Genomic DNA, 54,418 nt, shown 5'->3' with positions numbered 1-54,418 from the left:
GCCTGATGAGTACCTCGCCGGGGCAGGATATCGTCGGCATCCAGCTGACCCAGGACGCGATGGTCGATCACCTCGGCAGCTTCGGCGAGATTTTCATTGCCATCGCCATCTTGCTGTTCGCATTCACGTCGATCATTGCCAACTTCTCCTACTCCCAGATCAATATCGAGTACCTGTGCAAGCGCCACGCGAAAAGCGCGGTATCGGTGCTGCGGGTCGCCGTGCTGGCGATGGTGATGATCGGTTCGGTGGCGCAGCTGCAGTTCGTATGGGACTTCGCCGATCTGGCGATGGGGTTGATGGCGACCACCAACCTGATCGCGATCCTGATCCTGTGCCCGATCGCGCTGCGCACGCTGCGGGACTACGAGCGCCAGCGCCGCGACGGCGTGCGCGAACCGACCTTCGACCCCAAGGGCGTGCTCAAGCGCCCCGAACAGGTCGATGCCGACGTCTGGCCACGGCGGGAGAGCGCCGAGTAGCATCCGCGCTATTTCGACTGGCCAGGGCCTGTCGATACGCTCCACGATGAATAGTGTCGACAGGCCCCAGGCGCTACAATGCGGCTCCGCGACTAGTGACCTTCGGGAGGCCGCCATGCAGATCCAGCTCAACGGTGAACCACGCCAGTGCGACGACGGCCAGACGCTCAGCCAACTGGTCGAGGCGCTGGGGCTGACGGGGCGTCGCATCGCCATCGAGGTCAATGAAGAGATCGTGCCACGCAGCCTGCATGCGCAGATGCGCCTGGCGGACGGTGACCGCGTGGAAATCGTGCATGCTATCGGCGGCGGTTGATCGTTATCCGTTCAGAATCCGTTTACGATCTCACGCGCCGCCATTGAAACCACGCTCCAGGAGTGACGCATGTCTCAACTCATCCAGGATACCCCGCTGACCGTCGCCGGACGTCGCTTCGCGTCCCGTCTGCTGGTCGGCACCGGCAAGTATCGCGATTTCGACGAGACCGCCGCCGCCATCGAGGCCAGCGGGGCCGATGTCGTCACCTTCGCGGTACGCCGCACCAATCTCGGCCAGAACCCGGACGAGGCCAACCTGCTCGATGCCATACCGCCGTCGCGCTATACGCTGCTACCCAATACCGCCGGTTGCTACACGGCCAAGGATGCGGTGCGTACCTGTCGCCTGGCGCGCGAACTGCTCGACGGCCACAACCTGGTCAAGCTCGAGGTATTGGGCGACGACAAGACGCTCTATCCCAACGTGGTGGAAACGCTGGCGGCGGCCGAAACCCTGGTCAACGACGGCTTCGATGTCATGGTCTATACCAGCGACGACCCGATCGTCGCCAAGGAGCTGGAGAAACGCGGCTGTTGCGCGGTAATGCCGCTGGGCTCGCTGATCGGCTCCGGCAATGGCCTGCTCAATCCGGCGACGCTGACGATCATTCTCGAGAATGCCGAGGTGCCGGTGCTGGTGGATGCCGGTATCGGCACGGCATCGGATGCGGCGCTGGCGATGGAGATGGGCTGCGACGGCGTGCTGATGAACTCCGCCATCGCCCACGCCAGGCATCCGGTGATGATGGCGAATGCCATGCGCAAGGCGATCGAAGCCGGGCGCGAAGCCTTTCTCGCCGAGCGCATGCCGCGCCGCCAGAGCGCCAGCCCGTCGTCGCCCTTTGCCGGGCGTATCAACGCTTGATCCACCCGTCACCGCTGCGGTGGTGACGGATTCTCCCTGTTCCCCTCTCGACACGACGACCGCATGACCGACCATCTCAAGCCCGACAACGCGATCCCCGAACCCAACGACCGTCAGCACCGCGGCATCAAGAGCTACGTGCTCCGGGCGGGACGCATGACCGCCGCCCAGGAGCGCGGCCTGAAAGAGATCTGGCCGAAGTGGGGGCTCACTCGCGAAGCGGGTCGCCAGAATCTCACTCGGCTCTTTGGCCGTGACGCACCGCGCGTGGTCGAGATCGGCTTCGGCATGGGGCAGTCGCTGGTCGAGCAGGCCGAGCGTCACCCCGAGACCGATTTCATCGGTATCGAGGTCCACGCGCCGGGCGTGGGCAAGTTGCTCGACGAAGCGGACAAGCGTGGGCTGACCAACCTGCGCGTCTACCGCGAGGATGCGCTCGCCGTGCTGGCCGAGTGTCTGCCGGAGGCCAGCATCGACACCGTGCAACTGTTCTTTCCCGATCCCTGGCCGAAGAAGAAGCACCACAAGCGGCGAATCGTGCAGTTGCCGTTCATCGAGCTGGTGCGCTCGCGACTCAAGCCGGGCGGCATCTTCCATATGGCCACCGACTGGCAGGCCTATGCCGAACATATGGCCGAGGCGATGGCCGAAGCTCCCGGCTTTGCCAACACGGCCCCCGCCGAGACAGCGCCCTACGTCGACCGCCCCGAGTTCCGTCCGTTGACCAAGTTCGAGAGCCGTGGCGAGCGGCTTGGCCATGGCGTCTGGGATCTGATCTACCAACGCGCGGAATGATGCGGGCTGCGGACGAAAAAAAGCCGCCCTGGGCAGGGCGGCACTAAGGACCGTGACTAGCTTGATGAGGAGATAACCATGGCAGGAACCTGACATTCGCTGCTGTGGTCAGTGGCGTTTGGCGACGCCACGAGTAGAAAGGTAATCATTCTCATTTGTGATTGCAAGCGTAACGAGAATATTTTTTATTTGCGGCCGTCAACCGACGTTGACCAGCTGTAGCAGCAGCGGCAACGTCAGCATCGCGAGCAGCGTCTGGCCGGTAATGATCGCCGCCATCAACTCGGCGTCGCCACCCAGTTGCCGTGCCAGGATATAGGCCGAGGTGGCGGTCGGCAGCGCCGCGAACAGCAGCACCACGTCGCGGTCGACGCCTTCGAGCCCGCAGATCCAGGCCAGGCCGCCGACCACCAGCGGCGTGACGATCAGCTTGAGCATGCTGGAGACCCAGAACGCCTTGCCGCCGTGCCACAGCGCCTGCGGACGCAGGGCGACGCCTACCGCCACCAGGCCGAGCGGCAGTGCGGCGTCGCCGAGCAGGCCGATCGCCTCGCCGCTCCAGCCCGGCAGGCCGATTCCGCTCAGATTGAGCGCGATGCCGATCACGCAGGCGAGAATCAGCGGATTGCGCGCCAGTGCCATGGCGCTGGCGCCGAGGCTGGCGCTGCCCAGGGTGCCGGAGGCGATGAAGGCGAGCACGCAGAGAATGTTGGCGGTCGGCACCATCAATGCCACCGCCACGGCGGCGACGGTCGTGCCGCTGACGCCATGCAGCGCCGCGGCACCGGCCACGCCGACATAGGTATTGAAGCGCACCACGCCCTGGAACGCGGAAGTGAAGACGGGAGCACTCAGTTGCAGGTGGCGGCGGGCGAGCCATAGCCCCAGCGCCAGCAGGCCCATCCCGCCCAGCAGGCAGATCGCCAGACGCAGGACCGGCACCTGGCTGACATCGGCGGTGGCCAGCGTCGCCACCAGCATGGCGGGAAACAGCAGGTAATAGATGAAGCGTTCGAGAAGCGGCCAGAAATCGCCGCCGGGAAAACGTGCCCAACCGAGTGCCGCACCGAGTAGAATCAGTGCGAAGAGAGGGCCCAGCGCACTTGCGATGTCGCTCATGTCTTGTCCTTGATTCGGGCGTCTACACGACGCCAGGCGCCGCTCATGATATCGGCTACCCCCCACTGGTTGGAGTCTCCGAAGGTCCATGGCTGTTTACGAAGAGGATACCCCCAGGCCACGCATGCTCAATCTGTTGATTGGCGTCACGCTGGCGACGATCGTCGTCGCGCTCTGGTATCTGCTCGACTATTACCTGCGCGAGTCGACGCACGACGTGACCTGGTATCCGCCGCAGCAGGGTTGCGTGCTGCTCGAGGGCGGTTGTCGTGCGGGTCTGGGGCTGAGTTCCGCGCTCGCCTTCTCGCTTCAGGAGGCGGCCGGCAGATCGGGGCTGACCTTCGAGGCACGGGTGTCCGGTCTCGAGGCGGAGAGGGTCTATGTCGAGTTCGTCGGCCGCGACATGAATGTGCACTCGCGGCGTTTCGTTCTCCAACCCGTCGAGAACGGTCTGTTCGTGGGGCACGGTGATCTGGGATTCTGCAGCGCCCACGTACACGCCTGGCGAGCGCAGGTGACCGTGGTCAGCAACCATGGCCTCAAGGGCAGTTGGTTCGACTTCGACAGCGCACGCCTCACCGATGCCGTGACACGGCGCGACGCCCGGCGTGAAGCGATGAGCGGTTGCCTATGGACGGAAACGACGGAAACGAAAACGCCGACCTGAGGGGTCGGCGTCCCGGTGTGCGGCAGAAGAGGATCAGCCGTTGCTGTCGTCGGTGTTGCCATCGTCGCTGTCGTCGGGATTGATGCCCAGGAGTTCGACCTTGAACTGCAGCGCCTGGTTGGGGCCGATCGGACCACCGGTGCCGGCGGGGCCGTAGGCGAGATCGGAGGGTACGTAGATCATCCAGGTGTCGCCGACATGCATCATCTTGAGCGCTTCCTGCCAACCCGGGATGACCTGGTCGACCTTGAACGAGATCGGTTCGCCGCGCTGGTAGGAGCTGTCGAACACGGTGCCGTCGGGCAGCGTGCCCTCGTAGTTGACGCGGACGGTGTCGTCGCCAGAGGGAGACTCGCCATCACCGGATTTGAGCACCTTGTATTGCAGGCCCGATTCGGTGGTCTTCACGCCGTCCTTCTTGGCGTTATCGGCGAGAAAGGCCTCGCTCTTCTTGCGATTGTCCTCGGCCAGCTTCTGACGCTCGGCCTTCTGTTCGGCCATCTTCTGCTGCTGATACTGCGTCAGGGTGCTGCTGATCTCATCCTGGCTCATCTGCAGATCGTCATCGCCGTAAACGTCGCGAATCGCGGCGGAAAAAGCGTCGACGTCGAGATCTTTGATGTCCTGTGACAGCCCTTGACCAAGGGTGGCGCCGATGCTGTAACTGAGCTTGGCCTGGTCACTGTCGAGGTCGACCTTGTCCTGGGCGACGGCCGTCAGCGGCAGGGTCATGACGCTGCCGAGAGCGACGGCGGTTACCAAACGTTTCATGCAAACTCCTTGAGTCACGGATGAAACCGATGTTGGCTGGATTGTGAAAAAGCCTCAGACATCGGTGTGGTGGTCATGCTGGGACTCTAACAGGTGGGAGTTGGTTCCGCATCCGCACAAGGCATCAACCAGTGGGTGAACAATGGGTGTAACAGCCGGTAAGCCTCGGGCTCGATCGGGTTGAGCGAGCGGCAACCGTTCAAGGCGATCTCGCGCGCGCTGCGCTCGTCCTTGGGTGCCGGGTGCGCAGGCAGGCGTTCGAGCCGCCTCAGGGTTTCGCGCTCGGCCAACAGTTCCGCCTGCTTGAGCGCTTGACGCAAGGACTCCAGATGCGGGGATTCGTGGGCATCGCGCTTGAGCTCGCGCCGTCGCTGACGCAGCGGCAGGGTCATCTCGCGCTGCCAGCGCCTCACCGCCGCGAGTGCCTCGGCGTCGCTCAGGTCGGGTTGCGACCCGCGCCCGGCGAGCCAGGCGACCCACAACAGTTCGCAGACGTCCCAGCCGTGATCGTCCTGCAAGCGCAGACAGAGCGCCTCGGCACCCGGCCGGGCGTAACGTTCGAGGGCGTAGGACCAGAGTGAATCGGTCGCGGTGGCGGACATGGCATTCCATACCGGTGGTGGATGGCTGGTAGAATGAGCGCCCATTCGACGCACCTGGAGTCCGGCATGATCGCATTCCGCCAACTCGTCCTGCAACGTGGCACCCGCCGGCTGATCGAGGACGCCGATCTGGTGCTGCACGAAGGTCAGAAGGTCGGCATCGTCGGCGCCAACGGTGCCGGCAAGTCGAGCCTGTTCGCCTTGATTCGCGGGGAGTTCGGCGCCGATGCCGGCAGCGTCGAGATCGCCGGCGGCAAGCGTATCGCTCACATGGCCCAGGAAGTTTCGGCGATCGAGCGGCCGCTGGTGGAGTTCGTGCTCGACGGCGACACCGCGCTGCGCGAGGCGGAGGCGGCGCTGGCCGAGGCCCAGGCCAGCGGTGATGTCGAGCGCGAGGCCGGGCTGCATGGCCAGATCGAAGCGCTGGATGGCTACACCGCCCGGTCCCGGGCCGAGCAGTTGCTCGCCGGGCTGGGTTTCGCCCAGGCGGATCTCTATCGCCCGCTGGCGGACTTCTCGGGCGGCTGGCGGATGCGCGTCGGGCTGGCGCGGACGCTGTTCACGCCCTCGGAAATCCTGCTGCTCGACGAACCGACCAACCACCTCGATCTCGACGCGCTGTTGTGGCTGGAACAGTGGCTGACGCGCTATCCCGGCACCTTGATGCTGATCTCCCACGACCGCGATTTCCTCGACGCGGTCTGCGATCACATTCTGCATATCGACCAGGGCCGCCTGGTGCTCTACCGCGGTCACTACAGTGCCTTCGAGCGCGCCCGTGCCGAGCGTCAGGCGCAGCAGCAGGCGGCGTTCGAAAAACAGCAGGCACGCCGCGTCGAGATCACCCGTTTCGTCGAGCGCTTCCGCGCCAAGGCGACCAAGGCGCGCCAGGCCCAAAGCCGATTGAAGATGCTCGAGCGCATGGAGAGCATCGCCGCCGCCCGGGCCGATTCGCCGTTCCGCTTCCAACTGCCGTGCGCCGACAAGACCTCGACGCCGCTGCTGACACTGGACCGGGCTGCGCTCGGTTATCCCCAACGCACCGTTCTCGAGGATGTAAAGGTATCGATCCTGCCCGGCGCGCGCATCGGGCTGCTCGGCCCCAACGGCGCCGGCAAGTCGACCCTGATCAAGACGCTGATCGGCGAGTTGCCGCCGCTGTCGGGCACGCGGGTCGCCGGCGACAATCTGGCGATCGGCTATTTCGCCCAGCATCAGCTCGAGTGTCTCGATGTCGGCGCCACGCCGTTCACCCACGTGCAGCGGCTCTCTCCGACGGCCAGCGATCAGTCGATCCGCGACTTCCTCGGCGGCTTCGGCTTTCGCGGTGACGACGTGTTCGGCGATGTCTCGCGCTTCTCCGGTGGCGAGAAAGCACGCCTGGCGCTGGCCCTGGTGGCGTGGGAGAAACCCAACCTGCTGCTGCTCGACGAGCCGACCAACCACCTCGATCTCGACATGCGCGAGGCACTGGCGGAAGCGCTGGCCGGTTACGAGGGCGCGGTGATCATCGTCTCCCACGACCGCCACCTGCTGCGTGCCAGCGTGGATGACTTCTGGCGTGTCGCCGAAGGCCGCGTGGTGCCCTTCGACGGCGATCTCGATGACTATCATCAGTGGCTCAAGTCGCGTGAAACCGACCTCAAGCGCGAGGCGCGCCAGGAGAAACGTCCGCTGGACGGCGGCGACCGCAAGGCCGCCCGGCGTGCCGCCGCCGAACGGCGCGAGCAGATGAAGCCGCTGCGCAAGCGGCGCGACGCCGCCGAGCAGGCGCTCGAAAAGGCTCAGGCAGCGCTGGCGGCACTCGAAACCCGCTTGGCCGATCCGGGCGTTTACGATGCCGAGCGCAAGAATGAATTGACACGGCTGGTGCGCGAACAAGGCGCACTGCAGGCCGAGGTCGAAAGGCTGGAAGGCGAGTGGCTGGCGGCGGAAGAAGCACTGGAAGCGCTCGAAGCCGAACTGGCCGAATCCTGATGCTGGGTGTCTACACTGAAGGCTGAACTCACGCGTAGAGGAGAGAGTGCATGCCTTACGACTCCCGCGACGACATCCCCGACAACGCGCGCAAGGTGCTGCCGCCGCATGCGCGTTCCATCTACAAGGAAGCGTTCAACAGCGCCTGGGACGAATACCAGGATGCCAAGGATCGACGCGGCGACAGCTCCCGCGAGGAGACCGCGCACGCCGTGGCCTGGAAGGCCGTCGAAGCGAAGTACAAGAAAGGCGACGACGGCAACTGGCATCCGAAATCATAAGCTACGGGCTACGGGCTACGGGCTACGGGAAAGAGATTGCGAACTTTCAGCGTAGCCGAATACTGATTTTCGCGGCTCGCGGCTCGCGGCTCGCGGCTCGCGGCTCGCGGCTCGCGGCTCGCGGCTCGCGGCTCGCGGCTCACTCGGCGTAGATCATCCGCCTGGTCATTCCCCCGTCGACGCTGATGTGCTGGCCGGTGATGAAGCCGGCTTTGTCGCTGGCCAGGAACGCCACCGTCGCGGCGACATCCGCCGGCTCGCCGACGCGTCCCACCGGATGCTGGCTGCGGTCGATGTCGCGATGGCGGGGCGATTGGCGGTTGGCGCTCTTCTGCCAGGGGCCGGTCTCGATCCAGCCGGGACAGATCGCATTGACGCGAATCTCCGGGCCGAGGCTCACCGCCAGGGCATGGGTCATTGACAACAATCCGCCCTTGGCGGCGGCATAGGATTCGCAGTGCGGTTCCGACTGCAGGGCGCGAGTGGAGGCGATATTGACGATGGCGCCGTGGCGCTCACGCAGGCCGGGTACGGCGGCGCGGGTGCAGAGAAAGGCGGCGGTCAGATGACTTTCCTGCCAAAGGCGCCAATCCTCGAGCGACAACCGCTCGATCGGGCCACACTCGGGCTCCGCCAGGCCGGCGTTGTTGACCAGCAGGTCGAAGCCGGTGGCCCGTCCGTTTTCCGCCTGCCAGTGGTTGATATGCTGGAAGGCTTCCTCGACCTGAAGTTCGTCGCTGACATCGACGGCCATGGCCAGTAGCGGCGCGTCGGGATGGGCGGCATCGAGCTCGGCGACCGCTTCCGGATCGCGGTCCATGGCGGCGACACGCCACCCCTCTTTGAGCAGCAGTTCGACCGTGGCCAGCCCGATGCCCTGGGCACCGCCGGTAATGATAGCGAGTGGCGTCATCATGCGTTTTCGTTCCTTCCTTTGATCCTAGGGGCTGTTGCCGTTTCGGCGCGGCCGTGCATGAAACGACAACAGCCCCTTGGCCAATTTCCTGTCGTTGGCATGCGCTGAAGCCAACCAGCCTCCAGTATTCAAGGTATCGCAACGGCGCGTGAGCTTCCGGTCAACTTTCCAGCAGGAAGGTCACCGGCCCGTCGTTGGTCAGCGCAACCTGCATCTCGGCACCGAAGCGCCCGGTAGCGACCTTCGGCCAGGCGTGGCGCGCCCGGTCGACGAAATAATCATAAAGCAGTCGACCGTGATCCGGCGGCGCGGCACGGGAAAAACTGGGACGCAATCCCTTGTCGGTAGCGGCGACCAGGGTGAACTGGGACACCACCAGCAGACCGCCGTCGACCTGCTGAAGATTGCGGTTCATGCGCGCCGTTTCGTCGGTGAATATCCGATAGTGAAGCAGCTTGTGCAGCAAGCGGTCGGCTCGGGTCTGGTCGTCGTCGGCGGCAACGCCGATCAGTGCCAGCAGGCCATGATCGATCTCGCCGACGATCTCGTCATGGACCCGGACGCTGGCTTGGGTGACACGTTGAATCAGCGCTCGCATGGCTTGCCAGGCGCTCCTGCAAAGTCAATGAGAGGGAACGCAAGCGTAGCATGTTGAGGCTCGAGGAAAAGGCAGAGCGTTCGATAGCAAGCAAACCGTTATTGATAAGCCCTGCTACTAGAACGTATGTTTATGTTAACGGTGACGCGGGGATTCCGATTGAAGCACCTTGACGGCTTCGCCGTCTCGATCACACGGGTGCCGACAACGGAATTCACGCGAACTTGGGCGCGGAAGTCGAGGCCGGAAAACGGCTATTGTCATGATTCAATAAAGCCTTTGACGCCCGGCTTGGCGCGAATGCTACTATCCGATGGAGCGAATTGACTACCGATTGTCATGGTCGTTTTCATGCGGGTCATGACAATGCGCGACGAGCCGCAAGGCCAACAACCGACAATGCCGCGCCCATTATCGATCATCTGGTCAATCGCCGACCCGGCACGCCGGGTCTGAACCTTGCAGACGGAGATTTTCATCGATGCGCTACAACATCAATAAAGGCCTCATCAACAAAGGTATTGGGACGCTAATCGCTGGTTCCGTACTCTCCTGCCTGGGCGTCAGTGCCGTCCAGGCTGCGACGCTTCAGGAAATCAAGGACTCTGGCTCGGTTCGAATCGCCGTCGCCAATGAGATTCCCTACGGCTACATGGACATGAACGGAGAAGCCAAGGGGGCCGGCCCCGACGTCATTCGCCATATCATGGAAGAGATGGGTGTCGACGATATCGAATGGGTCACCACCAATTTCAGTTCGCTGATTCCTGGCCTGCAGGCGGATCGTTTCGACATCGCGGCTGCGGAGATGGCCGTGCTGCCGGAGCGTTGCCAGCAAGTGATCTACTCCGAGCCGAACTCTTCCTACGGTGAAGGGCTGCTGGTCGCCGAGGGCAATCCGAAGGATCTGCACGCGTTCACCGACTTCGTCGATGGCGATGCCAAGGTTGCGATCATGGCCGGTGCCGACCAGCTCGACATGCTCCAGGCGCTCGGCGTGCCGCAGGAGAACATGGTCACCATCTCGAGCAACGCCGACGCCATTTCCACCGTGTCGACCGGCCGTGCCGACGCCTATGCCGCGACCAGCCTGACGGTTGGTGAGCTGGCCGAGAAGAGCGACGCTGTGGAATCGGCGGCACAGTTCGAGGATCCGGTCGTCGACGGTGAAGAAGTCCGCAGCTGGGGGGCGTTTGCCTTCAACAAGGACAACACCGAGTTGCGCGATGCCGTCAACCAGGCGCTGGAGGAGTACAAGCAGACCGACGAATGGCGTCAGACGCTGATGGACTACGGCTTCAGCGAAGCCGACGTCGACGGCTCCGGCCATCGCACTACCGAAGAGCTTTGCACCGCGGACTCCTGATGACTCGTTAGTCGAATCGTGAGCGAGAGTAGCCGGTTGCTGTCAGCGCCGCCGGCGCTCTCGACTCGTTCTCGGGCGGTGCCGGCACGACCGGCGCCGTTCGTCAGGGGTGTCTGATTTATGTCGCGAGCGATGAGAGGTTGGTTGCCGCCGGAGCGCAAGAACCGGAATTTATGCGATGTTAAATGAGGATTCTGAGCACCGCCGGTGACCAAGATATCGAGCGCAGCAATAAAACCGGCGCCTCCGTAGTTCACGTGGAGTCTTGCGATGGAATGGACGAGCTATCTCGCCCCGCTCTCCCAGGGGGCGTGGGTAACCGTGCAGCTCACGGTCTACTCGACCATACTGGGTGGCCTGCTTTCCTTCCTGTTCGGCCTCGGCAAGCTGTCCCATAACCCGCTGGTCAAGGGTTTCAGTGTTGCGTACATCGAGGTGTTTCGCGGCACCTCGCTGCTGGTGCAGCTGTTCTGGATCTACTTTGCACTGCCGCTGGTCGGCCAGGCGATCGGCATCGATCTGCGCTTTCCGCCGGTCGTTGCCGGTGTCGTGGCGCTGGCGTTGAACATCGGCGCCTACGGGGCCGAGGTCGTGCGTGGCGCGGTGCAGGCGGTGCCCAAGGAGCAGTACGAGGCGGCCACGGCGCTCAATTTCACCTCGCGCAAGCGGCTTTGGCGCATCACGCTGCCGCAGGCAATTCCCGAAATGATGCCGACCTTCGGCAATCTGGCGGTACAAAACCTCAAGGACACCGCACTGGTGTCGCTGATCTCGCTGGGCGACATGGCGTTTCGCGCCGAGCAGATTCGTAACTTCACCCAGGATAGCGTGACCGTCTATACGCTGGTGCTGCTGATGTATTTCGGCATGGCACTGGTGCTCACTGCGTTCATGAAGCTGCTGGAACGCTACGTCGGCCGTTGGCGCGCGGCGGGGAGATAAGCATGTTTTTCGGTATTGAGTGGGACACCAGCAGCCAGTGGGCGTTCGCCGTTTCGATCTTCCCGATCCTGCTGCACGGGCTGGTGGTAACGCTAGAGGCGACCGTCGTCGGTTTTTTCATCGCCCTGATTCTGGGATTGGTGCTGGCGGCGCTGAAGAGCGCACCGACACGCATCGTGCGCTGGCCGGCCAAGCTGCTGACGGAGTTCATCCGCGACACGCCGCTGCTGATCCAGCTGTTCTTTCTCTTCTACGTGCTGCCCGAGTTCGGCATTACGCTACCGGCATTTCTGACCGGAGCGCTGGCGCTCGGCGTGCAGTACAGCGCCTACACCTCGGAAGTCTATCGGGCCGGACTGGAGGCGGTGGCCAAGGGGCAGCGCGAGGCAGCCCGCGCGCTCAATCTGGCGCCGGGGCGCACCTTCACGCACATCATCTTGCCGCAGGCGATCCCGCGCATCATTCCGGCGCTGGGTAACTATCTGGTATCGATCATGAAGGACGTGCCGGTGCTGTCGGTCGTGACCGTGCTGGAAATGCTCGGCGTGGCCAGGATCATCGGTGATCGTACCGGCGGCTACCTGATTCCGCTCTCCATGGTCGGCGCTCTCTACCTGGTGATGACGATCATCGCTTCCTTCGGCGTGCGCTATCTGGATACCCATCTGCCCAAACGAGGCCTGTCTCTGAAATGAGCGACCCCATCATCAAATTCGACAAGGTCGTCAAACGCTTCGGCGACCACGTCGTGCTGGACGAACTCGACTTCGAAGTGCAGCGCGGCGAAAAGGTGACCATCATTGGCCCCTCCGGCTCCGGCAAGTCGACCGTGCTGCGGATCCTGATGACGCTCGAGAAGATCAACGGCGGCGTGGTCTATGTCGGTGACCAGCCGTTGTGGCACCAGTGGCGGCGGGAGGAACTGGTGCCTGCCAGCGAGCAGCATCTGCGCCAGATGCGCAATCAGCTCGGCATGGTATTCCAGCAGTTCAACCTGTTTCCGCACATGACCGTGCTGCGGAATCTTACTGAAGCGCCGATCCAGGTACTGGGCGTCTCCAAGGCCGAGGCGCGCCAGCGAGCCATGGAACTGCTCGAGATGGTCGGCCTCACCGATCAGGCCGCCAAGTACCCGCACCAGCTCTCCGGCGGGCAGCAGCAGCGCGTGGGCATTGCCCGGGCGCTGGCGATGCGGCCCAAGATCATGCTGTTCGACGAACCCACTTCGGCGCTCGACCCTGAACTGGTCGGCGAGGTGCTGAACGTGATTCGAACACTGGCCGACGAGCACGACCTGACCATGCTGCTGGTCACCCACGAGATGCACTTCGCGCGTCAGGTGTCCGACCGCATCTGCTTCTTCGACAAGGGGCGAATCAAGGAGCAGGGCACGCCGGAGGAGATCTTCACCGCGCCGAAGGAGGAACGCACCCAGGCGTTCCTGAAAGCGGTGCTGGATCCGGATGACTAAGAGGTAAGAGGTAAGAGGTAAGAGGTAAGAGGTAAGAGGGCGCTGCTTGCCACCTTGGTGAGTGGTGCCCATTGTTCTTCCGTCTTCCGTCTTCCGTCTTCCGTCTTCCGTCTTAAGACTTACGCCGTGCTGCTTCGCGGCGTTCGTCCAGCCAGCTCATCAGAAAACCCGACGTCATGCCATGGAAGAGTATCGAGACCAGCACGATGAAGCTGACCAGCGTCCAGGCGTCATCGAGCTGGCCGAAGTTCTCTGTGTTGGTGGCGTAGGCGAGATAGTAGAACGAACCGACGCCGCGGATGCCGAACAGACTGACGAAGGCTTTTTCCCGCGTTCGCATCTTCGAGCCGATAAGACCGATCATTCCCGTAACGGGGCGAATCACGAACAGGATGATCAGCCCGGCGAGTGCCAGTTGCCAGGTCAATCCGCTGAGTAACGGGCCGGCCAGGCTGCCGCCGAACAGCACCAGCAGCGTCATCATCAATAGCCGCTCGATCTCTTCGGTAAAATCGTGCAGGCGTACATGGTAGTCATGCACGCCTTCCTGGGTGCTGCGCAGGGCCAGCGCGCCGACGAACACTGCGACGAAGCCGTAGCCGTGGATCGCCTCGGCGCCAGCGTACGTCACGAAGGTGCCGCCCAGTGCGACGAAACCCTGGCCGGTGCTGGCGAGCGATACGCGCCCGGAGTGAAACATGAAGACGGCGAGCAGCCAGCCCAGCATCCAGCCGGCACCGGCGCCGGCAAGGATGCGCCACAAGACGTCCACGGCAAGCCAGTGCCAGGTCCATTCACTCAATTGTGTACCGTGAACGGCAACGGCGATTGCCAGATAGGTAAACGGAAAGGCCAGGCCGTCATTGAGTCCAGCCTCGGAGGTGAGACTCAAACGGACCTTGTCGCTGGGCCCCGAGCGCGGTGGACCGACCTGAACGTCGGCGGCCAACACCGGATCGGTGGGGGCGATAACCGCGCCCAGCAGAATCGCCGTCTCCCAGGGCAGGCCGAGATAGCAGGCGCATATCCCCGCCGTCGCCGCGATGGTCAGTGGCATGGTAATGCTGAGTAGCCGTCCGGTATCGGCCCATACGCGCCATTTCAGCGGATCGTCGATTCTCAGTCCGGCGCCGGCCAGCGAAATGATCACCGTCAGCTCGGTGAGAATTTCGGTGGTTTGCGGATAGTCACGCGGTTGCAGCGTGCCTTCGTTGATCCATGAGAAGAAGGCGGCACCGATCGCGATACAGATGATTGGCAGGGAGAGGGGCAGGTTCTTGATCAAGACCGGCACCCAGGCGACCAGCAGGATCAGTGCGCCAAAGCCGCCGAGCAACATGATGTGAGGATCCATTCAGGCAACGATCTCCCTATCTCTATCTCCCTATGCGGGGCCGAGGTTCCCTCTCGGTTGCTCATATCCAGAGCGACGGCGTGGTAGGCCATCGCGGTAGCAGGCTCAGATTAGAGGTTCGGCGCCGATCTGGCCGGAGAAAATCTGGAACGGTTTGACCGTCGTTTACCACCAGGCATGAAAATGGTGCGGCGGCCCCTTTCCCTGCCCGACGTCGAGGCGATCGCTGGCTTCGAGCGCCCGGTGTAGCCACTGCTTGGCGCTGGCGATGGCATCCTCGACCCGGGACTCGCCGGCGGATAGGCGGGCCAGGCAGGCAGTGATCGCCGAGGAGAGCGCGCATCCCGCTCCGTGCAGGTTCCGCGTAGCCAGGCGCGGAACATCGAGCCAGCGCGTGTCGGTCGGGGTCCATAGCAGATCGGGGCAGCGTTCGAGCGCCAGGTGGCCGCCCTTGAGCAGGCCATAGGGCGATCCCAGTGCCTGCAGATCCGGAATCAGGACTTCCATGGCACCGGGTGAGCTGGGGACTTCGCAGTCGAGCAGCGCCGCCGCTTCCGGCAGGTTGGGGGTGATCACGTCGGCCAGTGGCACCAGCACTTCGCGTACCGCGCGCAAGCCTTCGTCATCCACCAGCCGGTCGCCGCTCTTGGCCACCATTACCGGGTCGAGCACGATCCAGCGCGGTCGGCGTTGCGTCAGCGCTTCGGCGATCGTCTCGGCCACGTCGCGGCTGGCGACCATGCCGATCTTGACCGCGTCGATGGCGACGTCGGCGAGCAGGTTGTCGAGCTGGGCACGAATCAGCGCTGCCGACATCGGCTCCACCCGGCTCACGCCTTGGGTATTCTGGGCGATCACCGCGGTGATCACGTTGGTGGCGTAGACGCCAAGTGCCGAGAACGTCTTGATGTCGGCCTGGAGACCTGCGCCGCCGGAGGGATCGGAGCCGGCAATGGTCAATGCGTTGGGAATCGGAGTGGAAAGCATGTCGTGAACGTTGCAAGAGGCCGTAAAGCGTCTAGCCTAAAACAAGGTAGCCCGTTTACCTAGCCGGGAAATCTTCTCTGTTAGTGACTACCGCTATGCTGGCCCCGCCAGATTTCGTGCGGGACGGCAATTGAACTAATTAGCAGGCTGAGTATTGAGTTATTGGCGTGTAAACTTGTAATCTTACGAAATTGTCAGTTTCGGTCCGCGATATTCATAGTGTCTCGCGAGGAAGCATATGTCCGATCAGGTCTCTGCATGGATCGCCAACTACTGGGCCACCGGTTTGTTCGTGGTAGCGGTCATGGCGCTTTGCGGAATCATGATCGGCGCCGCCAGTCTACTGGGCGGTCGTAGTCGCGGGCGCAGCAAGTCACTCCCCTTCGAGTCCGGCATCGTCGGTGCCGGCACCGCAAGACAGCGGTTTTCCGTCAAGTTCTACCTCGTCGCCATGTTGTTCGTCATTTTCGATATCGAAGCCGTTTATCTGTTCGGCTGGGCCGTCTCCGTACGCGAGGGGGGCTGGACGGGATTGGCGGCGGCGATGGTGTTCATCCTCATTTTGCTGGCCGGCCTGATCTACGACGCGCGTGTCGGCGCTCTCGACTGGGCGCCACGCAAGCGGGGGCACGAAGACGCCCCGCGAGCGCGGGAGCTGGCCGCCGTACCGGGTGTCGAGCGCGATGCACGCTGAGCCGGTCAGGTAAGATCGCTGCGGCGATCGGGACAAAGACAATGGCGGGAGCCCCTCCACCGTGACGGACCGGGACTTCCGCGACCGATTTTCTATCTGGTTTGTTGAGGTTCACCATGCAGTACACCCTGACCCGGGCGGAGGGAGGCGATTCCGCAGCTGAGCGCTATCCCCTAGATCAACGCCAACGCGTCGACGACCCCATGAAACAGCAGGTTCATCGCAACGTCTTCATGGGCAAGCTCGAGGACGTGCTCAACTCGGCGGTGAACTGGGGGCGCAAGAATTCGTTGTGGCCCTATAATTTCGGTCTCTCCTGCTGCTACGTGGAGATGACGACGGCGTTCACCGCGCCTCATGACGTCGCCCGTTTCGGTGCCGAGGTCATCCGTGCCTCTCCGCGCCAGGCCGATTTCATGGTCATTGCCGGTACCTGCTTCATCAAGATGGCACCCGTCATCCAGCAGCTCTACGACCAGATGCTCGAGCCCAAGTGGGTGATCTCGATGGGGTCGTGTGCCAATTCCGGCGGCATGTACGACATCTACTCGGTGGTTCAGGGTGTCGACAAGTTTCTCCCCGTCGACGTTTACGTGCCTGGCTGTCCGCCGCGCCCCGAGGCATTTCTGCAAGGGTTGCAGCTATTGCAGGATTCGATCCAGGAGGAGCGCCGGCCGCTCTCCTGGGTGGTCGGCGACCAGGGCGTCTACCGCGCCGAGATGCCCTCTCAGCGAGAAAAGCATCGCGACCGTCGTATTGCGGTCAAGGAGCTGCGCACCCCGGATGGTATCTAGGACCGCGTCGATCGTCCTTGCCATTGATTCTTGTGGTCGTTCTCGACCATTGATTTTCGTACCGGGGGCCAGCCATGACCGCAGTCGATGATTCTCAAAACGAGGGCAGTGTAACCGCCAGCGCTTGCCGTGCCGGTACTGCCGACATCGTGGCCGAATTGGCGCAGCACTTCGGCGAAGCCGCCTTCACGCCGCAGGCCACGCGCACCGGCATGCCGGTGATCTGGGTCGCCCGCGAGCGCCTGCGCGATGTCCTGACCTGGTTGCGGCAATTGCCCGGGCCGTTCTCGATGCTCTTCGACCTGAGCGCCGTCGACGAGCGCCTGCGCACGCATCGCCGCGGCCTGCCGCCTTCGGACTTCACCGTCTTCTATCAGTTGCTGTCGATCGAGCGAAATGCCGATCTGATGATCAAGGTGGCGCTACCCGAGCGCGACCTGACGCTGCCGTCGGTGTGCGACATCTTCGTCAACGCCAACTGGTACGAGCGCGAAGTGTTCGACCTGTTCGGAGTTCACTTCTCGGGGCATCCGCACCTCACCCGCCTGTTGATGCCGCCGACTTGGAGCGGGCATCCGCTACGCAAGGACTACTCCGCCCGTGCCACCGAGTTCGACCCATACACCCTGACCGTCAAGGGGCAGGAGGTCGAGCAGGAGGCGCTGCGCTTCGATCCCGAGCAGTGGGGCATGCAGCGTCAGGGCGAGGACACCGAGTTCATGTTCCTGAACCTCGGCCCCAATCATCCTTCGGCCCACGGCGCCTTCCGTATCGTGCTGCAACTCGACGGCGAGGAGGTGGTCGACTGCGTGCCGGACATCGGCTACCACCACCGTGGCGCCGAAAAGATGGCCGAGCGTCAGTCCTGGCATAGCTACATCCCCTATACCGATCGCGTCGACTACACCGGTGGGGTGATGAATAACCTGCCCTATGTGCTGGCGGTGGAGAAACTGGCCGGGATCACGGTGACCGACCGTGCCAAGACGATCCGCGTGATGATGGCGGAGCTGTTCCGCATCAACAGTCACCTGCTGTTTCTCGGCACCTATCTGCAGGATCTGGGGGCGATGACGCCGGTGTTCTTTACCTTCACCGATCGCCAGAAGGCCTACGAGGTGATCGAGGCGATCACCGGCTTTCGCATGCACCCGGCCTGGTATCGCATCGGCGGCACGGCCCACGACCTGCCCAACGGCTGGAACAAATTGATGCAGGGTTTCGTCGACTGGATGCCCAAGCGCCTGGCTGAGTACGAGCGGGCGATGATGGACAATGCCATCGTGCGCGACCGCACCCGGCATGTCGCCGCCTTCGATACCCGTCAGGCGCTCGACTGGGGGGTGACCGGGCCCAACCTGCGCGCCACCGGGCTCGACTTCGACCTGCGCAAGAAGCGCCCTTACTCCGGCTACGAGAACTTCGATTTCGAGGTACCCACCGGCGCCAACGGCGATGCCTTCGATCGCGGCATGATGCGCATCGAGGAGATGCGCCAGAGCGTGCGCATCATCCAGCAGTGCATCGATCACATGCCGGCCGGCGACTACAAGGCCGACCATCCGCTGACCACGCCGCCGCCGCGGGAAAAGATGCTCCAGCACATCGAGACCCTGATCACTCACTTCCTGCAGGTTTCCTGGGGGCCGGTACTGCCGGCCAACGAGTCGCTGCAGATGATCGAGGCGACCAAGGGCATCAACAGCTACTACCTGACCAGCGACGGCAGCACCATGAGCTACCGCACGCGCATTCGTACGCCCAGCTTTCCGCATCTGCAGCAGATCCCCGCCGTCATGCGCGGCGGTTTCGTGCCGGATCTGATCGCGCACCTGGGCAGTATCGATTTCGTCATGGCCGACGTGGACCGGTGAGAGATGACTGACATGAACACGACCGCCACCATCGCCAGCGACGCCTTCGTCCTCGACCCCGCCGACCGCGAGGCGATTCTCGAAGAGCGCGCGCACTATCCCTATCCACAGGCCGCCAGCATCGAGGCGCTGAAGATCGTGCAGAAGCGTCATGGCCACGTGCCGGACGGCGCCATACCGGCGATCGCCGAGACGCTGGGCATTCGCGTCGCCGATGTCGAAGGAGTGGCGACCTTCTACAGCCTGATCTTTCGCCAGCCGGTCGGCCGCCACGTGATCCTGATCTGCGACAGCAGTTCCTGTTTCCTGACCGACTACGAGGAGCTGCGCGACGCCTTCATCGAACATCTCGGCATCCAGATGGGCCAGACCACGGCGGACGGCCGCTTCACCCTGCTGCCGGTATGCTGCCTCGGCGCCTGCGATCGTGGCCCGGCGATCCTGATCGGCGAAGACCTGCATGGACCGGTCAAGCCCGCCGAGATTCCGCAGTTGCTGGAGGGCTACTTATGAAGTCGGAGAAAGAGGCATGAGCCGCATTCTGCAACCGGCCAGTGAACGCCACGCCGAGACCCACCCGCTGACCTGGCGCCTGCACGACGACGAAAGTCCGGTGCTGTACGACGAGTACCGCGCCACCCAGGGCTACGATGCGGTCATCAAGGCGCTCGAGAAGTTCACCCCCGAGTCGCTCACCGACGAGGTCAAGGCGGCCAACCTGCGCGGGCGCGGCGGCGCCGGTTTCTCCGCCGGCATGAAGTGGAGCCTGACCATGAAGGGCGAGGGCGTACCGCGCGGCTATATCGTCTGCAACGCCGACGAGATGGAGCCGGGCACCTTCAAGGATCGCCTGTTGATGGAGCAGCAGCCCCACCTGCTGATCGAAGGCATGATCCTCGCCGGTTATGCCAATCGCGCCAGGCAGGGCTATATCTTCCTGCGAGGCGAATACCATCTCGCCGCTGCATCCATTCAATGCGCGCTGCGTGAGGCCCGAGCCAACGGCTGGCTGGGGCCGGACGTGGGCGGCAGCGGTTACGACTTCGATATCGCCCTGCACACCGGCGCCGGGCGCTACATCTGCGGCGAGGAGACCGCGCTGATCAACTCGCTGGAGGGCAAGCGCGCCAATCCACGCGCCAAGCCGCCGTTTCCCGGCCAGTCCGGCGCCTGGGGCCTGCCCACCGTGGTCAACAACGTCGAGACGCTGTGCAACGTGCCGGGCATCATCAATCATGGCGTCGACTGGTTTCAGGGCTTTTCGGGTGGGCAGAGCACCGACGGCGGCAGCAAGCTCTATGGCGTCTCCGGCAAGGTGAAGCAGCCTGGGTTGTGGGAGTTGCCGATGGGCACGACCGGCCGCGAGATTCTCGAACGTGCCGGCGGCATGCGCGACGGCCTGACGCTCAAGAGCTGGCTGCCCGGCGGCGGCAGTACCGGCTTCCTGCTGCCGGAGCATCTCGAGCTGGCGCTCGATTTCGACACCATCGGCAAGGCGGGCAGCCGCATGGGAACGGGGCTTTTGACCGTGGTTGCCGACAACCAGAGCATGGTGTCGTTGACCCGCAATCTCGAGGAGTTCTTCGCCCGCGAGTCCTGCGGCTGGTGCACGCCATGCCGCGACGGCCTGCCGTGGAGCGTCAAGCTGCTGCGCGCGCTGGAGGCGGGCGAGGGCGAGTCCGGCGATATCGAGCTGCTCGAACAGATGGCCCGCGATCTCGGCCCCGGCAAGACCTTCTGCGCCCACGCGCCGGGGGCGGCGATGCCGCTGGCATCCGCCATTCACTATTTCCGTGACGAGTTCGAGCGCGGCATCACCCGGCCAAGGGGTGAGGCCCACGCGGACCCGATCCCGGTCGGCAGCGTGTAGGAGGAGTTGGACGCCATGGCCACCATTCACGTCGACGGCAACGACTACGAGGTCGAAGACAGCGACAACCTGCTCCACGCCTGTCTCTCGCTGGGGCTGGACGTTCCCTACTTCTGCTGGCATCCGGCGATGGGCAGCGTCGGCGCCTGCCGCCAGTGCGCGGTAAAGCAGTACAAGGACGCCGACGATACCCGCGGCATGCTGGTGATGTCGTGCATGGCGCCGGTGAAGGACGACGCCTATATCTCGATCGACGACGAGGAGGCCAAGGCCTTTCGCGAGACGGTGATCGAATGGCTGATGGTCAACCATCCCCACGACTGCCCGGTGTGCGAGGAGGGCGGCCACTGCCATCTGCAGGACATGACGGTGATGACCGGCCACGACCGCCGCCGTTACCGCTTCCGCAAGCGCACCCATCGCAACCAGGACCTGGGGCCGTTCATCGCCCACGAGATGAACCGCTGCATCACCTGCTACCGCTGCACGCGCTTCTATCAGGACTATGCCGGCGGCGAGGACCTTGGCGCCTTCGGCGCCCACGACAACGTCTATTTCGGCCGTTATCAGGATGGCACGCTCGAAAGCGAGTTCTCCGGCAATCTCACCGAGGTCTGTCCGACCGGGGTGTTCACCGACCAGACCCACTCCCAGCAGTACACCCGCAAGTGGGACCTGCAATTCGCGCCGAGCGTCTGCCACCAGTGCGCGACCGGTTGCAACATCAGCCCCGGCGAGCGCTACGGCGACATCCGGCGGATCGAGAACCGCTACCACGGCGACGTCAACGGCTACTTCCTCTGCGATCGCGGGCGCTTCGGTTACGGTTACGTCAATCGCAAGGATCGTCCGACCCGGCCCGAGAGCCATCAGCGAGTGATGGAAAGCCGTCAACGGCTGGCCGACGGTCGGCCCCCCGTGGAATCGGCGACGCTGCTGGAGGTGGACGAAGCGCTGGATCGTGCCGCCGACGGCCTGCGTGGTGCCAAGCGAATCATTGGCATCGGTTCTCCACGCGCGAGCCTGGAAAGCAATCATCGTCTGCGTGAACTGGTCGGTGCTGCCAACTTCTCCACCGGCATCGAGGCGGGCGAACTGGCGCGAATCCGTCGGATGGAAGCGCTCAACCGCGAAACCGGTCTGGCAACGCCCAGCCTGCGCGAGATCGAACACTGCGATGCCATTCTGGTGCTCGGCGAGGACCTGATCCAGAGTGCCGCCCGGATCGGTCTGTCGGTACGCCAGGCGGTACGCGGCAAGGGCGCCGAGCTGGGCGCGGCGCGCGGCATCCCCGGATGGAACGCCGAAGCGATCAAGACCATCGCCCAGGACGCTGGCCATCCGCTGTTCCTGGCCACGCCGGATGCCACCAAACTCGACGGTATCGCGGCCCATGCCGAACGTGCCGCCCCCGACGACATCGCCCGCCTGGGCTTCGCCGTGGCCCATGCGCTCGATCCCACCGCGCCGGCGGTCGAAGGGCTGGATGATACCGCGGCGCGGCTGGTCGAGCGTATCGCCGACGCCCTGCTGACGGCGAAGAAACCGTTGGTTATCGCCGGCGATTCGCTGGGCTCGATGGCGATCCTCGAAGCCGCCGGCAACGTCGCCCGCGCGCTCAAGCGCCGCCAGAAAGACGATGCCGGTCTGACGCTGGTGCGCCGCGAGGCCAATAGCGTCGGTCTCGGGCTGCTGGGCGGCGAATCCCTCGACTGGGCATTGGAGAATCTTGCCAATGGCGAAGCCGATGGCGCGGTGATTCTCGAGAACGATCTCTATGCCCGGCTGCCGGCGGCACGCGTGGACAGCGCACTGAGTCGCGCCTCCGCCGTGGTGGTGGTCGACCATCAGCGCACGCCGACCTGGGAGCGGGCGGACATCGGCCTGCCAGCCGGCACTTTTGCCGAAAGCGACGGCACCCTGGTCAGTCTGGAAGGCCGGGCGCAGCGCTTCTATCAGGTCTTCGATCCCGGTTACATGCGCCCCGAGACCCGCATTCGCGAGAGCTGGCGCTGGCTGCATGCGCTGCACGCGACGATCGAGCGCCGGGCGGTGGAGACGGTGCTGTTGGACGACCTGAGCGAGGCGGTGTCCAAGGACGCGCCGGCCTTCGCCCCGCTGCACCAGGACACACCGGCGGCGTTGTTCCGCATTCACGGCCTGAAGCTGGCCCGCGAACCGCACCGCTACAGCGGCCGCACCGCGATGCGCGCCAATATCGACGTCAACGAGCCGCGGGCGCCGATCGATCTCGACACGCCGTTCGCGTTCTCGATGGAAGGCTATGCCGGCTTCCGCGAGCCGCGCCGCGACGTCGCCTTCGCCTGGGCGCCGGGCTGGAACTCGCCGCAGGCGTGGAACAAGTTTCAGGACGAGGTCGGCGGTCATCTGCGCGCCGGCGATCCCGGCGTGCGCTTGTTTCCGGCGCCGAGCGTGGCCGGTGGCTATTGCGACGAGATCCCCGAGGCATTCACGCCGCGTGACGGCGAGTGGCAGGTGATCGACCTGCCGCAATTGTTCGGCGGCGACGAGATGTCGCGCCGGGCGGCGCCGATCCAGGCGCGCATGTCGGCGCCCTGGGTCGCGCTCAACGAGACCGATGCCGCGGCACTGGGCGTCGATGACGATGATCCGGTCGCGATCACGCTCGATGGCGAAACCTTCTCGTTGCCGGCACGGCGCCGGCCGGGCCTGCCGCGCGGCGTGGCCGGCCTGCCGAGCGGCCTGTTGGGTGACGTCGCCAGGGCGCTGACGCCGGGCGCCATTCGCTGGGGCCGCCTGATGCGAGACGACTCGGCCCGGGAGGATCGCCCATGAGCTGGTGGACACCACAAGTCGAGGCGACGCTGATCGCCATGATCCAGGCGGTGGTCATCCTGCTGGTGGTCGTGGTCGCCGGCGCGCTGCTGAGCATGGTCGAGCGACGCCTGCTGGCGCTGTGGCAGGATCGCTACGGCCCCAACCGGGTCGGCCCGTTCGGGCTTTTGCAGATCGCCGCCGACATGCTCAAGATCTTCTTCAAGGAGGACTGGACCCCGCCGTTCGCCGACCGCACCTTCTTCGTGCTGGCGCCGGCGATCGCCATGTCCTCGCTGCTGCTGTCGTTCATGATCATCCCGATCTCGCCGAGCTGGGGCGTGGCCGATCTCAACATCGGCGTGCTGTTCTTCTTCGCCATGGCCGGCATCAACGTCTATGCGGTGCTGTTCGCCGGCTGGGCCAGCGGCAACAAGTACGCCCTGCTCGGCGCGCTGCGCGCCTCGGCCCAGACGCTCTCCTACGAAGTGTTTATGGGGCTGGCGCTGATGGGTATCGTCGCCATGACCGGTTCGTTCAACATGCGCGACATCGTCAATGCGCAGGAGAATGTCTGGTTCATCATCCCGCAGTTCTTCGGCTTCTGTACCTTCGTCATCGCCGGTATCGCGGTGACGCACCGCCATCCGTTCGATCAGCCGGAAGCCGAACAGGAGTTGGCCGACGGCTACCACATCGAATATTCCGGCATGAAGTGGGGCATGTTCTTCGTCGGCGAGTACATCGGCATCGTGCTGATCTCGGCGCTGTTGGTGACGCTGTTCTTCGGCGGCTGGCACGGCCCGCTGCTGCCGCCGATGGTGTGGTTCCTGCTCAAGACGTTGTTCTTCGTGATCCTGTTCGTGCTGCTGCGGGCGGCGTTGCCGCGGCCGCGCTACGACAAGGTGATGAGCTTCGGCTGGAAGGTGTGTCTGCCACTGACACTCGTCAATCTATTGATCACCGGGGCGATGATTCTGCTCATCGACCCGGGCGTCTAAGGAGGATCTTTCATGTGGCGTCAGATCCAGAAAATCGTCAACGGCACCGGCACGCAGTTGCGCACGCTGTGGATGGTGTTCTCGCATGCCTGGCGCAAGCGCGAGACGGTGCAGTATCCGGAAGAGCCGGTCTATCTGCCGCCGCGCTATCGCGGACGCATCGTGCTCACCCGCGATCCGGACGGCGAGGAGCGCTGCGTCGCCTGCAACCTGTGCGCGGTGGCGTGTCCGGTGGCCTGTATCTCGCTGCAGAAGGGCGAGAAGGAGGATGGCCGCTGGTATCCGGAGTTCTTCCGTATCAACTTCTCGCGCTGCATCTTCTGCGGCATGTGCGAGGAGGCGTGTCCGACCTCGGCGATCCAACTGACCCCGGATTTCGAGATGAGCGAGTACCAAAGACAGGAGCTGGTCTACGAGAAAGAGGATCTGATGATCGCGGGCACGGGCAAGGATCACAACACCAATTTCTATCGCGTGGCGGGATTGTCGATCGCCGGCAAGGACAAGGGCGAGGCGCAGAACGAGGCCGAGCCTATCGATGTCAAGACATTGATGCCGTAGTCGTCGTAAGGAAGCACATAGGGGCGTTACGCCGCCGTTGGGAGAGAAGCATGCAAATCGCGTTTTACTTGAGCGGCCTGGTCGCGATTCTCGCCACGCTGCGCGTGGTCACCGGCACGCATCCGGTGCACGCGCTGCTCTATCTGATCGTCTCGCTGATCAGTGTGGCGATGGTGTTCTTCGCTCTCGGCGCGCCCTTTGCCGGCGCGTTGGAGATCATCGTCTACGCCGGGGCGATCATGGTGCTGTTCGTGTTCGTGGTGATGATGCTCAACCTCGGCGAGTCGGTGGTCGAGCAGGAGCGGGCCTGGCTCACGCCACGGCTGTGGAGGGGGCCGGCGGTGCTCACGCTCATTCTGCTGATCGTGATGGTGGTCACGCTGGTCAGCGGCGATTACGACGGCAGCATCAGCGGCGATACCCTGAGCGCCAAGCTGGTCGGTATTTCACTGTTCGGCCCTTACCTGGTGGTGGTCGAACTGGCGGCGATGCTGTTGCTGGCGGCGCTGGTAGCGGCTTCTCACCTCGGCCGCAGCGAGGCCCATGACGAGGCCGACCAGGTTCGCGAACGTCAGCGCGAACGCTACGAGGCGGCGCGTTCGGCACCCGACGAACCCCGGGGAGAGACGCCGCTGGCGTCATCCCGCGACGACACCGGCGCTCGGGAGGGCAGAGCATGAACGGTATCCCCATGGAGCATGGCCTGATCCTGGCGGCGATTCTGTTCGTGCTGGGGCTGGCCGGGTTGATGACGCGACGCAATATGGTGTTCGTGCTGATGAGCCTGGAGATCATGATGAATGCGGCGGGGCTGGCATTCATCGTCGCCGGCACGCACTGGCAGCAGGCGGACGGGCAGGTGATGTTCCTGATGGTGATCACGCTGGCGGCGGCGGAAGCGAGCGTGGGGTTGGCACTGTTGATGCAGCTCTACCGCCGCTTCAAGACTCTCGATATCGATGCGGCTAGCAGGTTGCGCGGATGAGCCCTCTCACATACCTCACACTCGTTGGTACCTTCGTCTTCCCACTGCTGGGGTCGCTGATCCTGGCGCTCTCCTTCGGGCGTTTGTCCGAGCGCGCCAGCGCCACCGTCGGCGTCGCCGCCATCGGGCTGGCGGCGCTGTGCGCGCTATGGGTCGGGATCGACTTCTACGATCACGGCAAGGCGGCACAGACGCTGACCCTGTGGCACTGGATCGCGGTGGGCGATTTCCAGCCCACCGTCGGCCTGATGCTGGACGGGCTCTCGCTGACGTTGCTCGGCGTGATCACCGGCGTCGGCTTCTTCATCCACCTGTTCGCGGCCTGGTACATGCGCGGCGAGGAGGGCGTGACGCGCTTCTTCTGCTACATGAACCTGTTCGTGTTCAGCATGGTTCTGCTGGTGCTGGGCGACAACCTGCTGTTGCTCTACTTCGGTTGGGAAGGCGTGGGGCTGTGCAGCTATCTGCTGATCGGCTACTACTACCGCACCTCGGCCAACGGCTGGGCCGCGTTCAAGGCGTTCGTCATCACGCGTACCGGCGACGTCTTCCTCGCCATCGGCATGTTCCTGCTGTTTGTCGAACTGGGTTCGCTCAACATCCAGACGCTGCTGGCGCGGGCACCGGAAGCCTGGGCCCAGGGCGACCCGATGGCGCAACTCGCCGCGCTGATGCTGCTCGGCGGGGCGGTGGGCAAGTCGGCCCAGCTACCGCTGCAGACCTGGCTGGCGGACGCCATGGCGGGCCCGACGCCGGTGTCGGCGCTGATCCATGCCGCCACCATGGTGACCGCCGGGGTCTATCTGATCGCACGCACCCAGGGCATCTTCCTGCTGGCGCCCGACGTGCTGCTGCTGGTCGGCGTGATCGGGGCGCTGACGCTGCTGATCGCCGGTTTCGCCGCCCTGGCGCAGACCGATATCAAGCGCGTGCTGGCCTATTCCACCATGAGCCAGATCGGCTACATGTTCCTGGCTCTGGGCTGCGGTGCCTTCGACGCCGCGATCTTCCACCTGATGACGCACGCTTTCTTCAAGGCGCTGCTGTTCCTCTCCGCCGGTTCGGTGATCATCTGCACCCACCATGAGCAGGACATGCGCCGTCTCGGCGGGCTGTGGCGCAAGTTGCCGCTGACCTATGCCGGTTTCGTGGTCGGCGGCGCGGCGCTGGCGGCCCTGCCGCTGGTCACCGCCGGCTTCTACAGCAAGGACGCCATTCTGGTCTCGGCGCTGGCCTCCGGGCATTTCGTCCTGATGCTCGCCGGACTGCTCGGCGCGCTGCTGACCTCGATCTATACCGTACGTCTTATCCTCGGCACCTTCCACGGCAGACCCAAGAGCGATCATGCGCGTAACGCCCAGGCCGGCAAGGGGCTGGTGCATGGCCTGCCGCTGGTGGTGCTGATCGTGATGTCGACGGCGATCGGTGCCCGACTCACCCCGCCCTTGGACGACGTCTTGCCACCGAGCCCGGTCGACGAGGGGGTTGGCGCCCACGTGCTGGCGTTCGCCGCCATGCTGGTGGCGGTGGGCGGCGTGCTGTTCGCGCTGTGGCTGTTCAGGCGCAGGCGCGATCTGGTGCGACGCGCCGTGGCCGATCGGCGCGGTGCCCGGCTGTGGACGCTGTGGCACAACGCCTGGGGTTTCGATGCCCTTTACGACCGCCTGTTCGTGCGTCCCTACCGGGGGCTGGTGTGGCTCAATCGTGGCGACTGGATCAACGCGCTGTGCAACCTGGCACCGTGGCTGGCGCGCGTTTCGCATCACGGCCTGCGCCTGACCCAGACCGGCCGGCTGCGCCACTATGCGCTGTCGATGGTGCTGGGCAGCACGCTGCTGCTGGCGTTCCTGTTGGTGGGCTGACGACATGCGTCATCACGCGGCTCACGGCGCGGGCTCGGCCCGGGAATACCGGCGGACAATGGAATTCACTCTATCGCGGATGGCTGATTCATGACTCTGGTCTGGCTGATTCTGATCCCTTTCATCGGTGGGCTGCTGTGCTGGCAGGCCGAGCGCTTCGGCGACCAGGCGCCGCGTTGGATTGCGCTGGCGACCATGCTGTTGGAGCTCGCGATGGTGCTGGCGCTGTGGGCCGGGACCGATTTCAGCCTGCCCGCCACCGGGGCCGAAAACGCCTGGGCGCTCGAATGGCAAGCCGACTGGATTCCGCGCTTCGGTATCCAGGTGCATCTGGCGCTCGACGGCCTGTCGCTGATCATGATCGCGCTGACCGGCTTGCTGGGGGCGATGGCGGTGATCTGCTCCTGGCGCGAGATCGTGCGTCGGGTGGGGTTCTTCCATCTCAACCTGCTGTGGATTCTCGGCGGCGTGGTCGGCGTCTTCCTCGCCATCGACCTGTTCCTGTTCTTCCTGTTCTGGGAAATGATGCTGGTGCCGATGTACTTCCTGATCGCCTTGTGGGGACACAGCGGCTCGAAGGGGAGTTCACGCATTGGCGCGGCAACCAAGTTCTTCATCTACACCCAGGCCAGCGGCCTGCTGATGCTGATCGCGATTCTGGGGCTGGTCTTCGTCCACCACGCCGCCACCGGCGAATACACCTTCGCCTACGCCGATCTGCTCGATACACCGCTGGACGAGACTACGGCCTGGTGGCTAATGCTCGGCTTCTTCGTGGCCTTCGCGGTCAAGCTGCCGGTGGTGCCGCTGCACGGCTGGCTGCCGGATGCCCATGCCCAGGCACCGACGGCGGGTAGCGTCGATCTCGCCGGCATCCTGCTCAAGACCGCCGCCTACGGCATGCTGCGCTTCGCCCTGCCGCTGTTTCCGGAGGCCTCGCAGGCATTCGCGCCGGTGGCGATGACGCTGGGATTGATCGGCATCTTCTACGGCGCGATTCTCGCCTGCGGCCAGCAGGACCTGAAGCGCCTGATCGCCTACACCAGCATTTCCCACATGGGCTTCGTGCTGATCGGCATCTACGCCGGCACCGAGCTGGCGTTGCAGGGGGTGGTGGCGCTGATGGTCGCGCACGCCTTTTCGGCGGCGGGGCTGTTCATTCTCTCGGGCCAGCTCTACGAGCGCCTGCATACCCGCGACATGCGCCAGATGGGCGGCTTGTGGGGGCGCATCCGTGGCCTGCCGGGGTTCGCGCTGTGCTTCGTCGCCGCCTCGCTGGGGCTGCCCGGTACCGCCAACTTCGTCGGCGAGTTCATGGTGATGTTCGGCACCTTCGGCGTCGCGCCCTGGATCGTGGCGATCGCCAGCCTCGGCTTGATCCTGGCGGCGATCTACTCACTGTTCATCATGCAGCGGGTCTACTACGGGCCACCGGCCGAGGAAACCTCGTTCGGCGGACTCGACCGACGTGAGACGGTACTGCTGTTCGGCATCGTCGCCCTGGTGGTGTTGTTCGGCGTCTACCCCCAACCGTTGCTGGAGACTTCCGCCGGTGCCATGCAGATCGTGCAACACACCGTCGAGCGAGCCGGGGCGATGACGGGAGGTGCCCAATGAGCCACTCCGCGACCCTGGCGCTGCTGGCCATTTCGCCGCTGATTCTGGTCAGCCTCACCGTCATCGTGGTGATGCTGTCGATCGCCTGGCGGCGCAACCACACCCTGAGCGCGACGCTGACCGCCATCGGTCTCAACGCCGCGCTGCTGGCGTTGCTGTTCGGCTGGACGCTGGGCCCGGTCGACGTTACCGGGCTGCTGGTGGTCGATGATCTTTCCCGTTTCGGCGGTGTACTGGTGCTGATGTCGACGCTCGCCTGCCTGACCCTGGCGCACCACTACCTGGAGGGCTATGACGGGCCGCGCGACGAATTCTATCTGTTGCTGTCGAGCGCCGCCGCCGGTGGCCTGGTACTGGTCTCGGCGCGTCACATGGCGACGCTGTTCTTCGGCATCGAGCTTTTGTCGATGCCGCTGTTCGGGATGCTCGCCTACACCTTCCGCGATCGTGGCGCGCTGGAGAGCGGCATCAAGTACATGGTGCTGTCGGCGGCGGCAACCGCCTTTCTGCTGTTCGGCATGGCGCTGCTCTACGCAGTGACCGGCACGCTGGCTTTCGACGAACTGGGCGCGGCGCTCGCCACCTACGGTAGCGACGCCTGGCTGCTGGCCGGCGCGGGCATGCTGCTGGTCGGGCTGGCGTTCAAGCTCTCCATCGTGCCGTTCCACCTGTGGACGCCGGACGTCTACCAAGGCGGCCCCGGACCGGCGACGACCTTCCTCGCCACCGCCAGCAAGGTCGCGGTGTTCCTGGTATTGCTGCGGCTGTTCCAGTCGGCGCTGGCCCTGCACGAAGGATGGTGGAGCGATCTGCTCGGATTCATCGCCCTGATCACCATGCTGGTGGGGAACCTGCTGGCGCTGACCCAGAACGATCTCAAGCGCCTGCTGGGCTATTCATCGATTGCCCACTTCGGCTATCTGCTGGTGGCGCTGGTGGTCAACGATGGCCTCGCGGTCGAAACGGTCGGCGTCTATCTGGTTACCTACGTGTTGACCACGCTGGGCGCTTTCGGCGTGGTCACGCTGGTCTCGAGCCCCTACATCGCCACCGGCGGCACCGCCGATGCCAGTCCATTGCACCACTATCGCGGGCTGTTCTGGCGGCGGCCCTACCTGACCGCGGTGATGACCGTATCGATGCTGTCGCTGGCGGGGATTCCATTTACCGCCGGCTTCATCGGCAAGTTCTACATCGTCGCCGTGGGCGTCGAGGCCCATCGCTGGTGGCTGGTCGGTGGCGTGGTCGTCGGCAGTGCGATCGGGCTCTACTACTATCTGCGGGTGATGGTGACGCTATTCCTGCACGAGCCCGGGATGCAGCGCCGCGATGCCACCCACGACTGGGCCGAGCGCGCCGGCGGCATGGTGGTGCTCGGCGTCGCCACCCTGGTGATCCTGCTCGGACTCTACCCGACGCCGATGATCGACTGGGTGCACTGGGTGGCGGGATCGTGATTTCCGTTCCGCCGGGGGAAATCAGGAGGCGCTGCGTTCCCCGGTCAACCCGATACTGACCCGGCACGCCGTCGGCAGGTGGATGTCGACCGCTACCGGCAGATGGTCGGAGAACAACGCCTCCAGTACCCGTGGCTTGTCGGCATGCAGCGACGACGACAGCAGGATGTGATCGAGTGCCCGGCGTGGCTGCCAGGCCGGATAGCTGAGCAGCGGTTTGAGCGGATTGAGATCGAGCGCCTGGCAGAAGCGCGGGTGGGCCTGGAGCTGTTCGGGCGTGCAGTTGAGGTCGCCCATCACCACCACGTGACGCAACGGACGGATGATCTCGCCCAGATAATCCAGCTGGCGCAGCCGGCCGCGCTGGCCCAGTGCCAGATGGGCGACGAAAACATGCAGTGCATCGGGGCCATCGCCGTAGCGCGCATGGATGGCGCCGCGTCCGGGCAGCATGCCGGGCAGGCGATGCTCGTCGATCCGGTTGGGCTTCAGCCGCGACAGCAACCCGTTGCTGTGCTGGGCGACCTGGCCCAGGTTGCGATTGAGCTGCTGGAAGTGGAAATCGAAGGCCGAGCGCTTGGCCAGGTATTCGACCTGATTGACGTTATTGGAACGGAAGCTGCCGCCGTCGACCTCCTGCAGGCCGACGATATCGAATCCCGCCAGCGTGCCGGCGACCACATCCAGGCGTGAGCGCCGCTTGGGATGCGGCAGCAGATGCTGCCAGCTGCGCGTCACGTAGTGGTGGTAGGCCGAGGTATGAATACCGACCTGCAGGTTGCAGGTCAGCAGTTTCAGCGTCGGCGCGACCTCGCTGGCGGGTGTCGAGACGGCTAGAGACATGGCGTCGCTTCCGACATGGTGTTATTTCGCCTCGGCGCGTTCTTGGCGAACCTTCTCGATCAGCGCGCTGGCGATCTTGGGCATGTTTTCCAGCGAGCCCGCGGTATTGGGCGTGACGACGTAGCGGCCATCGACGATCAGATCCGGCACGCCCATCAGCTTGTAGCCGCGCATCTTGGCGGAGGCCTGCTGGATCTGGCTCTTCACGCCGAAGGAGTTGAGCGCCTTGAGGGCCTCGTCCTTGCTGACGCCGTAGTCGGTGAAGAACTCGGCAATGTCGTCCTCGTCGGTCAGGCGCTGGCCGCCCTTGTGGATGGCGTCGAAAAAGTCCTGGCGCAGTTTCTCTTCGATGCCGAGTTGTTCGGCCGCATAGAAGGCCTTGGCATGCTGTTCCCAGACCTGTCCGAGCGGTGCCGCCATACGGTCGAAGGTGACGTCGTCGGGGAGCTCGGCAACCCATTCGTTGAGCGGACCTTCCAGGGCGTAGCAGTGCGGGCAGCCGTACCAGAACACTTCGGTGACCTCGATCTGGTCCGCCGGAACTTCCGTTTTCATCGGCTCGTCGACGACTTCGTAGTCCTGGCCTTCGACGATATCCGCCGCCATGACGGCGCCCGAGAACGTGATGCCGGCCAATAGCGCCACAAACGACTTGATCATGCGTTACTGCTCCTGAATGTCAGAAAGGCTTGTTGGTGATATCAGACTGCGTGCTGTTGGAGCGCCAAAGGGGCTCGGAGGTTCCATCGGTTCTTGCTAGCCTGCTACCGACCCTATCAGGCTAGCCTGACAGAAATGCGACGGAAAGCGTAGACCCGCACGGCGCTCATCCGGCGGGGCTGCATGTTACACTGCGCGCCGAATTCCCCTCGTACCGCCGCCAGAGCCCCGCCATGACCGCGACGCCAAACCGCCTCAACTACCAAACGGCCCGCTTTCTGATCAGTGCGCCGACGCTGGCCCAATGCCCGGCCGACGACGGCGTCGAGATAGCGTTCGCCGGCCGTTCCAACGCCGGCAAGTCCAGCGCGATCAATACGCTGACCCAGCAGAAGGCGCTGGCGCGGACCTCGAAGACGCCGGGGCGCACCCAGTTGATCAACTTCTTTACGCTGCAGAACGACGAGGCTCGACGGCTGGTCGATCTGCCCGGCTACGGTTACGCCAAGGTGCCGGAGGCGATGAAGAAGGAGTGGCAGGCGCATCTGGCCGACTATCTGCATCGCCGCCGCTCGTTGGCCGGTCTCATTCTGCTGATGGACGTGCGTCATCCGCTGAGCGAGTTCGACGTTCAGCTACTGGAAATGGCCGACGACCGCGAGTTGCCGGTGCATATCCTGCTGACCAAGGCCGACAAGCTGAAGCAGGGGCCGGCCAAGGCCTCGCTGCAGCAGGTCAGGAAGCGGCTGGCCGAGTGGGAAGACCTGGTCAGCGTGCAACTGTTCTCCTCGCTCAAGCGCCAGGGGCTGGATCAGGCTTACGCTGTCATGGATCGTTGGTTGGCCGATTAATATCCACCTGGACTATCGACTCATTCGAATCTCTGCTGAATTCACCTCCCACTGAATGTGCCACCCCAATGACGCCTATTCAGGACGGCGCTGGATGACGATCGCTCGTGCTCGGGTCTTGCCCCTCACGTCAACGAGCACGAGAGTGGTCAAGTCTCGAACAGTCGTGATCTGCTGAAACGGGAATAAGCCATCCGATTGGCGTGGCGCCGGATGACTTCAAGTCTGCCGACGATCCAGCTGGGCAACGATCCCCGGCAGCTCCCGCACGTGGGTCACCCGCGTCACCCGAGGCGGCAGCTCCCGCTCGCCTTCGTCCTTGGCGTCGATCCATACAGCGTGCATGCCGAGCCGCTGCGCGGGGAGCACGTCCTCCTCCCAGGAATCGCCGACATGCAGCGCGCGGTAGGGTTGCGCACCGAGCCGGGCCAGCGCCGAGAGGAACGGGCGAGAGTCCGGCTTGGGGGCGTGCATCTCGCCGGCGAGGATGATCGCGTCGAAGTGGTGGTCCAGCGACAGCCGGCGCACGTCGACGTTGCCGTTGGTGATGATGCCGAGCCGGTAGCGACGCGCCCAGGCCTCGAACATCGGCGCGACTTCCGGATAGGGCGTGATGGTGTGGCGCAGCGCCATGAACTGCTCGAATCCGGCCGCCGCCCAGCGTTCGGCTTCCGTCCGGGGCAGGCCATGCTCGACCAGGATCTCGAACATCGCGCGCTCGCGAATCCAGCTATGGTCGCCGCGCTGGAGCGGAAAGCGTCGCATCAATGCCTGGCGGTGGCGCTGATAGGCTTCCAGCGGGAAGGCTTCGGCCAGCGGCGTGGAGACGATTTTCAGGGCGTCGATCTGTTCGCCCAGCCACTGATAGTGCGTGGGTTCGGCATGGGCCATGACCGGGCCGTTGTGCCACAGCGTATCGTCGAGGTCGAAGGTAATGGCGTCCAGGGACATGACGTTCAGCTCTCGTCAGGGGAGGAGGCCGGCTTGCGCCGCGCGCGAGGATGGGCCTGGTCGTAGACCTCGGCGAGCTGTTGCCAGTCGAGGCGGGTATAGATCTGGGTGGTCGACAGATTGGCATGGCCGAGCAGCTCCTGAACCGCGCGCAGATCCTGGCTCGATTCCAGCAGATGGCTGGCGAAGGAGTGGCGCAGCCGGTGCGGGTGCAGATGCTCGGGCAGGCCACGACGTTTGGCGGCCTGCGCCAGTCGGGTCTGGATCGCGCGGTGCCCCAGGCGGCCACCGTGCTGGGCGACGAACAGCGCCGTTTCGCCGTCGCCGGCCAGCGTGCTGCGAATGCCGAGCCACTCGCGCACGGCTTCGGCGGCGCGTCGGCCGAGCGGCACCTGACGCGGCTTGCCACCCTTGCCGACGACGCGGACATGGCGGGCATCGAGGCTGGCGAGATCGAGTGCCGCCAGTTCGGCCAGACGCAGGCCGCAGGAGTAGAACAATTCCAGCATGGCCTGATCGCGGATCGCGAGCGGATCGTCGTCATGCGGTGTGTCGAGGAAGCGGCCGAGCAGATCGATATCCACCGGGCTGGGCAGGTGACGCGGCTGACGTGGTGCCTGGGTCAGCTGGACCGGGTTGTGATCGAGCTCGCCCTGGCCGACCAGCGCGTCGGCAAAGCGTGACAGCGCCGCGCGCCGCCGCGCCAGGGTCCGCGGTGCCAGACCGCGGGTGCGCTCGTGGGCCAGATAACGCCTGAGCAGGCCGACGTCGAGCGCGGACCAGCAATGGATGCCCTGGCTTTCCATCCAGGCGGTCAGGTGGGCGATATCGCGGCGATAGGCATCCACCGTCGCGGGACTGGCGCGCTGCGCCAATCGTCGCAGGAAATCTTCAACCGCGGTTCGCACCGCTACCCTCGGCACGGATCAGTAGTCGGCTGACCACTTCGCCCAGATACTCGGTAAACAGCGTATCCAGCGTGGCGCGGAAATGTTCGCCGTCATGGCTGGCCAGAATCAGAAAGCCCAGCGGTTCGCCTTGCGTCAGCCGGGTGATGGCGCAGGAGCCGGATTCCTCGGGGGCATTGCAGTGCGGCAGCAGTGCCTGCCAATCCTCGCGGTCCAGCGTGGCGCAACGGCTGGTCTGCTCGTTGAGCAGGACTTCCAGGCGCTGGCGCGCGTCTTCGGTCAGCGCAAAACGCGGCGCTTGCCACGCATGGGGGTTGCGTGGCGTGGCGTGACACGCCTTGGGCGCCTCCAGCCACAGGCCGATGGCCTGGGTGCGAAAGCGCTCGGCCAGCTGGGTCGACAGTGCCTGGGCCAGCGCGTCGACGTCCTCGGCCTCGATCAGCCCGAGGATCAGGTCGCGGGTGCGCCGATACTGCGCCTCGTTGTAGCGCGCCGATTCGAGCAGGTTCTCCAGGCGCCATTCGGCATCCTCGGCGCGGTGGCGCAGATCGACGACCAGACGCTCGAGCAACGAGACGGCGCCGGGAATGTTGGGGTGCGGCACCTTGAGTTGTTGTAATAGCCCCTCGCGTCCGACGAAGAAGTCGGTGTGCTGTGCCAGCCATTCGGCGACCCGCTCGGGGTCCAGCGTCTGGCGCGGCTCGGGGACTTGGGCACGTGACATGCGGTTGTTCTCCTCCAAGAAACCTCTGATTCACTATTCCGCTGGGCCATACTGCGTTAAAAATCAACTCAACATGCTCATTTACACCCCCGTAAATTCCGCCGTTTCGTTGATTTTGATTCGCTACGCTCACCCTTCGGGCCAGCCTTCGGCTGTTACTCCCGACGGTCGTTGCGCCTTGTCTTGCCTGCGCTCATAACGTTGATCAGAGGCTTCTTGTTCCCTTGTTTTGGCCGGTTCATTGCCGGGCCGTTTTCAGTTCAGCGCGATACGGCCCTCGAAGACCCGCTCGGCGGGGCCGGTCATGATCATCGGTGCGTCGCCGCCGGCCCACTCCAGCGTCAGCCTGCCGCCGCGCAATTCGACGTCGACGGGACTTTCGAGCAGGCCGCGACGAATGCCGCAGGCGACCGCCGCGCAGGCGCCGGTACCGCAGGCGAGCGTCTCGCCGCTGCCGCGCTCGAACACGCGCAGGCGGATGGCATGCGCTGATTCGACCTGCATGAAACCGATATTGGCCTGGCGCGGGAAACTCGGATGCTGCTGCAGCTTCGGCCCGAGTTCCACCACCGGAGCCGTATTGACGTCGTCGACCCGCAGCACGGCGTGGGGATTGCCCATCGAAGCGACGCTGAGCTCGAGCGTACGACCGTCGACCTCGAGCCGGTGCAGCGGCCGGTCCTCGTCGGCCAAAAACGGGACCTCGGCGGGGGCGAAGCGCGGCGCGCCCATGTCGACCCGTACCCGGCCGTCATCGTCGACCTGCAGCGTCAGCGGACCGCCGAGGGTCTCGACCTTGAGCTCGCGCTTGTGGGTCAGGCGCTGGTCGATCACGAAGCGGGCGAAACAGCGCGCTCCATTGCCGCAGTTTTCCACCTCGCCGCCGTCGGCGTTGAAAATCCGGTAGCGGAAATCCATGTCCGGCTGGCGTGGCGGCTCGACCAGCAGCAACTGGTCGAAGCCGATGCCGAAGTGGCGATCGGCCAGCCGGCGAATCTGCTCTTCACGCAGGTAGGCACGCTGGCTGATCAGGTCGATCACCATGAAGTCATTGCCCAGGCCGTGCATTTTGGTGAAGTTCAGCAGCATCAAACACTCTCCGGCAGTCGCGATTTCTCTGGCAAGCGTGACTCCAGGGCCCACAGCGATTCCAGAGTTTCACGCTGGCGTACCAGATGGCTCGCATCGCCGTCGACCATCACCTCGGCCGGCCGGCCGCGGCTATTGTAGTTCGAGGCCATGACGAAACCGTAGGCACCGGCGGAACGCACCGCCAGCAGGTCGCCTTCGGCGATGGCCAGCTCGCGGGCCTGGCCGAGGAAGTCGCCGCTTTCGCAGATCGGGCCGACCACATCGTAGACGGCGCTGTCCCGCGCAGCCCGGGTGTCGACGCGCTCGATGCGTTGCCACGCCTGATACAGCGACGGCCGGATCAGGTCGTTCATGCCGGCATCGACGATGGCGAAATTCTTGGTCTCGCCGGGCTTGAGATATTCGACCCGGGTCAACAGCACGCCGGCGTTGGCGGCGATCGAACGACCCGGCTCCAGCAATAGCGTCAGATTGCGGCCTTCCAGACGTGTGCGCACCGCGTCGACGAAATCTCCGGCCGCCGGCGGACGTTCGTCCTGGTAGGTCACGCCCAGGCCACCGCCCAGGTCGAGATGCTCGATGGCGATACCGTGCTCTTTGAGCCGGTCGATCAGTACCAGCAGCCGGTCGAGGGCGTCCAGATAGGGCGAGAGTTCGGTCAGCTGCGAGCCGATGTGACAGTCGAGCCCGACCACCTTGAGATGCGGCCGCTCGGCCGCCCAGCGATAGAGATCGAACACCTCTTCCGCGGCGACCCCGAACTTGTTGGCCTTGAGACCGGTGGAGATGTAGGGATGCGTCCTGGCGTCGACATCGGGATTGACGCGGATCGACACGTTGGCGACTTGCCCACGTTCGGCGGCAACCTGGTCGAGACGTTCGAGTTCCGGGCGGGATTCGACGTTGAAGCACTTGATCCCAACCTCCAGCGCGCGGGCCATCTCGCTGGCCTGCTTGGCGACGCCGGAGAAGACCACCTTGGCCGGGTCGCCGCCAGCGGCCAGCACGCGCTCGAGTTCGCCCACCGAGACGATGTCGAAACCGGCGCCGAGCCGCGCCAGCACGTCGAGCACCGCGAGGTTGGAGTTGGCCTTGAGCGCGTAGCAGACGAGGTGCGGCATGTCGCCCAGGGCATCGCTGTAGGCGCGGAAGTGGCGCGTCAGTGCGGCACGCGAATAGACATAGCAGGGCGTACCGTACTGCTCGGCGAGCCGATCCAGGGCGATCTCTTCGGCGTGCAGCACGCCGTCGCGAACGGAAAAAGCGTCGAACGTCACGGTAACTCCTCGGCGTTCGGCTGGGGGGCCGCGGGGGCAGGGGTCGCTTGCGGTGTGTCGTCCGCCCGCTGTTGCTCGTCGTCGCTCCCGGCGTTGGTTCCGGGAGTGTCTTCGTGGGCATTCTGCGGATCGTAGGTCTCGGCCGACTCGCTATCGCCCGGCATATAGAGCGGGCCCTTCTGGCCGCAGCCGGACAGCGCCAGCAGCGACAGGGTCAGCAGCGACAGCGCCAGTGGCTTCGATAGCTGCTGGAAGATGGCCGGAATGTTACGCGACATTATGGCTCTCCTGCAGTGCGTCGAGTGCCTCGCGCGCGCGTTGGGCCGCGGCACGCACCTGATCCGGCGCGGTACCGCCGATATGGTTGCGTGCGGCGACCGAGCCTTCCAGCGTCAGCACCTCGAAGACATCCTCGCCGATCGCGTCGGAGAAGCGCTGGAGCTCCTCGAGCGACATCTCGGAGAGATCCTTGCGCTGCTCGATGCCGTAGGCGACCGCCTTGCCGACGATTTCGTGAGCGTCGCGGAACGCCACTCCGGCGCGTACCAGGTAGTCGGCCAGGTCGGTGGCGGTGGAGAAACCACGGCGCGCGGCCTCGAACATGTTGTCGGCTTTCGCCTCGAGTGCCGGCGCCATGTCGGCGAAGGCGCGCAGGCAGCCCTTGACCGTATCGAGGGTATCGAACAGCGGTTCCTTGTCCTCCTGGTTGTCCTTGTTGTAGGCCAGCGGCTGGGACTTCATCAGCGTCAGCAGGCTCAGCAGATGGCCGTAGACGCGACCGGTCTTGCCGCGCACCAGCTCGGGCACGTCCGGGTTCTTCTTCTGCGGCATGATCGACGAGCCGGTACAGAAACGGTCCGGCAGGTTGACGAAGTCGAACTGGGCGCTGGCCCACAGCACCAGTTCTTCGCTCATGCGCGACAGGTGCATCAGCAGAATGCTGGCGAAGGCGGTGAATTCGATCGCGAAGTCGCGGTCGCTGACCGCATCCAGCGAATTCTCCGCCGGGCGCTCGAAGCCGAGCAACTCGGCGGTGACGTGGCGGTCGATGGGGTAGGTGGTGCCGGCCAGGGCGGCGGCGCCCAGCGGCAGCACGTTGACCCGCTTGCGGCAGTCGAGCAGGCGCTCGTGATCGCGGGCGAGCATCTCCTGCCAGGCCAGCAGATGGTGGCCGAAGGTCACCGGCTGCGCGGTCTGCAAATGGGTGAAGCCGGGCATGATGGTGTCCGCCTCGCGCTCGGCCAGCTCGATCAGGCCGCTGCGCAGGCGGGCGAGTTCGGCGGCCACGGCGTCGATCTCGTCGCGCAGATAGAGCCGGATGTCGGTGGCGATCTGGTCGTTGCGCGAGCGCCCGGTATGCAGCTTCTTGCCGGTGACGCCGATCTTGTCGGTCAGCCGCGCCTCGACGTTCATGTGTATGTCTTCCAGCGCGATCGACCACTCGACCTCGCCGCGTTCGATCTCGGCCTCGATCTCCTTGAGCCCTTCGACGATGCGGTCGCGCTCCTCGATGGTGAGTACGCCGACGCGGGCCAGCATGGTGGCATGGGCGATCGAACCGCGGATATCGTGGTGATAGAGACGCTTGTCGAAGGGAATCGAAGCGGTGAAGGCGGCGACGAATGCGTCGGTGGGCTCGCTGAAACGTCCGCCCCAGGATTGGTTGGTTGCCTGCGTCATCGAAATCGAGCTCTGCCTAGGTTTTGCGAAGATAAGTACCTGCGAAACGATGCTCAGAGTGTACCAGAGTCGACCTCGGCGTATCGCGTGGATTGGGGAGGCGGCGTGCGCCGGCGGGATGCGTCGATGTAATCCCGGCGCGATTTTTACTCGTCCCGGGACTGCTTTATCATGCAGCCCCAGGTTCGCGATGGCGAACATCCACTTTGCAACGTTCGAACGGCACCGGCGCGGTGCCGTTCGGTCGTGCCCCAACGATTCGGAGACCGGCGTGCTCGACGCTAACAGATTGGGAATCGCGACCCGCAAGAGCGCGCTGGCGCTATGGCAGGCCGAACACGTCAAGGCGCTGCTGGAACGCCAGCATCCGCAGCTGACCGTGGAACTGGTGCCGCTCTCCACCCGTGGCGACAAGATTCTCGATACGCCGCTGGCGAAAATCGGCGGTAAGGCCTTGTTCGTCAAGGAACTCGAGGAGGCGATGCTCGACGGCCGCGCCGATATCGCCGTGCACTCGATGAAGGACGTGCCGATGCAGTTTCCCGACGGTCTCGGGTTGTCGGTAATCCTCGAGAGCGGCGCACCGACCGATGCCTTCGTCTCCAATGACTATGCCAGCCTCGCAGCACTGCCCCAGGGCGCGCGGGTCGGCACCTCCAGCCTGCGGCGCGGTTTGCAGATCAGTGCCCAGCGCCCGGATCTCGAAGTGCTGTCGCTGCGCGGCAACGTGCAGACGCGGTTGGGCAAGCTCGACGCCGGGGATTTCGACGCCATCATCCTGGCGACGACCGGCCTGCAGCGCCTGGGACTGGCGGATCGCATCACCGCGGAGCTGACCCCGGAGCAGAGCCTGCCCGCCTGTGGCCAGGGCGCGCTGGGCATCGAATGCCGTCATGGCGATGCCGAACTGGTTGCACTGCTGGCGCCCTTGGATCATGCGCCGACGGCGACCCGCGTGCGCGCCGAGCGGGCGATGAATACCCGTCTCGACGGCGGTTGCCAGGTGCCGATCGGCGGCTACGCGGTGCTCGAAGACGAGGGCGACACATTATGGCTGCGCGGGCTGGTCGGCCATCCCGACGGTTCGCAGGTGCTGCGTGCCGAGGCCCGCGGATCGGCCATGGAACCGGAGGCGCTGGGCATCCGCGTGGCCGAATCGCTGCTCGATCAGGGCGCGGGAGAGATCCTCGCCGAGGTCTACGGTAACGCCTGATGGGCGAACGCGTATTGATCACGCGCCCCGGCGCGCGTGGTGCGGTGCTGGCGCAGTCGCTGGCTGCCGCCGGCTTCGACGTGGCGTCGCTCGACGTGCTGCGGTTCGAAACGCGGCCGCTGGATGCGGCGGGCCGGGCTGCACTACTCGATCTCGATCTGTTTCAAGGCATTATCGTGGTCAGTCCGCAGGCGGCGGCGTGTCTTGCCGAGGCCATTGCGTCATACTGGCCGCAGTTGCCGCAGCGCCTGCGCTTTTACGCCGTGGGGCAGGCGACGGCACAGGCGCTCAAGGCCGAACTGGGTGTGCCGGCCGTGTTGCCGCCTGCGGGTATTGGCGAGCACAGCGAAGCCTTGCTCGAAGTCGCCTCGCTCAAGGCGGTCGCCGGCAAGCGCCTGCTGCTGGCGCGCGGTGACGGTGGGCGAGAGCTGCTCGGCGAACGTCTGCGTGAGCGGGGCGCCGAGGTCGAGACGCTGTCGCTCTATCGTCGGCGTTACCAGCCACCGACACCGCCCGCGGATCAATGGCTGGCGCGGGGAGAATTCGGGGCGCTGGTGGTGACCAGCGGGGAAATATTGCAACATCTGGTCACATGGTGTGGCCCGGTGGCGTTGAACCAACCGCTAATCGTCTCGAGTCGACGGTTGGCTACACTGGCGGGGACGCTGGGGTTCGGCTCGCCTCATGTGGCGTCCGGTGCAACGCCTGCGGCATTGACCGCCGCGGTGAGTGCGGTCTGCGGGCGGCAGGGTGCCACCTTCGATCAGGGTGATCACGAAAAAGGCAAGCGTAGATGAGCAAGCAACGAAACGATCAACAACCGCAGTCGACATCCGCTTCCGACAAGAAGGCCGACGACGGCGAGGCCCGGAACGCCGGGCAGGACAAGACCGCTTCGTCGACTGCCGCGTCGACATCCGACAGCAGCCAAGCCCCGTCCACGTCATCGCCAGCCGATTCCGCTGATCAGACCGACCCGATCAAGCCGGATGTCGCCAAGCCAGCGACGAAAGACGAACCTTCCTCCTCGAAACCCGCCGGAGCGCCGTCGAAGGGCGGGGGCGGCGCATCGGACGCCAAATCGGCAAGCCCCAAGCCGGCAGGTACCAAGCCGGCAAACAAAAGCGTCGAACGGCCCTCATCGGGCAACGCGCCATCAGGCGCCAACAAGAAAGCCGCGGGCGACAAGCCTGGCAGCAGCGCACAACCCGCCAAGGCCGGTAAAGCGAACGAGGCCGCCGGATCGAGCGCTCCCGATGCCCGTGCCAAGACGGACGGCAAGGCGCCTCCTCCGCCCACCGGCCCCAAGGCAGGTGGCGGCAGCGGTGGCAAGGACAAGAGCGGCAAGCTCGGTCTGCTGGCGCTGGTTCTGGTCGTGCTGCTGGCGCTCGTGGTCGTCGTGTTGGGCTATCTGGGGTGGCAGAAGCTCGAACGGCAACAGGCGCAGTTGAGCCAGGTCAGCGCCAACCGCAGTTCGCTCAGCGAGCTCGAGTCCCGCGTCGGCGATCTGGATCAGAGCCGTCAGCAAACGCTCAACATGATGCGCGGCGAGTTCGATCAGTACCGCCAGAATCTCGACAAGACCCTGGACAAGGTGCTCAAGGAGCTCGCCCAGCAGCAGCAGGCCGACCCGCGCGAGTGGCTGCATGCCGAAGCCGAGTATCTGCTGCGGCTGGCCAACCAGCGGCTGCAGCTCGAGCGCGACGTCAACGGCGCCAAGGCGCTGTTGAACGCCGCCGACAATCGTCTGCGCGAGGCGGACAATCCGGCGCTGGTTCCGATCCGCCGGGCGATCCAGTCCGAGCTGGCGGCGCTCGACTCGGTGCCGGTGATCGATCGTACCGGCATTTATCTGGCGCTGATGGCGCAGCAGGAGCAGTTGGCCCGATTGCCGCTCAAGCAGGACATCGAAGAGATCGCGGCGGGCAAGGGCGATGCCAAGCCGACCGGCGGTTGGCGCGAGCAGTTGGCGACGCTGGGACGCGAACTGAAGGATCTGGTCACCGTGCGCCGGCACGACCAGCCGCTGGAGGCACTGATCACGCCCGAGCAGGAGTCCTATCTGCGCCAGAACGTGCGTCTGCTGCTGGAGCAGGCGCAACTGGCGTTGCTGAAGTCGGAGCCGAAGCTCTACCAGGCCAGCCTCGACAAGGCGCGTGAGTTGATCGAGGGCTATTACGCCACCGACAACGACGGTGTGGCCAATTCCCTCGAGAAACTGCAGTCGCTGCGCGACAAGAACGTGCGCCCCGAACTGCCCGACATCAGCGAGTCCTCGCAGTTGCTCAAGCGCTTCATCGAGCAGCGCTTCGGTAATGCTGACGGCAGCGGCGGATCGCAAGGCGGATCGGCACGGGGAGAGGGCGCATGAGAAAGCTGATCCTGCTGATCGTCTTCGGTCTGGCGGTCGGCGCACTGTTCGGGCAGCTGATGCAGTCGCTGCCGGGCTACTGGTTCATTCGTGTCGGCGACACCTCCATCCAGACTTCGTTCTGGTTCGGCTGCGTGCTGCTGCTGATCGCCTTTCTGGTGCTGCACTTCGCGCTGCGCGCATTGATGCGCCTGCGTCGTCCGGTCAGCCGGCTCAAGGTATGGAACAGTCGCACCCGCCACCGCACCGCAATGAAGCGTACGGTGCGCGGCCTGGTGGCGCTGGCGGAAGGCCGCTGGAAACGCGCCGAGAAGGCGCTGACCAAGGCCGCGGACGACTCCGGAACGCCGCTGGTCAACTATCTCTCGGCGGCGCTGGCGGCCCACTATCAAGGGCGTTACGAACAGGCCGACGTGCTGCTCAAGCGGGCACACCACAGCACCGAGGGCGCCGATACCGCGGTCGGCCTGGTACAGGCGCAACTGATGCTCGACCGGCAGCAGTTCGAGGAGGCGCTGGCGACGCTGACGCGCCTCGAGCAGCAGCTTCCCGAGCATCCCCAGGTACTCAAGCTGCTCAAGCAGGCCTATCTCAGCGTCAACGACTGGGACGGCCTGCGCCGACTGCTGCCGCGCCTCGACAAGCATCATCTGATCACCGAAGACGAGCGACGTGAACTCGAGCCGCGCGCTTACCGCGAACTGCTCATTCAGGCGGCGCGACAGGAAGGCAACCTGCAGCGGGTGCGCTCGCTGTGGGCGGACATGCCCGATGCGCTGCGCGGCGATGTCGAGCTGGTGCTGCTTTACAGCGATGCGCTGATCAAGGGGGGCGAAGAGGGCGATGCCGAGCGCCTGTTACGCAACGCGCTGAAGGAGCACTGGGACACGCGACTGGTATTGCGCTATGGCCTGCTCAACGTCGATGCCGCGCGCCAGCTGGTGTATGCCGAGAAGTGGCTGCAGGAGCGTCCCAACGACCCCGACCTGCTGTTGACGTTGGGCCGGCTGTCGCTGCGCAATGCCTACTGGGGCAAGGCGCAGGAGTATTTCGAGGCGAGCCAGCGGCAGCGTCCGAGCGGGGTGGTCTGCGCCGAACTGGCACGGCTCTACGCCAACCTCGGCGACCACAGCAAGAGCCAGCTCTACTATCGCCAGAGCGTCACGCTGCTGGACAAGTCGCTGCCGGCGCTGCCACAGCCCAGCGACATGACCCGCTGACGGCGCGTACGGCGACCTCGACCGATTGCTCTCCTGGGCGCCTGCGGGCGCCTTTTTTCTTGGCCGTGGCGATAGGCATCGCCATGCGAGGACTTTCCATGCACTACGGCATCGACGTTGGTGGAACCAAGACCGAGATCGCCATCTTCGATCGCCACTGGCAGCGGCTCGACCACTGGCGTGAGCCGACGCCGGCCGAGGATGGCGCGGCACTGCTGACGCTGTTGGCCGCGATGGTGGCGGAGGCCGACCGACGAAGCGGCGCGCGCGGTACGCTGGGGCTCGGCTTTCCCGGGGTGATCGATGATCGCGGCTGCCTGGTGACGGCCAACCTGCCCGGACTGCGTGATCTGCCGCTCGCGCCGGCGTTGTCGGGCCGCTTCGATCGCGCCTTCGTCATCGACAACGACAGCCGCTGCTTCATCGTCTCCGAGACCGGCCCCGGTGGCGCGGCGGAAGGCGCCACACACGCGTTTGGCGCGATACTCGGCACTGGCGCCGGAGGCGGCGCGATCGTCGAGGGCCGCTTGCTGACCGGCGCCGGACGCTTTGCCGGCGAGTGGGGACATCTACCCTTGCCCGCCGCCGCCCGCGAGCGCTACGGCCTGCCGCTGCTCGATTGCGGATGCGGTCTGGAAGGTTGCCTCGAAACCTATATCGCCGGCCCAGGGCTGGTCAGGCTGCACTGCCATTTCGGCGGCGAGTCATCGTCTGCCGAGCAGTGGCACCGGGCGCTGCTGGCGCACGAGCGTTCGGCCCGGCTGGCGCACGAATGCCATCTGGATCTGCTTGGCGGGGCGTTGGCCAACGTGGTCAAGCTGCTGTCTCCGCAGACGATCGTGATCGGCGGCGGGTTGTCCACGCTGGACGAGATCGTCGACTCGCTGCCCGCGGCGCTTCGTCGGCACCTGTTTGCCGGCGTCGACGTGCCGATGATCGTGCGCTCCCGCTTCGGGGCGGCAAGTGGCGTACGCGGCGCGGCGATGCTCGGCGCTGGCTTGAACGGGGAGCGTCTCGCATGAACAGGCCGCCCGAAGGCGGCCTTATTACCCCAAGCGATCAGCGCTCATCCCCGCCGTCGTCATCGACGTCGTCGTGGGTCGGTATGCGATGCGTCTCGTCCGATGGCGTGGTGTCGGGTTCTGATGGCGTTTTCTCGTCGGCAGTACTCGGAATGTCCCGCCGACCGTCGCGCGATATGCGTACATGGGCGGGCGGCGCCGAACCGTCACGATCCTCGCCGAAGTAGAGCGTGGTATGCGGGAACGGAATCTCGATGCCGGCCTTGTCGAAGTAGATCTTGACCAGACGGTTGTAGGCGCGACCCACGCCCCACTGATCGCCTGGCGTGGTCTTGATCATCACGCGGATATTGACCGAGCTGTCGGCCAGTGCCACCACGCCGGCGACGGTCATCGGCGCCAGCAGCTTGTGGCCCCACTCCTCGCTGGCTTTCAACTCCTCGAAGGCGGCCTGTAGCTGCTCGATGGCGTAGTCGATATCCTCGCGATAGGCGATACCGTACTCGCCTACGTGGTTGGCGAACTCGCGCATGAAATTGGAGACCGTATCCACCGAGGAGAACGGCACGATGTGATAGGTGCCGGCAAGATCGCGAATCGCCACCGAGCGGATGCTGATGCGTTCGGCCGTTCCGGTGACACCGCCGGCGGTGACGACATCGCCGGTATTCATGGCGTTTTCGAGTTGGATGAAGATGCCGGTGATCACGTCCTGCACCAGTTTCTGGGCACCGAAACCGATGGCCAGGCCCAATACCCCGGCACCGGCGATCAATGGCCCGATGTTGATGCCGATCTCCGACAGCACGATCATCAGCGTCATGATCACAAGGGTGATCGCCAGCGCGTTGCGGAACAGGCTCAGCAGCGTCTGGGCACGGGCGGTGGGCGCGCCGCTACCGGTATCCGGATTCAGGAAATTCTCGATCAGGCTCGCCAGCGCGATCCAGATGATCGCCGCCACCGCCAGGATCAGGATGATATGGATGACGGTCGCCACGGTGTGCGCGCCGGCCTCGGTGGCGTACCACGCGGCGAGATCGAAGGCGCCCCAGGCATCCAGCGTATACATCACCACGGCGATCAGGATGATGGCGCGAATGACCTTGAGGAAGGTCGGAATATAGGAGTTGAGCCGCGACTCCAGCATTGGCAGGCGCGCGCGGATCTCGTCGGAGAGCGTGATGCGACGCCCGATCAGTTGCGTCAGCAGTCCCGATACCAACATGCCGAGACCGATGTAGACAATCGTTTTCAGCGTGGCGATGAGGACGAACGGCAAGGCGGTTTGTGGATGCAGCAGGGTGACACCGAAAACCATGAATGCGTAGAGCAGGGCGATGACATGCCAGACGCGCGCCAGCAGCCGCAAGGCGACGCGTGACGCCGACATCGTCGCCTCGTCGGCTTTGTGGATGATCAGATCGCGTACCGGGATGCGCTTCTTGAGTATGATGGTGAGGGCGCTCAGCAATGCGATCAGCATGATCAATACACTGACGGCCTTGCCGAAGGCCATCGACAGGCTGACGTTCAGGATCGGTACCGCGACCAGCATGCCGTAACCGATGAAGCCGGCCAGCGCTGCCAGAAAGCGATTGCAATAGCGTGCCTGGGCCGCCTCGATGGGCAACAACCGCAGCCCCTCGTGGCGCGACGCGAACAGCACGCGCAAGGCGCACTTGAAGAGTTCGATCATCAAGAAGGCGTTGAGGAACAGTGAGAAGCGCGTATTGAGGTTGCCGCTTTCGCCTACCAGGAAGGTCGCGACCAGATTGCCGACGACGTAGGCGAGAACCACCACGATGACGTCGACGACGGCTGCCAGCACGACAGCAACGATGACCCGCAGCAGATGGCTGCGGCCTTCGCCTCCCAGGGACCAGCGACTGAACTTGGCGAACAATGGGCGCACCAGACCGCGCAGAAGCATAAACACCACTACTGTGGCGATGATCACCATGCCCAGCTCGAACGCGGCGTTGAGAAAGTCGCTCATGTCAAAAGCGGGGCCACTGCTGGCGGCAGCATTGCCACTACTGAAGAAGCCGGCGACCATGCTGGCCAGCGCCGTGAATTGCCCGCCGATATCGTTCGCGAAACCGCTGGTAATTTCTGCCAGATGTCGAGGGAAGGAGACGCTTCCTGTGCTTTCGTCAGGCGGGGATTGAGCCGAAGCCTCGCCCTGAGCTGCGCTCTCCTCGTCGGCCGGCGCGGCTTCGCCTGACGCCGCTTCCGGGGCCTGAGTGCGCTCGCCGTTCTCCTGCTGGGCAGCCAGCTGCCTCAATTGATCGATCAATGCCTGGCGCGACTGTTCGTTTTCGAGCAGATCCGCCATCGTCGAATAGGCGGGCTCCCGCGGGGCTTCCTGTTCCCCGGCGCCACTGTCTTGTGCTTGCGCCAGTACCGGCACGGTGAATGCCAGCAAGAGCAACAACAGCCAATGGCGCAGCCAGCGCTCAGAATGAAGAATCGTCACGCTGTAACCTCCTGTCATGAAGATGAATCGATGATCCGTAACCACCCGCGCTCCTTAGCGTAACATCCCTTCGCCAATGCGAAGCCAAGCGCGCCGACGGACTTTGAGGCTAGCCAATCTCGGAAATATTGCCACGCAGCGGCGTCTTTTTAGAGGCCGAAGCGGATCGCCGTGAATGACGACGAGGCATAACTTGCAGAAGACGCGTCTAAGTTGGATACCCAAGGGCATGATGTGAGCTATGCTTCTCATGGTTATCTGATGTCGAAGCCAAGGAGGGGTTCACATGCATCATCGTATCAGCTGTCCACGTTGCGGTAGCGAGAAGGCCATGTCTCCGAACAGCAGCTGCGAGTGGGACGAGATCCACTGCAGCGATTGTGGGGAATTCCTGGAGACTCGCCAAGCGTTCGATGAACGCCACACGCACTCCTTCCTCATCGAGACCTGTCTGAAATCTCGGGCCATGGCTCGGGAGATGGGGATTCGCGCCTGAGCGCAGGGAAGAGTACCAACGTCACGACGGCAGCTCTCTCGAGAGCTCGCCACATCATAGGTAGGAAAGATCATGTGGAACGTCACACTGGATTTGCGCTGCAACGTCTGCGGAGGCAAGCGGTTCCTGCTGCCGGCGCTCAGCGAAATCGCTGAAGATGTCCGCTGTGCGGACTGTTCCGCCTTCAAATGCAAGAGTGACGACCTTGAGCGCGTCATGACCGCCAGCCGATGAAATGACGAGCGAGCATGGGCTGCCGGCCAGCAGCGCCGCGGCAGTCACTCGAGATCAACAACGAAAAAAGCACCTCCATCGAGGTGCTTTCTGATTTGGTGATGGAGCCACTGAAAGCTCGTCTATCCGGCGGCTAGAAAAGGTTTTCTCCCTGCGCCGAAAAATGCGCCCCCAGATATGCCCCATTGGTGACTCGTTATCCTGCTTGTCGTGGCGCGGCCAGGTCGTGGAAGTGGATGCCAGTCGCCCTTATGACAGCGGTCATGGTGCGCAGGGTCGGGTTGCCCTTGGGTGACAGTGCCCGGTATAGGCTTTCGCGTGAGACCTTCGCCCGCTCGGCTACCGCTGCCATGCCGCCTTGGGCTTCTACCACATGACGCAGCGCCATCAGAAAGGCCGATTCGCCGCCTTCCTCGTCCAGCTCGTCGAAAGCGGTGCGCAGGTAGTCGAGCGCCATGTCCGGGTCATCGCGCAGCATCTCGATAACAGCAGTGTCGTGCTTTTTCATATCCGTGCTCTCCTTCGATGGTCGGCCAGGAACGCCTTGGCCTGTTCGATGTCGGCCTGCTGGCGCTTCTTGGTCCCACCGATTAACAGCATGACCAGGCGCCTACCCACCTTGGCGTAATACACGCGGTAGCCAGGGCCATAGTCGATTCGCAGCTCCAGCACTCCATCACCAATGGCCTTGGTGTCGCCGACATTGCCTGCGGCCAAGCGGTTGAGCCGGGTTAGCACGCGCATGGCGGCCTGACGATCCTTGGCCTTGGTGGCTTCCAGCCAGGCTTGGAAAGGGTCATGGCCGTCAGCGGTGAGGTAGTGCGTCAGCTCGATCATGGTTGGGTATTGTAGCTTTTAAACTACAGTCAGAGTAGAGGAATGAAGCCCGCGAAAGCGGCTGGTACTCGGTTTCTCACGGAAACGACAGTCTGCTGAATTGCTGAAAACGTAGAGAGGCAATTCTCTAGAGCTGCACGAGTAATGGAGTCAGTATTCTGATGGGATTGTTTGGCGCGGGGTGGGACCATGATCAAGAGCAGAAAGAAGGCCTGATCGAACATCAGGTACTCGGAGAAGAGTGGGTGGCAGATGCTGACCAAAAAGCTGACCTCGCTATGCCTAAAACAGACCATTTCAGGTCTACAGGCAAGAAAAAAGCACCCGTAGGTGCTTGATTCTGTTCTGTGTTTGGTGGAGGCGGGGGGAATTGAACCCCCGTCCGCCGGCACTCACCCATTGGCTCTACATGCTTAGGTCCGTCTATGGATTTAACTCGGTGCACTCCGACGGGCAGGATTGCACCTCGCGATCTCTCTAGGGTTTAACGAATGTCAGGAGAGCGCTGACATCCGCGGTCCCATCAGCTTTAGCTCGTATCCCCGCGGCGATGGATGGGCACATCGCTTTGGGGCCAGGCTAACAGCTAGCAGTTTTTACGCTGCCAGTGCGCCCTGAGCGTAGTTTTCGTCGTTTGCGACTATTTAATCGTAACGTTGGATTTACGAGATACGTTACGCTCTCGGCATGCACCTCAGGGATTGTCACCGGCGTCGAAGCCATGTCGCCCCCGTGGAACTCGGCCATTCTAGCAGATGGGGATGAGACCACGCTATCTCAAGTGCCGCACCGGACACTTGAAACTCATGCGTGATCACGCATCACCCGGGCCTTCTCGCGGTTCCAGTCGCGCTCCTTCTGCGTGGCGCGCTTGTCATGCAACTGCTTGCCGCGAACCAGGGCCAGTTCGCACTTGACCATGTTGCGCTTCCAATAAAGCTTGAGCGGCACGCAGGTATGCCCTTTCTCCTGCGTTCTGGAGAAGATCTTGGCGATCTCCTTGCGATGCAAGAGTAGCTTGCGCGTCCGAGTCGGGTCCGCCAGCACGTGGGTGCTCGCCGTATTGAGCGGCATGATGTGGCTGCCGAGCAGCCACGCCTCGCCATTCTTGACCAGGATATAGGTGTCGGTCAGTTGGGCCTTGCCGGCACGCAAGCTCTTGACTTCCCAGCCGGCCAGCGCAAGGCCGGCTTCGAAGGTCTCGTCGATATGGTATTCGAAGCGGGCCTTCTTGTTCTGGGCGATCACGTTGTTGCCTGGCGCGTTGCCTTTCTTTTTCCCCATGACACCTCTTCACGGCTGTACCCGGTACGCCCACAGATATAGGGGCAGGCGTGATACCATTCAAGCATTCGCAAAACGGTCGCCCATCATACGCGCATTGGGGCGATAAATCAGTGGAGATCCCTATGCCAACCGTTAACCGGTCCGCATTCGTCCGGCATACGCCGGAGGAGATGTTCGAACTGGTCAATGATTTCGAACGCTATCCCGAGTTTCTACCGGGCTGTCGGCGAGCCAACGTCGTCGAGCGTGGAGACGATTACCTGATCGGTCGCATGACCCTGGCCAAGGGCGGTGTCGAGCAGAGCGTGACGACGCGAAACGACCTGGAGCGGCCGTCGCGCATCGACCTCTCGTTGGTCGATGGTCCCTTCAAGCGTCTGAAGGGGCGTTGGTACTTTCGCGAGATGGGCGAGGAGGCCTGCAAGATTGAACTGGAGATGGAGTTCGAGTTCAGCAACCGGTTGCTGGGAATGGCTTTCGGCCGGCTGTTCCAACAGGTGGCGGGGCAACTGGTCGATGCCTTTACGCGCCGTGCCGACCAGCTCTACCGGAACTGAGGATTTTCCATGGCGAATGTCGAAGTCGCCTTTGCCACGCCCGAGCGCCAGGTCATCGTTTCAGTGCCGCTGGAACCCGGCATGAGCGCTCGGGATGCGGTGAAGCAAGCGGACCTTGCCAGTCACTTCGAAAACATTACGGAGGCTGATTTCGCCAGTGCGCCGCTAGGCATTTTCGGGGAGAAACTGCGTGATCCCGATAATTACCGCCTGATGCCCGGCGAGCGCCTCGAGGTCTATCGCCCGCTCGAGATCGACCCCAAGCAAGCGAGAAGGGAGCGGGCGGCCAAAGCGTCTACGCGGTGACACGCCCGCACGGCCGGATGTCAGATCCCGCTGGGACCGACATGCGGCATCGATGCGCTCTCGCCAGCGCCTTCGACCGCTGGTCCCGGACCGCTGTCCTGATTCAGTTCGATATCGGAGTCGATGTCGCCGGATTTGGCGATGTCGACCAGCTGGTCATTGTCGAACGTCAGTGTCAGCCGCTTTTCGACGGCGCCGCCGTAGGCCTCGTCGAGATAGAAAACGTAGTCCCACTGATCGGAAGAGAAGGGCGCTTCCATCAGCGGCGTGCCCATGATGTAGGCGACCTGCTCCCGACTCATGCCGGGGTGAAGTTGAGATACCATGTCCTGGGTGATGAGGTTGCCCTGAGGAATGTCTCGCTTGTAGACACCGAAGTAGCTGCAGCCTGTGATGAGAGATGCTGCGAGCAGGAGTACGACCGTTCTGATCAGGTTTTGCATTTGAGTCCGTCTTTCACTATCGTTGCGTGGATTGATCATACCCGACACGAGACGCTACTGCGAAGAGCGACCATGGCCGACGAAAATCAAGAATTGCGCAAGGCGGGGCTGAAGGTCACTCTGCCGCGTGTCAAGATTCTGCAGATCCTCGAAGCGACACGGATGGAAGAAGAGCTCCACATGAGCGCCGAGGACGTCTACAAGGCGCTGCTGGAATCCGGGGAAGACGTCGGGTTGGCCACGGTCTATCGCGTACTGACCCAGTTCGAGGCCGCCGGTCTCGTCGTGCGACATAACTTCGATGGGGGTCATGCCGTCTTCGAAATGTCACAGGAAGAGCACCACGATCACATGGTGGACCTGGAGTCGGGCGACATCGTCGAGTTCTACGACGAAGAGATCGAGCGGCGCCAGCGCGAGATCGTCGAAGAGCACGGCTATGAGCTGGTAGAGCACGCCCTGGTACTCTATGTTCGCCCACGCGGTTCCAAGGCGACGCGGCAGGATGGCATCAAGAAGTAAGTCCGCTTTCCACCCGGATACCAAAAGCGCCGACCCCCAGGGTCGGCGTTTGTCGTTGGATAATTGGGATTCGAGCGTCTTTAGTGCGCGGCGCCCTGGCTGGCCGCCAGCATCTCGCGGGCGTGGGCGAGCGTGCGATCGGAGAGCTTGACGCCACCCAGCATACGCGCCAGTTCCCGCACCCGGCCGGCATCGTCGAGCTGTGCCATCTGCGTGCGCGTGACATGGTCGTCCGACTGCTTCTCGATATGCAGATGCTGGTGGGCCTGGGCGGCGACCTGCGGCAGGTGGGTGACAGTCATGACCTGAGCGTGTTGACCGAGCCGGCGCAGCAGCTGCCCGACGATCTCGGCGGTGGCGCCGGAGATGCCGACGTCGACCTCATCGAATACCAGCGTTGCCAGCGTGCTGTGGCTGGCAGCGACGACCTGGATCGCCAGGCTGACGCGGGAAAGCTCTCCCCCGGAGGCTACCTTGGCCAGCGGTCGCGGCGGTTGGCCCGGGTTGGCGCTGATCTGCAGGCTGACGCGATCGATGCCATGAGGCTGCGGCGTCTCCAGCGGCGTCACCTCGACCGCGAAGCGCGCCTTGTCCATCCCCAGGAAAGCCAGTTGATCCTGTACCTGCCGGGCGAAAGTGGCGGCGGTGCGCTGGCGCCTCTCGCTGATCCGCTTGGCAGCCTCGCGGTAGCGCTGCCGGGTCTGTTCGAGTTGCGCTCGCAGACTGTCCAGATCGTCGCCGCCGCTGTCCAGCGCCTCCAGCTCGCCGCTCAGTCGCTGGTGCAGATCGGCCAGTTCTTCCGGCATGACGTGGTGCTTGCGCGCGATGCGGTGAATCTCGCCCAGGCGCTCGTCGACCCAAGCCAGACGCTGCGGGTCGAGCTCGGTGGATTCGACGAAGTGATGGAGTTCGCGGGCGGCTTCCTCGAGCTGGATCTGCGCTTCGTTCAGCATGCCCAAGGCCTCGGACAGGCTGCCGCTGTCGCTGCCCGGAACCCGCGACAGGCGGCTGGTGGCCTGCTGCAGCAGCGACAGCGCGCCGCCTTCGTCGTGGTCGCAGCTATCCGCGGCGAACTGCGCCTCGCGCAGCGTCTCCTCGAGATGGGCCAGCGTCTCCTGCTCCCGTTCCAACGCCTCGAGTTCGTCCGGCTGTAGATTGAGCTGATCCAGTTCCTCGACCTGGTAGCGCAGCAGTTGCCGCTTGGCCTGGCGCTCCTCGTCGTTGTCGCTGCGCTCGCGATACTGACGGCGCAGGCCGTGCCATTGGCGATGCAGGGTGGCCAGCTCGGCGACTTCACGCTGGTGTCCGGCGGCATCGTCGAGCAGGCGGCGATGGGTGTCCTCATTCAGCAATGCCTGATGGGCGTGCTGGCTGTGCACGTCGATCAGGCACTCCCCCAGCTCGCGCAGATCGGCGATGGTGC

58 protein-coding genes, 1 other RNA gene and 1 pseudogene (2 of these 60 only partly in view) are annotated in these 54,418 nt (G+C 64.2%); 36 read left to right on the top strand and 24 right to left on the bottom strand.

Annotation, left to right across the window (positions count from 1 at the left end; all coding sequences use genetic code 11):
• The 4 genes from DOM57_RS03660 to trmB form a co-directional block, all read left to right on the top strand.
• Positions 1-482: the final stretch of an alanine/glycine:cation symporter family protein gene (locus tag DOM57_RS03660; protein ID WP_110647880.1), read on the top strand. 997 nt of this gene lie to the left of the window's left edge; the window shows 482 of its 1,479 coding nt (coding positions 998-1,479); its start codon lies off the left edge, out of view; the stop codon is at positions 480-482.
• A 115-nt stretch (positions 483-597) separates the two neighbouring features.
• Positions 598-798: a sulfur carrier protein ThiS gene (thiS, locus tag DOM57_RS03655; protein WP_110647879.1), complete on the top strand. Its 201-nt coding sequence runs from the start codon at positions 598-600 to the stop codon at positions 796-798.
• Between the two features lie 69 nt (positions 799-867).
• Entirely contained in the window at positions 868-1,665 is a 798-nt protein-coding gene (locus DOM57_RS03650; RefSeq protein ID WP_110647878.1) for a thiazole synthase, read from the top strand.
• 63 nt (positions 1,666-1,728) lie between these two features.
• Positions 1,729-2,460, top strand: coding sequence for a tRNA (guanosine(46)-N7)-methyltransferase TrmB (gene trmB / locus DOM57_RS03645; RefSeq protein ID WP_110647877.1), 732 nt, complete (start codon positions 1,729-1,731; stop codon positions 2,458-2,460).
• A 198-nt stretch (positions 2,461-2,658) separates the two neighbouring features.
• Here the strand turns inward: trmB and DOM57_RS03640 are convergent, their stop codons facing one another.
• Positions 2,659-3,579, bottom strand: coding sequence for an AEC family transporter (locus DOM57_RS03640; RefSeq protein WP_110647876.1), 921 nt, complete (start codon positions 3,577-3,579; stop codon positions 2,659-2,661).
• Positions 3,580-3,667: 88 nt separating this feature from the next.
• Between DOM57_RS03640 and DOM57_RS03635 the strand changes: the two genes are divergently transcribed.
• Entirely contained in the window at positions 3,668-4,246 is a 579-nt protein-coding gene (locus tag DOM57_RS03635; protein WP_162619440.1) for a hypothetical protein, read from the top strand.
• Positions 4,247-4,279: 33 nt separating this feature from the next.
• Here the strand turns inward: DOM57_RS03635 and DOM57_RS03630 are convergent, their stop codons facing one another.
• Both DOM57_RS03630 and DOM57_RS03625 read right to left on the bottom strand, forming a co-directional pair.
• The gene (locus DOM57_RS03630) at positions 4,280-5,017 is read right to left on the bottom strand and encodes a BamJ family beta-barrel-assembly machinery protein (protein WP_110647874.1); all 738 of its coding nucleotides are present in this window, start codon (positions 5,015-5,017) and stop codon (positions 4,280-4,282) included.
• A gap of 86 nt (positions 5,018-5,103) precedes the next feature.
• Positions 5,104-5,664, bottom strand: a complete 561-nt coding sequence (locus DOM57_RS03625; protein ID WP_110647873.1) for a TIGR02444 family protein — start codon at positions 5,662-5,664, stop codon at positions 5,104-5,106.
• 21 nt (positions 5,665-5,685) lie between these two features.
• Between DOM57_RS03625 and DOM57_RS03620 the strand changes: the two genes are divergently transcribed.
• Both DOM57_RS03620 and chaB read left to right on the top strand, forming a co-directional pair.
• Entirely contained in the window at positions 5,686-7,596 is a 1,911-nt protein-coding gene (locus tag DOM57_RS03620) for an ATP-binding cassette domain-containing protein (RefSeq protein WP_110647898.1), read from the top strand.
• A gap of 50 nt (positions 7,597-7,646) precedes the next feature.
• Positions 7,647-7,877 carry a putative cation transport regulator ChaB gene (gene chaB / locus DOM57_RS03615; protein WP_110647872.1) on the top strand — a complete coding sequence of 77 codons (231 nt, stop codon included), beginning with the start codon at positions 7,647-7,649 and terminating at the stop codon, positions 7,875-7,877.
• A 139-nt stretch (positions 7,878-8,016) separates the two neighbouring features.
• Here the strand turns inward: chaB and DOM57_RS03610 are convergent, their stop codons facing one another.
• From DOM57_RS03610 to DOM57_RS03600, 3 genes are all read right to left on the bottom strand, one after another.
• Positions 8,017-8,793, bottom strand: a complete 777-nt coding sequence (locus DOM57_RS03610) for an SDR family NAD(P)-dependent oxidoreductase (protein WP_204352850.1) — start codon at positions 8,791-8,793, stop codon at positions 8,017-8,019.
• A 160-nt stretch (positions 8,794-8,953) separates the two neighbouring features.
• Positions 8,954-9,391: a D-aminoacyl-tRNA deacylase gene (dtd, locus tag DOM57_RS03605; RefSeq protein ID WP_110647871.1), complete on the bottom strand. Its 438-nt coding sequence runs from the start codon at positions 9,389-9,391 to the stop codon at positions 8,954-8,956.
• Between the two features lie 260 nt (positions 9,392-9,651).
• Positions 9,652-9,870, bottom strand: coding sequence for a hypothetical protein (locus tag DOM57_RS03600; protein ID WP_110647870.1), 219 nt, complete (start codon positions 9,868-9,870; stop codon positions 9,652-9,654).
• 2 nt (positions 9,871-9,872) lie between these two features.
• Between DOM57_RS03600 and ehuB the strand changes: the two genes are divergently transcribed.
• From ehuB to ehuA, 4 genes are all read left to right on the top strand, one after another.
• Positions 9,873-10,757: an ectoine/hydroxyectoine ABC transporter substrate-binding protein EhuB gene (ehuB, locus tag DOM57_RS03595; protein WP_110647869.1), complete on the top strand. Its 885-nt coding sequence runs from the start codon at positions 9,873-9,875 to the stop codon at positions 10,755-10,757.
• A 270-nt stretch (positions 10,758-11,027) separates the two neighbouring features.
• Positions 11,028-11,699 carry an ectoine/hydroxyectoine ABC transporter permease subunit EhuC gene (ehuC, locus tag DOM57_RS03590; protein ID WP_110647868.1) on the top strand — a complete coding sequence of 224 codons (672 nt, stop codon included), beginning with the start codon at positions 11,028-11,030 and terminating at the stop codon, positions 11,697-11,699.
• Between the two features lie 2 nt (positions 11,700-11,701).
• Positions 11,702-12,394, top strand: coding sequence for an ectoine/hydroxyectoine ABC transporter permease subunit EhuD (gene ehuD, locus DOM57_RS03585; RefSeq protein ID WP_110647867.1), 693 nt, complete (start codon positions 11,702-11,704; stop codon positions 12,392-12,394).
• On the top strand, positions 12,391-13,170 hold the full coding sequence (ehuA, locus tag DOM57_RS03580) for an ectoine/hydroxyectoine ABC transporter ATP-binding protein EhuA (protein ID WP_110647866.1): 780 nt from the start codon (positions 12,391-12,393) through the stop codon (positions 13,168-13,170). The genes ehuD and ehuA overlap by 4 nt, the downstream gene beginning before the upstream one ends.
• A 112-nt stretch (positions 13,171-13,282) precedes the next feature.
• On the opposite strand, the gene DOM57_RS03575 is transcribed toward ehuA, so the two are convergent.
• Both DOM57_RS03575 and thiD read right to left on the bottom strand, forming a co-directional pair.
• Positions 13,283-14,524 carry a cation:proton antiporter gene (locus tag DOM57_RS03575; protein WP_110647865.1) on the bottom strand — a complete coding sequence of 414 codons (1,242 nt, stop codon included), beginning with the start codon at positions 14,522-14,524 and terminating at the stop codon, positions 13,283-13,285.
• 165 nt (positions 14,525-14,689) lie between these two features.
• The gene (gene thiD / locus DOM57_RS03570) at positions 14,690-15,511 is read right to left on the bottom strand and encodes a bifunctional hydroxymethylpyrimidine kinase/phosphomethylpyrimidine kinase (RefSeq protein ID WP_110647864.1); all 822 of its coding nucleotides are present in this window, start codon (positions 15,509-15,511) and stop codon (positions 14,690-14,692) included.
• 238 nt (positions 15,512-15,749) lie between these two features.
• On the opposite strand from thiD, the gene ndhC reads away from it, so the two are divergent.
• The 13 genes from ndhC (at position 15,750) to nuoN (ending at position 31,022) form a co-directional block, all read left to right on the top strand.
• Positions 15,750-16,205, top strand: coding sequence for an NADH-quinone oxidoreductase subunit A (gene ndhC / locus DOM57_RS03565; RefSeq protein WP_110647863.1), 456 nt, complete (start codon positions 15,750-15,752; stop codon positions 16,203-16,205).
• A 116-nt stretch (positions 16,206-16,321) separates the two neighbouring features.
• The gene (locus tag DOM57_RS03560; RefSeq protein WP_110647862.1) at positions 16,322-16,999 is read left to right on the top strand and encodes a NuoB/complex I 20 kDa subunit family protein; all 678 of its coding nucleotides are present in this window, start codon (positions 16,322-16,324) and stop codon (positions 16,997-16,999) included.
• 74 nt (positions 17,000-17,073) lie between these two features.
• The gene (nuoC, locus tag DOM57_RS03555; RefSeq protein WP_110647861.1) at positions 17,074-18,873 is read left to right on the top strand and encodes an NADH-quinone oxidoreductase subunit C/D; all 1,800 of its coding nucleotides are present in this window, start codon (positions 17,074-17,076) and stop codon (positions 18,871-18,873) included.
• 12 nt (positions 18,874-18,885) lie between these two features.
• On the top strand, positions 18,886-19,386 hold the full coding sequence (gene nuoE / locus DOM57_RS03550; protein WP_204352849.1) for an NADH-quinone oxidoreductase subunit NuoE: 501 nt from the start codon (positions 18,886-18,888) through the stop codon (positions 19,384-19,386).
• Between the two features lie 16 nt (positions 19,387-19,402).
• Positions 19,403-20,743, top strand: a complete 1,341-nt coding sequence (gene nuoF / locus DOM57_RS03545) for an NADH-quinone oxidoreductase subunit NuoF (RefSeq protein ID WP_110647859.1) — start codon at positions 19,403-19,405, stop codon at positions 20,741-20,743.
• Positions 20,744-20,758: 15 nt separating this feature from the next.
• Positions 20,759-23,560, top strand: coding sequence for an NADH-quinone oxidoreductase subunit NuoG (gene nuoG / locus DOM57_RS03540; RefSeq protein WP_110647858.1), 2,802 nt, complete (start codon positions 20,759-20,761; stop codon positions 23,558-23,560).
• Positions 23,557-24,540, top strand: coding sequence for an NADH-quinone oxidoreductase subunit NuoH (nuoH, locus tag DOM57_RS03535; RefSeq protein WP_110647857.1), 984 nt, complete (start codon positions 23,557-23,559; stop codon positions 24,538-24,540). The genes nuoG and nuoH overlap by 4 nt, the downstream gene beginning before the upstream one ends.
• Before the next feature lie 12 nt (positions 24,541-24,552).
• Complete coding sequence (gene nuoI, locus DOM57_RS03530; protein ID WP_110647856.1) at positions 24,553-25,101, top strand: NADH-quinone oxidoreductase subunit NuoI; 549 nt, start codon at positions 24,553-24,555, stop codon at positions 25,099-25,101.
• A gap of 50 nt (positions 25,102-25,151) precedes the next feature.
• Positions 25,152-25,781 (top strand): NADH-quinone oxidoreductase subunit J, encoded by a 630-nt coding sequence (gene nuoJ / locus DOM57_RS03525; protein ID WP_110647855.1) that lies wholly within the window; start codon positions 25,152-25,154, stop codon positions 25,779-25,781.
• Positions 25,778-26,086 carry an NADH-quinone oxidoreductase subunit NuoK gene (gene nuoK, locus DOM57_RS03520; RefSeq protein ID WP_110647854.1) on the top strand — a complete coding sequence of 103 codons (309 nt, stop codon included), beginning with the start codon at positions 25,778-25,780 and terminating at the stop codon, positions 26,084-26,086. Before nuoJ ends, nuoK begins: the two co-directional genes overlap by 4 nt.
• Positions 26,083-27,948, top strand: a complete 1,866-nt coding sequence (gene nuoL / locus DOM57_RS03515; RefSeq protein WP_110647853.1) for an NADH-quinone oxidoreductase subunit L — start codon at positions 26,083-26,085, stop codon at positions 27,946-27,948. The genes nuoK and nuoL overlap by 4 nt, the downstream gene beginning before the upstream one ends.
• Positions 27,949-28,038: 90 nt before the next feature.
• Positions 28,039-29,565, top strand: coding sequence for an NADH-quinone oxidoreductase subunit M (gene nuoM / locus DOM57_RS03510; RefSeq protein ID WP_110647852.1), 1,527 nt, complete (start codon positions 28,039-28,041; stop codon positions 29,563-29,565).
• Complete coding sequence (gene nuoN / locus DOM57_RS03505; protein WP_110647851.1) at positions 29,562-31,022, top strand: NADH-quinone oxidoreductase subunit NuoN; 1,461 nt, start codon at positions 29,562-29,564, stop codon at positions 31,020-31,022. The genes nuoM and nuoN overlap by 4 nt, the downstream gene beginning before the upstream one ends.
• A gap of 21 nt (positions 31,023-31,043) precedes the next feature.
• Here nuoN and DOM57_RS03500 read toward each other — a convergent pair whose 3' ends face one another.
• Entirely contained in the window at positions 31,044-31,865 is an 822-nt protein-coding gene (locus DOM57_RS03500) for an endonuclease/exonuclease/phosphatase family protein (protein WP_110647850.1), read from the bottom strand.
• Between the two features lie 21 nt (positions 31,866-31,886).
• Entirely contained in the window at positions 31,887-32,525 is a 639-nt protein-coding gene (locus DOM57_RS03495) for a thiol:disulfide interchange protein DsbA/DsbL (protein ID WP_110647849.1), read from the bottom strand.
• A 233-nt stretch (positions 32,526-32,758) separates the two neighbouring features.
• Between DOM57_RS03495 and yihA the strand changes: the two genes are divergently transcribed.
• Positions 32,759-33,376, top strand: coding sequence for a ribosome biogenesis GTP-binding protein YihA/YsxC (yihA, locus tag DOM57_RS03490; RefSeq protein WP_110647848.1), 618 nt, complete (start codon positions 32,759-32,761; stop codon positions 33,374-33,376).
• A gap of 219 nt (positions 33,377-33,595) precedes the next feature.
• Here yihA and DOM57_RS03485 read toward each other — a convergent pair whose 3' ends face one another.
• From DOM57_RS03485 to argH, 7 genes and pseudogenes are all read right to left on the bottom strand, one after another.
• Complete coding sequence (locus DOM57_RS03485; RefSeq protein ID WP_110647847.1) at positions 33,596-34,327, bottom strand: HAD family hydrolase; 732 nt, start codon at positions 34,325-34,327, stop codon at positions 33,596-33,598.
• 5 nt (positions 34,328-34,332) lie between these two features.
• On the bottom strand, positions 34,333-35,235 hold the full coding sequence (locus DOM57_RS03480; protein WP_110647846.1) for a tyrosine recombinase XerC: 903 nt from the start codon (positions 35,233-35,235) through the stop codon (positions 34,333-34,335).
• Complete coding sequence (locus DOM57_RS03475; RefSeq protein WP_110647845.1) at positions 35,219-35,959, bottom strand: DUF484 family protein; 741 nt, start codon at positions 35,957-35,959, stop codon at positions 35,219-35,221. Before DOM57_RS03475 ends, DOM57_RS03480 begins: the two co-directional genes overlap by 17 nt.
• Positions 35,960-36,214: 255 nt before the next feature.
• Positions 36,215-37,048: a diaminopimelate epimerase gene (gene dapF, locus DOM57_RS03470; RefSeq protein ID WP_110647844.1), complete on the bottom strand. Its 834-nt coding sequence runs from the start codon at positions 37,046-37,048 to the stop codon at positions 36,215-36,217.
• Positions 37,048-38,328: a diaminopimelate decarboxylase gene (lysA, locus tag DOM57_RS03465; RefSeq protein WP_110647843.1), complete on the bottom strand. Its 1,281-nt coding sequence runs from the start codon at positions 38,326-38,328 to the stop codon at positions 37,048-37,050. Before lysA ends, dapF begins: the two co-directional genes overlap by 1 nt.
• Before the next feature lie 137 nt (positions 38,329-38,465).
• A pseudogene (gene lptM, locus DOM57_RS22190) lies at positions 38,466-38,561 on the bottom strand (LPS translocon maturation chaperone LptM); the annotation flags it as partial.
• Positions 38,562-38,595: 34 nt separating this feature from the next.
• Positions 38,596-40,008: an argininosuccinate lyase gene (gene argH / locus DOM57_RS03455; protein WP_110647841.1), complete on the bottom strand. Its 1,413-nt coding sequence runs from the start codon at positions 40,006-40,008 to the stop codon at positions 38,596-38,598.
• Positions 40,009-40,279: 271 nt separating this feature from the next.
• Between argH and hemC the strand changes: the two genes are divergently transcribed.
• The 5 genes from hemC (at position 40,280) to DOM57_RS03430 (ending at position 45,834) form a co-directional block, all read left to right on the top strand.
• Positions 40,280-41,221 (top strand): hydroxymethylbilane synthase, encoded by a 942-nt coding sequence (hemC, locus tag DOM57_RS03450; RefSeq protein WP_239496107.1) that lies wholly within the window; start codon positions 40,280-40,282, stop codon positions 41,219-41,221.
• A complete protein-coding gene (locus DOM57_RS03445) occupies positions 41,221-42,018 on the top strand; it encodes a uroporphyrinogen-III synthase (protein ID WP_110647839.1) in 798 nt (265 codons plus the stop codon). Before hemC ends, DOM57_RS03445 begins: the two co-directional genes overlap by 1 nt.
• On the top strand, positions 42,015-43,592 hold the full coding sequence (locus tag DOM57_RS03440; protein ID WP_110647838.1) for a uroporphyrinogen-III C-methyltransferase: 1,578 nt from the start codon (positions 42,015-42,017) through the stop codon (positions 43,590-43,592). The genes DOM57_RS03445 and DOM57_RS03440 overlap by 4 nt, the downstream gene beginning before the upstream one ends.
• Positions 43,589-44,812, top strand: coding sequence for a heme biosynthesis HemY N-terminal domain-containing protein (locus DOM57_RS03435; RefSeq protein WP_110647837.1), 1,224 nt, complete (start codon positions 43,589-43,591; stop codon positions 44,810-44,812). Before DOM57_RS03440 ends, DOM57_RS03435 begins: the two co-directional genes overlap by 4 nt.
• A gap of 83 nt (positions 44,813-44,895) precedes the next feature.
• A complete protein-coding gene (locus tag DOM57_RS03430) occupies positions 44,896-45,834 on the top strand; it encodes an ROK family protein (protein WP_110647836.1) in 939 nt (312 codons plus the stop codon).
• Between the two features lie 37 nt (positions 45,835-45,871).
• On the opposite strand, the gene DOM57_RS03425 is transcribed toward DOM57_RS03430, so the two are convergent.
• A complete protein-coding gene (locus DOM57_RS03425) occupies positions 45,872-48,313 on the bottom strand; it encodes a mechanosensitive ion channel domain-containing protein (protein ID WP_239496106.1) in 2,442 nt (813 codons plus the stop codon).
• 331 nt (positions 48,314-48,644) lie between these two features.
• Between DOM57_RS03425 and DOM57_RS03420 the strand changes: the two genes are divergently transcribed.
• Both DOM57_RS03420 and DOM57_RS21710 read left to right on the top strand, forming a co-directional pair.
• Positions 48,645-48,809 carry a hypothetical protein gene (locus DOM57_RS03420; RefSeq protein ID WP_162619438.1) on the top strand — a complete coding sequence of 55 codons (165 nt, stop codon included), beginning with the start codon at positions 48,645-48,647 and terminating at the stop codon, positions 48,807-48,809.
• 72 nt (positions 48,810-48,881) lie between these two features.
• Positions 48,882-49,043, top strand: coding sequence for a hypothetical protein (locus DOM57_RS21710; protein WP_162619437.1), 162 nt, complete (start codon positions 48,882-48,884; stop codon positions 49,041-49,043).
• Positions 49,044-49,239: 196 nt separating this feature from the next.
• Here the strand turns inward: DOM57_RS21710 and DOM57_RS03415 are convergent, their stop codons facing one another.
• Together DOM57_RS03415 and DOM57_RS03410 are read right to left on the bottom strand one after the other, a co-directional pair.
• A complete protein-coding gene (locus DOM57_RS03415) occupies positions 49,240-49,551 on the bottom strand; it encodes an addiction module antidote protein (RefSeq protein WP_110647834.1) in 312 nt (103 codons plus the stop codon).
• Entirely contained in the window at positions 49,548-49,880 is a 333-nt protein-coding gene (locus tag DOM57_RS03410; RefSeq protein WP_110647833.1) for a type II toxin-antitoxin system RelE/ParE family toxin, read from the bottom strand. Before DOM57_RS03410 ends, DOM57_RS03415 begins: the two co-directional genes overlap by 4 nt.
• Positions 49,881-50,041: 161 nt before the next feature.
• Between DOM57_RS03410 and DOM57_RS21705 the strand changes: the two genes are divergently transcribed.
• Positions 50,042-50,218, top strand: a complete 177-nt coding sequence (locus DOM57_RS21705; protein WP_162619436.1) for a hypothetical protein — start codon at positions 50,042-50,044, stop codon at positions 50,216-50,218.
• Between the two features lie 14 nt (positions 50,219-50,232).
• Here the strand turns inward: DOM57_RS21705 and ssrA are convergent.
• Positions 50,233-50,612, bottom strand: a transfer-messenger RNA (tmRNA) gene (gene ssrA, locus DOM57_RS03405).
• Between the two features lie 72 nt (positions 50,613-50,684).
• A complete protein-coding gene (gene smpB / locus DOM57_RS03400; RefSeq protein WP_110647832.1) occupies positions 50,685-51,164 on the bottom strand; it encodes an SsrA-binding protein SmpB in 480 nt (159 codons plus the stop codon).
• A 125-nt stretch (positions 51,165-51,289) separates the two neighbouring features.
• Between smpB and DOM57_RS03395 the strand changes: the two genes are divergently transcribed.
• The gene (locus DOM57_RS03395) at positions 51,290-51,724 is read left to right on the top strand and encodes a type II toxin-antitoxin system RatA family toxin (protein ID WP_110647831.1); all 435 of its coding nucleotides are present in this window, start codon (positions 51,290-51,292) and stop codon (positions 51,722-51,724) included.
• 9 nt (positions 51,725-51,733) lie between these two features.
• Positions 51,734-52,030 (top strand): RnfH family protein, encoded by a 297-nt coding sequence (locus DOM57_RS03390; RefSeq protein WP_110647830.1) that lies wholly within the window; start codon positions 51,734-51,736, stop codon positions 52,028-52,030.
• Positions 52,031-52,050: 20 nt separating this feature from the next.
• On the opposite strand, the gene DOM57_RS03385 is transcribed toward DOM57_RS03390, so the two are convergent.
• On the bottom strand, positions 52,051-52,473 hold the full coding sequence (locus DOM57_RS03385) for an outer membrane protein assembly factor BamE (protein WP_110647829.1): 423 nt from the start codon (positions 52,471-52,473) through the stop codon (positions 52,051-52,053).
• A 72-nt stretch (positions 52,474-52,545) separates the two neighbouring features.
• Between DOM57_RS03385 and fur the strand changes: the two genes are divergently transcribed.
• A complete protein-coding gene (gene fur, locus DOM57_RS03380) occupies positions 52,546-52,995 on the top strand; it encodes a ferric iron uptake transcriptional regulator (RefSeq protein ID WP_110647828.1) in 450 nt (149 codons plus the stop codon).
• 80 nt (positions 52,996-53,075) lie between these two features.
• Here fur and recN read toward each other — a convergent pair whose 3' ends face one another.
• Positions 53,076-54,418, bottom strand: partial view of a DNA repair protein RecN gene (recN, locus tag DOM57_RS03375; RefSeq protein ID WP_110647827.1) — the 3' portion only. The gene runs 331 nt beyond the window's last position; only the last 1,343 of its 1,674 coding nucleotides appear in the window; its start codon lies off the right edge, out of view; it ends in the stop codon at positions 53,076-53,078.

It is taken from the genome of Salinicola peritrichatus (assembly GCF_003206715.1).
GTDB classification, from domain to species: domain Bacteria; phylum Pseudomonadota; class Gammaproteobacteria; order Pseudomonadales; family Halomonadaceae; genus Salinicola; species Salinicola peritrichatus.
Note: the sequence above shows the minus strand (reverse complement) of the source record. Positions and strands in the feature narration are given on the sequence as shown.

What these genes read in the sequence shown, in the direction of transcription:
- ehuD (WP_110647867.1), top strand. Translation starts at nt 11,702, where the DNA reads ATGTTTTTCGGTATTGAGTGGGACACCAGCAGCCAGTGGGCGTTCGCC.
- DOM57_RS21710 (WP_162619437.1), top strand. Translation starts at nt 48,882, where the DNA reads ATGTGGAACGTCACACTGGATTTGCGCTGCAACGTCTGCGGAGGCAAG.
- DOM57_RS03495 (WP_110647849.1), bottom strand. Translation starts at nt 32,525, where the DNA reads ATGATCAAGTCGTTTGTGGCGCTATTGGCCGGCATCACGTTCTCGGGC.
- nuoK (WP_110647854.1), top strand. Translation starts at nt 25,778, where the DNA reads ATGAACGGTATCCCCATGGAGCATGGCCTGATCCTGGCGGCGATTCTG.
- DOM57_RS03395 (WP_110647831.1), top strand. Translation starts at nt 51,290, where the DNA reads ATGCCAACCGTTAACCGGTCCGCATTCGTCCGGCATACGCCGGAGGAG.
- DOM57_RS21705 (WP_162619436.1), top strand. Translation starts at nt 50,042, where the DNA reads ATGGGATTGTTTGGCGCGGGGTGGGACCATGATCAAGAGCAGAAAGAA.
- argH (WP_110647841.1), bottom strand. Translation starts at nt 40,008, where the DNA reads ATGACGCAGGCAACCAACCAATCCTGGGGCGGACGTTTCAGCGAGCCC.
- ehuA (WP_110647866.1), top strand. Translation starts at nt 12,391, where the DNA reads ATGAGCGACCCCATCATCAAATTCGACAAGGTCGTCAAACGCTTCGGC.
- DOM57_RS03445 (WP_110647839.1), top strand. Translation starts at nt 41,221, where the DNA reads ATGGGCGAACGCGTATTGATCACGCGCCCCGGCGCGCGTGGTGCGGTG.
- DOM57_RS03385 (WP_110647829.1), bottom strand. Translation starts at nt 52,473, where the DNA reads ATGCAAAACCTGATCAGAACGGTCGTACTCCTGCTCGCAGCATCTCTC.
- DOM57_RS03420 (WP_162619438.1), top strand. Translation starts at nt 48,645, where the DNA reads ATGTCTCCGAACAGCAGCTGCGAGTGGGACGAGATCCACTGCAGCGAT.
- DOM57_RS03560 (WP_110647862.1), top strand. Translation starts at nt 16,322, where the DNA reads ATGCAGTACACCCTGACCCGGGCGGAGGGAGGCGATTCCGCAGCTGAG.
- DOM57_RS03600 (WP_110647870.1), bottom strand. Translation starts at nt 9,870, where the DNA reads ATGAAAATCTCCGTCTGCAAGGTTCAGACCCGGCGTGCCGGGTCGGCG.
- DOM57_RS03625 (WP_110647873.1), bottom strand. Translation starts at nt 5,664, where the DNA reads ATGGGCGCTCATTCTACCAGCCATCCACCACCGGTATGGAATGCCATG.
- DOM57_RS03390 (WP_110647830.1), top strand. Translation starts at nt 51,734, where the DNA reads ATGGCGAATGTCGAAGTCGCCTTTGCCACGCCCGAGCGCCAGGTCATC.
- nuoG (WP_110647858.1), top strand. Translation starts at nt 20,759, where the DNA reads ATGGCCACCATTCACGTCGACGGCAACGACTACGAGGTCGAAGACAGC.
- nuoE (WP_204352849.1), top strand. Translation starts at nt 18,886, where the DNA reads ATGAACACGACCGCCACCATCGCCAGCGACGCCTTCGTCCTCGACCCC.
- nuoM (WP_110647852.1), top strand. Translation starts at nt 28,039, where the DNA reads ATGACTCTGGTCTGGCTGATTCTGATCCCTTTCATCGGTGGGCTGCTG.
- DOM57_RS03635 (WP_162619440.1), top strand. Translation starts at nt 3,668, where the DNA reads ATGGCTGTTTACGAAGAGGATACCCCCAGGCCACGCATGCTCAATCTG.
- DOM57_RS03640 (WP_110647876.1), bottom strand. Translation starts at nt 3,579, where the DNA reads ATGAGCGACATCGCAAGTGCGCTGGGCCCTCTCTTCGCACTGATTCTA.
- DOM57_RS03475 (WP_110647845.1), bottom strand. Translation starts at nt 35,959, where the DNA reads ATGTCACGTGCCCAAGTCCCCGAGCCGCGCCAGACGCTGGACCCCGAG.
- nuoF (WP_110647859.1), top strand. Translation starts at nt 19,403, where the DNA reads ATGAGCCGCATTCTGCAACCGGCCAGTGAACGCCACGCCGAGACCCAC.
- DOM57_RS03415 (WP_110647834.1), bottom strand. Translation starts at nt 49,551, where the DNA reads ATGAAAAAGCACGACACTGCTGTTATCGAGATGCTGCGCGATGACCCG.
- DOM57_RS03435 (WP_110647837.1), top strand. Translation starts at nt 43,589, where the DNA reads ATGAGAAAGCTGATCCTGCTGATCGTCTTCGGTCTGGCGGTCGGCGCA.
- dapF (WP_110647844.1), bottom strand. Translation starts at nt 37,048, where the DNA reads ATGCTGCTGAACTTCACCAAAATGCACGGCCTGGGCAATGACTTCATG.
- nuoI (WP_110647856.1), top strand. Translation starts at nt 24,553, where the DNA reads ATGTGGCGTCAGATCCAGAAAATCGTCAACGGCACCGGCACGCAGTTG.
- ehuC (WP_110647868.1), top strand. Translation starts at nt 11,028, where the DNA reads ATGGAATGGACGAGCTATCTCGCCCCGCTCTCCCAGGGGGCGTGGGTA.
- DOM57_RS03485 (WP_110647847.1), bottom strand. Translation starts at nt 34,327, where the DNA reads ATGTCCCTGGACGCCATTACCTTCGACCTCGACGATACGCTGTGGCAC.
- nuoJ (WP_110647855.1), top strand. Translation starts at nt 25,152, where the DNA reads ATGCAAATCGCGTTTTACTTGAGCGGCCTGGTCGCGATTCTCGCCACG.
- dtd (WP_110647871.1), bottom strand. Translation starts at nt 9,391, where the DNA reads ATGCGAGCGCTGATTCAACGTGTCACCCAAGCCAGCGTCCGGGTCCAT.
- thiD (WP_110647864.1), bottom strand. Translation starts at nt 15,511, where the DNA reads ATGCTTTCCACTCCGATTCCCAACGCATTGACCATTGCCGGCTCCGAT.
- ehuB (WP_110647869.1), top strand. Translation starts at nt 9,873, where the DNA reads ATGCGCTACAACATCAATAAAGGCCTCATCAACAAAGGTATTGGGACG.
- nuoC (WP_110647861.1), top strand. Translation starts at nt 17,074, where the DNA reads ATGACCGCAGTCGATGATTCTCAAAACGAGGGCAGTGTAACCGCCAGC.
- nuoN (WP_110647851.1), top strand. Translation starts at nt 29,562, where the DNA reads ATGAGCCACTCCGCGACCCTGGCGCTGCTGGCCATTTCGCCGCTGATT.
- DOM57_RS03650 (WP_110647878.1), top strand. Translation starts at nt 868, where the DNA reads ATGTCTCAACTCATCCAGGATACCCCGCTGACCGTCGCCGGACGTCGC.
- DOM57_RS03610 (WP_204352850.1), bottom strand. Translation starts at nt 8,793, where the DNA reads ATGATGACGCCACTCGCTATCATTACCGGCGGTGCCCAGGGCATCGGG.
- DOM57_RS03620 (WP_110647898.1), top strand. Translation starts at nt 5,686, where the DNA reads ATGATCGCATTCCGCCAACTCGTCCTGCAACGTGGCACCCGCCGGCTG.
- DOM57_RS03430 (WP_110647836.1), top strand. Translation starts at nt 44,896, where the DNA reads ATGCGAGGACTTTCCATGCACTACGGCATCGACGTTGGTGGAACCAAG.
- trmB (WP_110647877.1), top strand. Translation starts at nt 1,729, where the DNA reads ATGACCGACCATCTCAAGCCCGACAACGCGATCCCCGAACCCAACGAC.
- ndhC (WP_110647863.1), top strand. Translation starts at nt 15,750, where the DNA reads ATGTCCGATCAGGTCTCTGCATGGATCGCCAACTACTGGGCCACCGGT.
- DOM57_RS03630 (WP_110647874.1), bottom strand. Translation starts at nt 5,017, where the DNA reads ATGAAACGTTTGGTAACCGCCGTCGCTCTCGGCAGCGTCATGACCCTG.
- nuoH (WP_110647857.1), top strand. Translation starts at nt 23,557, where the DNA reads ATGAGCTGGTGGACACCACAAGTCGAGGCGACGCTGATCGCCATGATC.
- smpB (WP_110647832.1), bottom strand. Translation starts at nt 51,164, where the DNA reads ATGGGGAAAAAGAAAGGCAACGCGCCAGGCAACAACGTGATCGCCCAG.
- yihA (WP_110647848.1), top strand. Translation starts at nt 32,759, where the DNA reads ATGACCGCGACGCCAAACCGCCTCAACTACCAAACGGCCCGCTTTCTG.
- DOM57_RS03500 (WP_110647850.1), bottom strand. Translation starts at nt 31,865, where the DNA reads ATGTCTCTAGCCGTCTCGACACCCGCCAGCGAGGTCGCGCCGACGCTG.
- DOM57_RS03440 (WP_110647838.1), top strand. Translation starts at nt 42,015, where the DNA reads ATGAGCAAGCAACGAAACGATCAACAACCGCAGTCGACATCCGCTTCC.
- chaB (WP_110647872.1), top strand. Translation starts at nt 7,647, where the DNA reads ATGCCTTACGACTCCCGCGACGACATCCCCGACAACGCGCGCAAGGTG.
- fur (WP_110647828.1), top strand. Translation starts at nt 52,546, where the DNA reads ATGGCCGACGAAAATCAAGAATTGCGCAAGGCGGGGCTGAAGGTCACT.
- DOM57_RS03575 (WP_110647865.1), bottom strand. Translation starts at nt 14,524, where the DNA reads ATGGATCCTCACATCATGTTGCTCGGCGGCTTTGGCGCACTGATCCTG.
- thiS (WP_110647879.1), top strand. Translation starts at nt 598, where the DNA reads ATGCAGATCCAGCTCAACGGTGAACCACGCCAGTGCGACGACGGCCAG.
- DOM57_RS03410 (WP_110647833.1), bottom strand. Translation starts at nt 49,880, where the DNA reads ATGATCGAGCTGACGCACTACCTCACCGCTGACGGCCATGACCCTTTC.
- nuoL (WP_110647853.1), top strand. Translation starts at nt 26,083, where the DNA reads ATGAGCCCTCTCACATACCTCACACTCGTTGGTACCTTCGTCTTCCCA.